Annotated in this window: 37 protein-coding genes; 16 read left to right on the plus strand and 21 right to left on the minus strand. The window is 59.1% G+C overall.

Annotated features, from left to right (window positions below; genetic code table 11):
• Positions 1 to 12 precede the first annotated feature (12 nt).
• The 4 genes from AC2FLZ_RS14405 to arfB all read right to left on the minus strand — a co-directional run bounded on the left by AC2FLZ_RS14405 (position 13) and on the right by arfB (position 2,865).
• On the minus strand, positions 13 to 426 hold the full coding sequence (locus AC2FLZ_RS14405) for a c-type cytochrome (RefSeq protein ID WP_480625091.1): 414 nt from the start codon (positions 424 to 426) through the stop codon (positions 13 to 15).
• A gap of 113 nt (positions 427 to 539) precedes the next feature.
• Positions 540 to 1,556, minus strand: a complete 1,017-nt coding sequence (locus AC2FLZ_RS14410; protein WP_496882338.1) for a P1 family peptidase — start codon at positions 1,554 to 1,556, stop codon at positions 540 to 542.
• An 82-nt stretch (positions 1,557 to 1,638) separates the two neighbouring features.
• Complete coding sequence (locus AC2FLZ_RS14415) at positions 1,639 to 2,385, minus strand: SDR family oxidoreductase (RefSeq protein WP_496882324.1); 747 nt, start codon at positions 2,383 to 2,385, stop codon at positions 1,639 to 1,641.
• 60 nt (positions 2,386 to 2,445) lie between these two features.
• Entirely contained in the window at positions 2,446 to 2,865 is a 420-nt protein-coding gene (arfB, locus tag AC2FLZ_RS14420) for an alternative ribosome rescue aminoacyl-tRNA hydrolase ArfB (protein ID WP_480494963.1), read from the minus strand.
• Between the two features lie 352 nt (positions 2,866 to 3,217).
• On the opposite strand from arfB, the gene AC2FLZ_RS14425 reads away from it, so the two are divergent.
• The gene (locus AC2FLZ_RS14425) at positions 3,218 to 3,613 is read left to right on the plus strand and encodes a YybH family protein (RefSeq protein ID WP_496882325.1); all 396 of its coding nucleotides are present in this window, start codon (positions 3,218 to 3,220) and stop codon (positions 3,611 to 3,613) included.
• Positions 3,614 to 3,653: 40 nt separating this feature from the next.
• Here the strand turns inward: AC2FLZ_RS14425 and AC2FLZ_RS14430 are convergent, their stop codons facing one another.
• Positions 3,654 to 4,103 carry a CBS domain-containing protein gene (locus tag AC2FLZ_RS14430; RefSeq protein ID WP_496882326.1) on the minus strand — a complete coding sequence of 150 codons (450 nt, stop codon included), beginning with the start codon at positions 4,101 to 4,103 and terminating at the stop codon, positions 3,654 to 3,656.
• Between the two features lie 56 nt (positions 4,104 to 4,159).
• Positions 4,160 to 5,524: a magnesium transporter gene (gene mgtE / locus AC2FLZ_RS14435; protein WP_480606124.1), complete on the minus strand. Its 1,365-nt coding sequence runs from the start codon at positions 5,522 to 5,524 to the stop codon at positions 4,160 to 4,162.
• Between the two features lie 96 nt (positions 5,525 to 5,620).
• Between mgtE and AC2FLZ_RS14440 the strand changes: the two genes are divergently transcribed.
• The 4 genes from AC2FLZ_RS14440 to AC2FLZ_RS14455 are packed head-to-tail and all read left to right on the plus strand — an operon-like array spanning position 5,621 to position 8,347.
• On the plus strand, positions 5,621 to 5,899 hold the full coding sequence (locus tag AC2FLZ_RS14440) for a hypothetical protein (RefSeq protein WP_480474516.1): 279 nt from the start codon (positions 5,621 to 5,623) through the stop codon (positions 5,897 to 5,899).
• Positions 5,900 to 5,904: 5 nt separating this feature from the next.
• Positions 5,905 to 6,405, plus strand: a complete 501-nt coding sequence (locus tag AC2FLZ_RS14445; RefSeq protein ID WP_496882327.1) for an ATP-dependent zinc protease family protein — start codon at positions 5,905 to 5,907, stop codon at positions 6,403 to 6,405.
• Positions 6,402 to 7,307 (plus strand): 30S ribosomal protein S6--L-glutamate ligase, encoded by a 906-nt coding sequence (gene rimK, locus AC2FLZ_RS14450; protein WP_480474512.1) that lies wholly within the window; start codon positions 6,402 to 6,404, stop codon positions 7,305 to 7,307. Before AC2FLZ_RS14445 ends, rimK begins: the two co-directional genes overlap by 4 nt.
• A 5-nt stretch (positions 7,308 to 7,312) precedes the next feature.
• Entirely contained in the window at positions 7,313 to 8,347 is a 1,035-nt protein-coding gene (locus AC2FLZ_RS14455; RefSeq protein WP_480474510.1) for a succinylglutamate desuccinylase/aspartoacylase family protein, read from the plus strand.
• A gap of 49 nt (positions 8,348 to 8,396) precedes the next feature.
• Here the strand turns inward: AC2FLZ_RS14455 and AC2FLZ_RS14460 are convergent, their stop codons facing one another.
• Both AC2FLZ_RS14460 and AC2FLZ_RS14465 read right to left on the minus strand, forming a co-directional pair.
• On the minus strand, positions 8,397 to 8,762 hold the full coding sequence (locus AC2FLZ_RS14460) for an SPW repeat protein (protein WP_480555122.1): 366 nt from the start codon (positions 8,760 to 8,762) through the stop codon (positions 8,397 to 8,399).
• An 18-nt stretch (positions 8,763 to 8,780) separates the two neighbouring features.
• Positions 8,781 to 9,029, minus strand: coding sequence for an EF-hand domain-containing protein (locus tag AC2FLZ_RS14465; protein WP_480474506.1), 249 nt, complete (start codon positions 9,027 to 9,029; stop codon positions 8,781 to 8,783).
• A gap of 256 nt (positions 9,030 to 9,285) precedes the next feature.
• Here AC2FLZ_RS14465 and AC2FLZ_RS14470 point away from each other — a divergent pair, with 256 nt between their 5' ends.
• Complete coding sequence (locus AC2FLZ_RS14470; protein ID WP_480494973.1) at positions 9,286 to 10,152, plus strand: LysR family transcriptional regulator; 867 nt, start codon at positions 9,286 to 9,288, stop codon at positions 10,150 to 10,152.
• 338 nt (positions 10,153 to 10,490) lie between these two features.
• Here the strand turns inward: AC2FLZ_RS14470 and AC2FLZ_RS14475 are convergent, their stop codons facing one another.
• From AC2FLZ_RS14475 to AC2FLZ_RS14490, 4 genes are all read right to left on the minus strand, one after another.
• Positions 10,491 to 11,135, minus strand: coding sequence for a queuosine precursor transporter (locus tag AC2FLZ_RS14475; protein ID WP_496821724.1), 645 nt, complete (start codon positions 11,133 to 11,135; stop codon positions 10,491 to 10,493).
• A gap of 91 nt (positions 11,136 to 11,226) precedes the next feature.
• Entirely contained in the window at positions 11,227 to 12,111 is an 885-nt protein-coding gene (locus tag AC2FLZ_RS14480; RefSeq protein WP_496882328.1) for an esterase-like activity of phytase family protein, read from the minus strand.
• Positions 12,084 to 12,947, minus strand: a complete 864-nt coding sequence (gene mepA, locus AC2FLZ_RS14485) for a penicillin-insensitive murein endopeptidase (protein ID WP_480474498.1) — start codon at positions 12,945 to 12,947, stop codon at positions 12,084 to 12,086. Before mepA ends, AC2FLZ_RS14480 begins: the two co-directional genes overlap by 28 nt.
• On the minus strand, positions 12,944 to 14,311 hold the full coding sequence (locus AC2FLZ_RS14490) for an MFS transporter (RefSeq protein ID WP_480474496.1): 1,368 nt from the start codon (positions 14,309 to 14,311) through the stop codon (positions 12,944 to 12,946). The genes mepA and AC2FLZ_RS14490 overlap by 4 nt, the downstream gene beginning before the upstream one ends.
• A 129-nt stretch (positions 14,312 to 14,440) precedes the next feature.
• On the opposite strand from AC2FLZ_RS14490, the gene AC2FLZ_RS14495 reads away from it, so the two are divergent.
• From AC2FLZ_RS14495 to yaaA, 3 genes are all read left to right on the plus strand, one after another.
• Positions 14,441 to 14,728 (plus strand): YggT family protein, encoded by a 288-nt coding sequence (locus AC2FLZ_RS14495; protein WP_170382138.1) that lies wholly within the window; start codon positions 14,441 to 14,443, stop codon positions 14,726 to 14,728.
• Positions 14,729 to 14,806: 78 nt separating this feature from the next.
• Positions 14,807 to 16,846, plus strand: coding sequence for a DNA helicase RecQ (recQ, locus tag AC2FLZ_RS14500; RefSeq protein WP_496882329.1), 2,040 nt, complete (start codon positions 14,807 to 14,809; stop codon positions 16,844 to 16,846).
• A 32-nt stretch (positions 16,847 to 16,878) separates the two neighbouring features.
• Positions 16,879 to 17,649 (plus strand): peroxide stress protein YaaA, encoded by a 771-nt coding sequence (yaaA, locus tag AC2FLZ_RS14505; protein ID WP_480606139.1) that lies wholly within the window; start codon positions 16,879 to 16,881, stop codon positions 17,647 to 17,649.
• A gap of 8 nt (positions 17,650 to 17,657) precedes the next feature.
• On the opposite strand, the gene AC2FLZ_RS14510 is transcribed toward yaaA, so the two are convergent.
• A complete protein-coding gene (locus AC2FLZ_RS14510) occupies positions 17,658 to 19,955 on the minus strand; it encodes a response regulator (protein WP_496882330.1) in 2,298 nt (765 codons plus the stop codon).
• Between the two features lie 115 nt (positions 19,956 to 20,070).
• Between AC2FLZ_RS14510 and AC2FLZ_RS14515 the strand changes: the two genes are divergently transcribed.
• Both AC2FLZ_RS14515 and pbpC read left to right on the plus strand, forming a co-directional pair.
• Positions 20,071 to 25,497, plus strand: coding sequence for an alpha-2-macroglobulin family protein (locus AC2FLZ_RS14515; RefSeq protein ID WP_496882331.1), 5,427 nt, complete (start codon positions 20,071 to 20,073; stop codon positions 25,495 to 25,497).
• Between the two features lie 36 nt (positions 25,498 to 25,533).
• Positions 25,534 to 27,591, plus strand: coding sequence for a penicillin-binding protein 1C (pbpC, locus tag AC2FLZ_RS14520; RefSeq protein ID WP_496882332.1), 2,058 nt, complete (start codon positions 25,534 to 25,536; stop codon positions 27,589 to 27,591).
• A gap of 20 nt (positions 27,592 to 27,611) precedes the next feature.
• Here the strand turns inward: pbpC and AC2FLZ_RS14525 are convergent, their stop codons facing one another.
• Genes AC2FLZ_RS14525 through AC2FLZ_RS14540 form a run of 4 tightly spaced genes read right to left on the minus strand, consistent with a single transcriptional unit; the run spans position 27,612 to position 34,289 of the window.
• Positions 27,612 to 29,654, minus strand: a complete 2,043-nt coding sequence (locus tag AC2FLZ_RS14525; protein WP_496882333.1) for a hypothetical protein — start codon at positions 29,652 to 29,654, stop codon at positions 27,612 to 27,614.
• On the minus strand, positions 29,651 to 32,413 hold the full coding sequence (locus tag AC2FLZ_RS14530) for a DUF4159 domain-containing protein (RefSeq protein ID WP_496714610.1): 2,763 nt from the start codon (positions 32,411 to 32,413) through the stop codon (positions 29,651 to 29,653). Before AC2FLZ_RS14530 ends, AC2FLZ_RS14525 begins: the two co-directional genes overlap by 4 nt.
• Positions 32,410 to 33,285, minus strand: a complete 876-nt coding sequence (locus AC2FLZ_RS14535) for a DUF58 domain-containing protein (protein ID WP_480623209.1) — start codon at positions 33,283 to 33,285, stop codon at positions 32,410 to 32,412. The genes AC2FLZ_RS14530 and AC2FLZ_RS14535 overlap by 4 nt, the downstream gene beginning before the upstream one ends.
• Positions 33,282 to 34,289 (minus strand): AAA family ATPase, encoded by a 1,008-nt coding sequence (locus tag AC2FLZ_RS14540; RefSeq protein ID WP_480519558.1) that lies wholly within the window; start codon positions 34,287 to 34,289, stop codon positions 33,282 to 33,284. Before AC2FLZ_RS14540 ends, AC2FLZ_RS14535 begins: the two co-directional genes overlap by 4 nt.
• Before the next feature lie 64 nt (positions 34,290 to 34,353).
• On the opposite strand from AC2FLZ_RS14540, the gene AC2FLZ_RS14545 reads away from it, so the two are divergent.
• Positions 34,354 to 34,929, plus strand: a complete 576-nt coding sequence (locus AC2FLZ_RS14545) for a DUF1285 domain-containing protein (RefSeq protein WP_496882334.1) — start codon at positions 34,354 to 34,356, stop codon at positions 34,927 to 34,929.
• Here AC2FLZ_RS14545 and AC2FLZ_RS14550 read toward each other — a convergent pair.
• Entirely contained in the window at positions 34,912 to 35,856 is a 945-nt protein-coding gene (locus AC2FLZ_RS14550; RefSeq protein WP_496882335.1) for a DMT family transporter, read from the minus strand. The two genes, AC2FLZ_RS14545 and AC2FLZ_RS14550, sit on opposite strands and share 18 nt — an antisense overlap.
• 178 nt (positions 35,857 to 36,034) lie before the next feature.
• Here AC2FLZ_RS14550 and AC2FLZ_RS14555 point away from each other — a divergent pair, with 178 nt between their 5' ends.
• Positions 36,035 to 36,790, plus strand: a complete 756-nt coding sequence (locus tag AC2FLZ_RS14555) for a hydroxypyruvate isomerase family protein (protein WP_480606161.1) — start codon at positions 36,035 to 36,037, stop codon at positions 36,788 to 36,790.
• A gap of 62 nt (positions 36,791 to 36,852) precedes the next feature.
• Positions 36,853 to 37,083 carry a DUF2798 domain-containing protein gene (locus tag AC2FLZ_RS14560; protein ID WP_480474477.1) on the plus strand — a complete coding sequence of 77 codons (231 nt, stop codon included), beginning with the start codon at positions 36,853 to 36,855 and terminating at the stop codon, positions 37,081 to 37,083.
• Positions 37,084 to 37,126: 43 nt separating this feature from the next.
• Here AC2FLZ_RS14560 and polA read toward each other — a convergent pair whose 3' ends face one another.
• Positions 37,127 to 39,928: a DNA polymerase I gene (gene polA / locus AC2FLZ_RS14565; RefSeq protein ID WP_496882336.1), complete on the minus strand. Its 2,802-nt coding sequence runs from the start codon at positions 39,926 to 39,928 to the stop codon at positions 37,127 to 37,129.
• 125 nt (positions 39,929 to 40,053) lie between these two features.
• Complete coding sequence (locus AC2FLZ_RS14570; protein ID WP_480476870.1) at positions 40,054 to 40,233, minus strand: zinc-finger domain-containing protein; 180 nt, start codon at positions 40,231 to 40,233, stop codon at positions 40,054 to 40,056.
• An 87-nt stretch (positions 40,234 to 40,320) separates the two neighbouring features.
• On the opposite strand from AC2FLZ_RS14570, the gene AC2FLZ_RS14575 reads away from it, so the two are divergent.
• Positions 40,321 to 41,313, plus strand: a complete 993-nt coding sequence (locus AC2FLZ_RS14575; protein ID WP_496882339.1) for an ABC transporter ATP-binding protein — start codon at positions 40,321 to 40,323, stop codon at positions 41,311 to 41,313.
• Here the strand turns inward: AC2FLZ_RS14575 and AC2FLZ_RS14580 are convergent.
• On the minus strand, positions 41,310 to 41,774 hold the full coding sequence (locus tag AC2FLZ_RS14580) for a DUF1203 domain-containing protein (protein WP_480519548.1): 465 nt from the start codon (positions 41,772 to 41,774) through the stop codon (positions 41,310 to 41,312). The two genes, AC2FLZ_RS14575 and AC2FLZ_RS14580, sit on opposite strands and share 4 nt — an antisense overlap.
• A 110-nt stretch (positions 41,775 to 41,884) precedes the next feature.
• Here AC2FLZ_RS14580 and AC2FLZ_RS14585 point away from each other — a divergent pair.
• Positions 41,885 to 42,732 (plus strand): PHP domain-containing protein (locus AC2FLZ_RS14585; RefSeq protein WP_496882337.1); only part of this gene is annotated, 848 nt, incomplete at its 3' end.

The following is a 42,732-nucleotide window of genomic DNA, read 5'->3' on the forward strand; positions in this document are numbered from 1 at the left end:
CAATGTTAGCGTTTATTCGCCTGATACACTGACTATATAGGCAAAGACGTCTTCACTGCCACTTTTCAGCTTGAAGGTCATTTTCGACTTGGCAGCGGTGTCGTCCAGATAAGATTGCAGGAAGCCCTTAGGGTCCTGCGTGTATTCCACAAAGGACGTCTCATCCCAGACCAAACCCTTCTCACCGGCTGCGACGATGCTGTCGCCATATTTGAAGTCTTCGTAGGTTCCGGCAGAGCGGCCAGCGACGCCATAGAGGTTGGGGCCGGTTTTTCCGCCTTTGACGATGACTTCTCCGGCCGGATCAGCGATCATGTGGCAGGACTTGCATTTGTTGAAAGCTTTCTCACCGGCTTCGGCATCGCCTTCGGCATGAGCGGGCAGCGCCAGCAGGCCAGCGATTGCGATAGTGAGGATACGATTCATAGCTTGTGCTCCGATACAAATTGGCTGCACCGAATGGACCCCCGGCGCATAAAAGTGTCAACGCGCGGATTGCCGCGCGCATCTACAGTGCCACTGCGACACATGGTGTGTCCTTAACTTAAGTCATGTACAGTGGTCCAGCAGGGCAACAGGTCTCCTTCCGCCGGGGTCGCCAGATAGACCGCCCGCGCAATGGCCCGGGACAGGCACAGCGAGGCCGCGTGCCCGATCAGAGTTAGATCGGCCTCTGACTGCAACGGACGTGCTGCTGTGCTGAGGGCAAAGACCAAATCGCCGTCGTTGGGGGTATGGGCAGGCAGGATGGCCCGAGCGATTCCGTCATGCGCCGCTACTGCAAGGCGCTGGCATTGTGGTTTGGTCAGAACGGCATCGGTGGCGACAATGGCGATGGTTGTGTTTGTCTGTTCGGGTTCCGCTGGACTCATGGCCAACGCCTTGCGGCTGCGGCGGATCCGGCTTTGATCCGGCGACATATCGGGGCCCAGCCCGCCAAATTCATCGCCAACTTCGAAGGGGGCTGCCCAGAAATGCCGGTCACCCGGTGTTGTGACACTGCCCAGCGGGTTCGCCGCAACGAGGGCCCCGACCGTGACTCCATCAGGCAGAATGGACGAGGCAGAGCCAAGCCCGCCCTTCTGCATTGCGGCCAACGCCCCGGTGCCCGCCCCGACGGACCCCAAATCAAAATCTCTTGAAGCGCACAGATAAGCAGCCCGCCCCAGCGCACGATAGGGGTTTTCCGCCCAATCCTTTGCACCGCCATTGAGCAGGTCAAACAGGATCGCGCCGGGAATGATCGGAACCTTCGCTGAACCGACGGGAAACCCGCGCCCTTCAGCCCACATCGCATCTGAAACACCCGAGCAGGCGTCCAGTCCAAAGGCCGATCCGCCGGACAGAACCAGCGCGTCCACCCCTGTGACGGTTTTATCAGGCGCAAGCAGATCGGTTTCGCGCGTACCCGGTGCACCGCCCATCACATGGACCGACGCAACGAACGGTTTATCTGCCGTGAGGACCGTGGTCCCGGACTTCAGCGCATCGTCCTGAGCGTTTCCAACTGCCAGGCCGGGGACATCGGTAATCAGGTTTCTTGGTCCAGGGATCATCTTGAACTCGGGATTGGTGCGGGGAAGCGCGCGGGCGCGCGCTGCCTCCGGCGGGGATATTTTTGGCCAGATGAAGATCGGATCAGATACATCGGCCGCCATCGACCTCGAGCGCGGTGCCGGTGATCATGCTGGCCTCGTCCGAACACAGGAAACAGGCGGCGTTGGCCATATCTTCGGGTGTTGAAAACCGTCCCAGTGGGATGGTCGCCAGGAACTTGGCGCGGATCTCGGGCGTGTCTTCGCCCATGAAAGATTTCAACAGCGGTGTTTCGCCCGCCACTGGGCAGATCGCGTTCACGCGTATGCCGGTTGGGGCCAGTTCGACCGCCATGGTCTTGGTTGCCGTGATCATCCACCCTTTGGACGCGTTGTACCAGTTCAGATTCGGGCGCGGAGACAGGCCCGCCGTCGAGGCTACGTTCAGAATTGCACCCGCGCCGCGCGCCTTCATATGGGGAACAAATGCCCGGGCGGTCAGATAGACGGACTTCATGTTCACCTTGAAGACCCGGTCGAAATCATCCTCGGTGACATTTTCCAGAGGGGTTGGCAAGTGGGTGACACCTGCGTTGTTTACCAGAATATCGAGCGCCCCAAAGGCAGTGAGTGCCGTGTCCGCCATCTTTTGAACTGAAGCCCTGTCGCCGACGTCGACCTGGTGCGCCAATACCCCGGCCCCAAGTTGCCCCGCCATATCAGCGGCCGCGTCACCATTGATGTCCGCGATCATGACGCGTGCGCCTTCGGCCAGGAATTTCTGCACGATCCCCGCGCCAAAACCCGATGCACCACCGGTGACGATTGCGGTTTTTCCCTCCAGCCTCATGACGTTGCCCTTTTGCAGCCTTTGCGGGCCAGACTATCAACGCCCCGGCAAGATGCCAGATCAATCTTCAGACACCTTGCCCCGCAGCGCCTTGACGTCGCCACGCGCCTTTTTCGCGGCAAGCCGACGCTTGACCGAACCATAGGTCGGTTTCGTTGCGATCCGCCGTTTGGGTTTGACCAGCGCGCGGGAGATCAGTTCTGCCAGCCTTGCACGCGCGATTTCACGGTTGCGGGCCTGCGAGCGTGTTTCCTCACATTGAATGATGATTGCGCCATCTTTGGTCCAGCGTCGCCCGGCCAGTCGCTTTAGCCGGGCCTTGACCGGATCGGGCAAGGACGGTGAGCGTACCGCTTCGAAGCGCAGCTCGACTGCGGTCGACACCTTGTTGACATTCTGCCCTCCGGGACCGGACGATCGTACAAAACTTTCGGTCATTTCCCAGTCTTGCAGAGCAATATCTTCGGTGATGCGCAGCATGTCAGTGTCAGCTTGGTGACTTGGGCGAATAAAAAGGAAGAGTCGCGATCCTGACCCGAGCCGTCGGAAACCCGCAACAAGCGGGCGGGCGTAAGCCATAGCGGCACAGCATTTCAGCAAGTCTCCTCATCCTCGGTGCCTAGCGCAGTGCATATGTGCGATCAAGCCTGCTTTGGCAGTTCGCGCAATGCAGAATCCTGGCGGTGGCTGGGACGTCCGTTCGCATCAGTTGCGTTCGCCGTCAGGTATTCCAAGCCCAGCTCATTTAACGTCAGGTGCCGCCAACGCTGTGGCCATATTGCGTTACTTATGCAGAATCGAATGCGCGAAGGGCTGCAACGATCTTTCGTGAATGTTGGTTGTGAAAGGGATCGTCATGGATATGAGGCGCGTGCTCGAAGACTTTGATGAAGCGTACAATCAGGCATTTAACCGAGGCGATGCTGCTGGCTGCGCTGCGTTCTTTACCGAAGACGTCATGTTGTTGGCGCCCGGAGAACCCCTGCTGCGCGGGCGCGAGGCGTTCATCGCAGCCTATCGGGAAAGAATGAAAGAAAACACCGGTGGAACGCATACAAATGAGTTGATCGATTTCAGTGTGGATGGCGATACTGCCTATCAGGTCGGGTCTTTTGCTATCGCTGATTCTGACCCGCCGGAGAAAGGGAAGTTTGTGAACGCCCTGAAACGCCAGACAGATGGCACCTGGAAAGTCAGCATTTCCATCTTTAACAGTGACTTTCCATAGCGGCCCTGAATGTAGAGTGAGCAGACATGGAACCGGGGTGTCAGGCTATTGATTGGCCCTGAGCACCGCGGGCGATGTCACGCAACACATTCAGCTCCAACTCGTCTTCCTCATGCACCCGTGTCAGGATTTCTTTACTACTGACGATGGCAATTGCTTTTCCATTCTGAGTTACGACAAGATTTCGGATTTTGTGTTTGGCCATCAGATTAAGACCATTGGACAACTTCGAGCCCAGCGCGCAGGTGACAGGTTTTTCCGTCATCCAGTCACCCACTGTCTGCTTGTAGAAAGCTGAGCCGGAATCCGCCAGGCACAGCAGCACGTCATGATCCGTGATTATCCCGACCAGCTTCCCTTCGCTGAGAACCGCCAGCGCGTTCACATCCAGCAACGCAATGGTGACGGCCGCATCGAACACCGTTGTGTCAGTGTCGCAAAATGGCGGCTTTTTAAGGTTCTGCGTTTTGACAATGCTTGAGATCGTCATGTCTTCCTCGTGGTTGAGCGCCCGACCCCTGTGTTGATCAGGGCGCATGAAAAACACTAATTCAGGAGCGGCATCATCGCTGTTGCAAGGCTCAGGACCAGGAAAAACCCTGCCATATCCGTGATCGTTGTCAGCAAAGGGCCACTGGCGACCGCCGGGTCCTGACCGATGCGCTTTAACAGCAAAGGCAGAACGCCACCGATCGATACCGCGATGATCGTGTTCAAACCCAGCGCGCCGCCAATCACCAAACCCAGAAACGGGTTTCCTTTCCACATCCAGGCAACGAGTCCGATCAGCAGGCCAAGGACACAGCCGTTGATGATGCCGACCGAAACCTCTTTTATCCAGACCCGCATAGCATCAATGGGCCGGACCAGACCAAGCGACAGCTCGCGCATGCTGACCGCAACGGCCTGATTGCCGGAACAACCGCTCATATCCGAGACCATCGGCAGGAACACAGCCAGAGCGATCACGGCAGAAAGGGTCTGTTCGTAGGCGGCAATCACGCTGGCCGCGATTACGTTGAGCACGATGTTGGCCGACAGCCATTGAAGCCGCCGCCGCGCCCTGAGCGGCAAAGGCATCGATCGCAGTTCGTCTCCAAAGACACCATGGCGTTTCAGGCTTGCCGATTCCGCGCGCTTCAGCAGGGCCTCATTCACGGCAGAGCGGGAAACGACACCCACAAGATTCCCGTCCGTTTCGACAACCGGCAACCCAAGAAAAGGGTGCTCATCGAAAAGGTCCTCCAGTTCTTCCAGCGGCATGCTGGCCGGAACCGTGATAGGGGGCACCATGATATCGGTGAGTTTGATGCTTCGCCGTGTGGACAGCAGGCTACGTAATGAAAGCACCCCGACAGGCACGCCATCGGAATTCAAAACGTAAGGGTGCTGGCCACGGTAACGTTCAAGGTCGTACTCTTCATGAGCGAAACGCCGCAGAACCTTTCCGACTGTATCACCATCGGAAAAGGTAAAGGCTTCGGCCACCATCAGACCACCGGCGACATCGTCGTCATACTCGACCAGTCGCCGGACATCCGCCGCATCTTCCGGATTCATCCGGGCAAGGATCGCTTCTGCATCGGCGTCTTCAAGTTCCCCGATGACATCCGCCTGAATGTCGGAATCCAGCTCAAGGATAATTTCGGCGGCCTGATCGGAAAACATGCGTTCAACAAGATCGACCGCCAGCGCGTTTGGCGCTTCTTCGACCAGTTCGGCCGCACGTTCCGGCGGCAGCAACGAGAGCGCGGCGCTTCGCTGGTCAACGGGCAGGTTGAGCAATTCCCGCAAGGCATCGCTGAGCGAAAGCGGATCAAGCAGGTCTGCCAGCGCCGCCCCGTCGCGATTTTCCAACGCCAGCTGAAGCTGCGTCCCTGTTTCCCTTGGTAAGGAGTCCGTATCGCTCATCCGCCGACCTGTGGGGGTAAAAGTTTCTTACTTTCACCCATATAACAGAAAATATTTGCCTATAGACAAAAAAAATTCTGATTTGTAAGAAAGTGCATGCAGGAAAATGACTGGATATCAGCCGCAGCCGAACGTCTGGCCGCCTTGTACGATCAGGAGTTTGGCGGCAAGGTCAGCGGAAGGTATCGCATTCCGGACAAGCTGGTGCGTCGGATCGCCAGGCGCAGGCGTTTGTATGAAACAGATATCCGCGCCCTGTCGATCGCGCTTTTTGAACTTGGGTACGTGTTAATCGATATGGATAGTTTTTACGTTGTAATGAGCGCGAATTCGTTTGTGAATTACCGGCGCGCCAATGATGACAGCGTGGCTTAGTCGCCATGGTCAAACAAACAGGATACCCCGAAGTCATAGGATGGCGCGAGCGGATCAGCCTGCCTGATTTCGGGATCGAGCATATTCCGGCAAAGATAGACACAGGTGCCAGAACCGCAGCCCTGCATGCCGTGGACCAGACCGTGTTCGAGGTTGATGGCGAACGATGGGTCGAGTTCGTGATCCCGGTCCATAACCGCCGGTCATCGGGCCGGGTGCGTACGCGGGTTGTAGACGAGCGGGAAATCAAGAACACTGGTGGCATTCCGGAACGCCGGTTGATCGTCAGAACACAGCTTCTGCTTGGACGGCATCGGTGGCTAATCGACGTTTCGCTGGCCAATCGCGCGAGGATGGAGTTTGATCTGATCCTTGGCCGTACCGCCATTCGCAGGCGTGGGATCCTTGTCGATCCCGGCCACTCATATCTTCTGGATGCACGAAAAGATCCGAAAAAGATGAAAAGCAAGACAAGATCCAAGGACGCAGAAGGACGACATCAATGAAGCTTGTCATGCTTGCCCGAAATCCAAACCTGTATTCCCACCAGCGTCTGAAAGAGGCTGCTGAACAACGCGGGCACCAGTTGGATATCGTGAACACGCTACGCTGTTACATGAATATCGCGTCGCGCCGACCCGAGGTTTATTACGACGGTAAGAAGCTTGGGCGCTATGACGCGGTGATCCCACGGATCGGCGCTTCGGTCACATTCTATGGGCTGGCCGTGTTGCGGCAGTTCGAAATCATGGGTGTCTTTCCGCTCAACGAGTCGGTTGCAATTGGCAGATCCCGTGACAAGTTGCGGTCCATGCAGCTGATGGCACGTGACGGGATCGGATTGCCGGTCACCACCTTCGCGCATGACCCGAAACAGACCGACGAAGTTCTCAAACTGGCAGGGGACGCTCCGCTGGTGGTCAAGCTGCTGGAGGGCACGCAGGGCATCGGCGTGGTGCTTGCGGATTCAAACCGGTCGGCAAAATCCGTGGTCGAGGCGTTTCGCGGTGCCAAGGTCAACATCATGGTACAGGAGTTCATCAAGGAAGCAGGCGGCACGGATATTCGTGCGCTTGTGGTCGGTGGAAAGGTGATCGCGGCGATGCAACGAAAAGGGGCCGAGGGCGAGTTCAGATCAAACCTGCATCGGGGTGGCAGCGCCAAGCCCATCAGAATCTCGCCCGAGGAACGCTCGACAGCCGTGCGTGCGGCCAAAGCGATGGGCCTGAATGTCTGTGGTGTCGATATGCTGCGGGCCAATCACGGTGCCGTGGTTATGGAAGTGAACTCCTCACCCGGGCTTGAAGGCGTTGAAAAGGCCACCGGCATCGATGTCGCGGGCAAAATCATCGAATTTCTCGAAAAGAATGCGGCCAAAGGCAACACGAAGACACGAGGCCGTGGGTAGAGGCGATGCGCGGTCCCTTTGAAATCGGGGGTTTTCGCGTACCGCCCGGTACACGAACCACTCTGGATTTGCCGGTCAGCGTGCTGTCGGATCATACCCCAGTGAGCATGTCAGTACACGTGGTTCACGGCCGCCGCCCCGGACCGGTCCTGTTTGTCAGTGCCGCCGTTCACGGCGATGAGGTGATCGGCGTGGAGATCGCACGGCGGCTGCTTCGGGCGCCACAGCTTGACAAGCTTGCGGGTACCTTGCTGGTTATCCCGATCGTGAATGCCTTTGGTTTCATGACACATTCCCGATACCTTCCTGACAGGCGCGACCTGAACCGATCCTTCCCCGGCAGCGAAGGAGGGTCGCTGGCCGGTCGGCTGGCGCATCTTTTCATGACCGAGATCGTCGAGCGGTCGGACCTGGGGATTGATCTTCATTCTGCCGCGATACACCGCACCAATCTGCCGCAGATCCGCGTCTCTCCGGCTTCGGATGTCACCCTCAAATACGCTGATGCGTTCGGTGCGCCTGTTGTGCTGATTTCAAAGCTGCGCGACGGGTCACTGCGCAAGGCCGCGCAAGAGCGTGGTGTGGATATCCTGCTGTTCGAAGGTGGTGAGGGTCTGCGTTTCGACGAACTGTCTGCGCGGGCGGGGGTTGCAGGCATCCTTCGGGTGATGAACGCAAAGGGAATGGTTGCCAAGCGTGGCATCGCCGCTGTGCGCGAAAAGCCTGTCCATGTCAGGTCAAGTTCGTGGATGCGCGCGCCCGCCGGTGGCCTGTTGCGGACTTTCAAAGCCGCCGGAGAATACGTCGCCGCTGGTGACCTGCTTGGACGCATTTCCGACCCGTTCGGAGAACTCAGGACCGATATCATCTGCGAAACCACGGGTATCATCGTTGGGCGTACAAATCTGCCTGTCGTTCATGAAGGCGACGCGTTGTTTCATATTGCTGAAACGACCGGCTCGGATGTCGAAATGCGGGTCGATACGATTGCCAGCCAGCTTGACGGCGATCCGATGTTCGATGAGGACGAGATCATTTAGATTTTGGAGCCAAAAGAAAACGCGGGGCAGTTGCCCGCCCCGCGCCAGCCTACAGGATTGCACGCAATCTGTTGCTCGCCAGCGCCTCCCAAGCGGCGAGCGCGATCAGCGCAGATCCCGTGAGCCAAGCATTTGCCACTGCCACACCATGACCGGTAAAATGCAGCACCTCCGGCGCGGCGATCAGTATTGCCCCAACCGCCAATACCGGAGCCACCCGTGCGAGAAGGTGGCCCCGGCCGCTAGCGCCTGACATGACCAACACACCAATACCGATCGTCATGAAGGCGAGCGACTCACGGTCAGACGAACCGTGAGCTAGGGTTTTCTGGCTGAACAGTACAAATGGGGACAGCACTAACCAGATACCCATCCCGGCAAGCATCCACCTGTAGGGTGGAGAGGGGTTTCTCATGTTCTTGGCAACCCCGGCTTATTCGTCACCTTTGGGATCAGGAAGCAACTCGGCCTCGACCGCGGCGACCATTTCTTCGTCATTGACGAAACCATCGGCATCCGTGTCAATTTCGGCAAAGCTCTCACTGGTAATATCGGGGTACTTTGTCTGTAGCTCGGTCAGCGAAGCCAGACCATCACCGTCCGTGTCCAGTCCTACCGGCAACGCAGCGGCCGGAAGGGCAAGGAATGACGCGAGCAGAGCAACAACAGAAACTCGACTCATTTTGTTCTCCATCAGGGAATGGGCGGTTTACCCATTGAGGGGTTGGTGCAGCGCTAGGGTGTCGGAGGCTTATCTAAGGCAGACAGATTGCACCTGTTCCGCAGATCGGGTTGTCCACTTTGCGATGAAAACTGTTGATTGGCGGTCCGATCCGGTGGGGGCACTTTCGCGCTACAAGGCGTATATCGCACATTCGCATAGCGTTGAATAACGAATTTATATCGCCAATAATATCGAATATTCAAATAGGTGAACGATGGATATTGAACTCGCCCGAACCTTCCTTGCGGTCGTTGAAACCGGCACTTTTCTTGATGCAGCGGACAAGGTCCATGTTACGCAATCGACCGTTAGCATGCGAATCCGAACGCTCGAACAACAGCTTGGACAGCCCGTGTTTGAACGCAGCAAGTCTGGTGCGACCTTGACCATTGCCGGGCGGCATTTCCTCAAACATGCACAGGTTCTGGTGCGAACGTGGACCCAGGCCAAGCTGGATGCCGGTCTGCCTGCCTCGATGGCAGCTGCTTTGGAAATCGGCGCAACACCAAGCCTTTGGGACGGCTATCTGATCAACGCCCTTCCCGAGTTGATGGCGGCACTACCTGACGTCGCTATCCGGGCGACAGCGGCCCCGTCGGAAACACTCACGCGCGAGATCGAGGAAGGCAACCTGGATCTTGCCATCATGTACCGGCCGCGAAACGCACCTGGCTTGACCGCGCTCCAGCTTTTCGAGGACGAGTTTGTTCTTGTCAGCAGCGGCCCGGAAGCCCTCCCCGCTGATCTGGGCAACGCTTATATCCTGATAGACTGGGGCCCGGAGTTTCGCGCCGATCATATGCTGAACTTTCCAGGGCTTGATGCGCCGCGCCTTCAGCTGGGCATAGGCACCCTCGGCCTGCAATATCTTCGGTCGGTTCCCTCGGCCGGATATTTCCCTAGGCGCGTTGTCGAACCGGAACTTTGCAACGGGTGGCTCAAGCTGGTCGAAACGGCACCCAGATTCGCTTATGCCGCCTATGTCGTGTTCGATGAAAGCGAGGAAGAAGGATATCCGGGTCAGGCCGCTCGGCAGCTTTGCCAGACATCAAGTGCACGCGGCCAGGCACCGAAGCTTTGACAACACGTATTCACGCCTTTGCCGCGATCGGGTTCTAACATTGGATCGAACTCAGCCAGCCCCAGCGCATAGTGAATTTTGACCGCCCCCAGAAGGTGACGGGAACAAAAAGGGCCGCCCCAGCAAGACGGCCCTTCGAAAGTTCAGGAGGTCGGGTCGGTTAGATCAATCGACCAGCCGGAGCGAGCGCTCCGCCAAGGGCTGCCCTAACGGGCGATCCCCCCGGTTGTTCCGACACCTCTCTCCAATCTCTTTCTTGACACTGGATCACCTCCTTTTCTATCTGTTGCGGTTGAAAAGAAGCGTGCCACAAGTTGTGCCATTCTCAAAGCGTTTTTTTACACAGGCTGCGCAGTCAGCCGCGCAACGATCACCTTGAACGGGATCAGGGCGATCAGCGCCAGTGAAAGCTTCACCATCCAGTCCGCAAAAGCCAGCGTCACCCAAAGCGGTGCCATCGGGCCGGACAGCATGAAAGGAACAGGTTCCCACGCCCAGTTGATTGCAGCGTCGGCATTGGCGCCGAAGAAGGTGACCGAAGCCGAAAAGGCAAGCGTGAAGAAGATCGCGGTATCCAGTGCCGACCCTACCAGCGTCGACACCAGCGGCGCGCGCCACCAGCGACCACCGCGTAGGGAATTGAACACGGTAACATCCGTCAGTTGCGCGATCAGGAAAGCGGTTCCCGATGCAACGGCGATGCGCAGCGGTACGGCAGCATAGGTGAACCCGTCACCCTGCAACATGATCTGGCTGCCGATCAGCGAACAGATGACACCGGTGACAAATCCGGCAAACACGACCTTGCGGGCCGGACCAACGCCATAGACGCGGTTCATGATGTCAGTGACCAGAAAGGCCAGCGGATAGGTGAAAGCACCCCAAGTCAGCAGACCGTCAAGGATCAGGAACTGGACCAGAATGTTCGAGGCCACAACAATGGCGGCCATGGCAATAATGCCGGGAATATAGTTACGTTGCATGTTTTGATGCCCGTTTTGACAAGGTAGCGGCGACTTGGCCAAGGGACCGTCCCAAGGCAAGCCGTGCCTTTAGACCTTTGCCTGCGCCCTGTCAATCGGGCAGCAGGTATTCCACAAGTTCGGTCCGCTGCACCGCCAGAAAGTTGTCATCAGAGATCATCGTGGCGCGCAACAGGCCCTGCCCGTCGCGCCAGACCGACAATCCTTCGAGGTTGTCATGCGCGCCCGTTCCGGTTTCGAACAGGGTTTCCTCGGCGCCTGGGTTCTCGTTTACCACGACCCATCGCCGCAGTCGTGATCGGAAACCGACCAAGGATACCTTGCGTTCCAAAACGTAAAACCGCCCATCGGGACCGAAATCCGCGGCAACGGGTTTAAAGCCGCCACGCTGTGGCAGAACAAACGGGGTCGACCATGTGTCGCCATTCCAACGGTAAACCGGAATGTCCCCCTTAGCGGTGCGGTTCTTTTCCGGCAAAGTGTAAAGCCAGCCGCGTCCATCAATGGCCAGAGCTTCGAAAGAACCATTTTCGGCAAGGTTCCGGAACGCATTCGGGCGTGGCAATACGCGCGCGCTGGAGCCCGGCGCAAGGTAATAGGCGACACGGTGCACCCCTTCGAACGAGATGAATATCCCGCTATCCGGCGTCACTGCGATCCCTTCGGAGTCACCTACGCCGCCTTTCATGATGTGTCCTTGGCTGGACAGCACCGACCATTGACCAAGAACGTGAATATCCGCGATCTGGCCTTCGCTCCGCTCAATCAGCGCAGTCACGATCCGCGCCCGGTCGCTAAGCGCAATCATATGGCGTCCGTCGTCCGAGATGTGAATCGCTGAAAACCCGCCAAACCAGCTTGCTGGATGCCGCCAAACGAAACTATTCAGGTGGGCTGCGGATTTCACATCCAGCGCGGCGGCCACCGGGGCAAGAAACAGCGCTACACTCAGTTGGATTGCAAAACGGCGGAGCATTGTTGCGGCAAGTCGGACAGAACGTATTCCCGGCGTTTCTTCGGCGGCGGCGCATTCGGATCGGGTGGCGGCGGGTTCAGGATGTTGTGTACCCATTGACGGGCCTCAGCGCAGCCATCGCCCTTGGGGGGTGGGTCTTGATTCACGCAGCCCTTTGACCCTCTGGGACAGTTCAGTCGCACGTGGAAATGATAGTGATGTCCCCACCAGGGCCTAATCTTGCGCAGATAGTCGCGGTTCCCCTTTTCATCGTCGCACATCTGAACCTTGGCCCCAGGAAACACGAAGATCCGGGCGACGCGCTTGTCTTTTGCCGCTTCGCGCAACAGCGCATGATGCTGCTTGGTCCAGTTTCCGTTGACGTAAGCGCCATTGGAACGACGAAGAGAGATGGACGAGATATTTTCGCGCGACTTGCGGCTCAGGCGCATGTTATCGCCGGGCAACATCCAGACATCGATGTCCAGCCCCAACTGATGACTGCGATGGCCCGAGGTCATCGGCCCGCCGCGTGGCTGGCTGATATCCCCTATATAGAGACCGTTCCATCCCGGCTGGCTGGCTGCAAACCTGCTGAGGTCCTGAACGTAGTCAATCGTCTGCGGATGTCCCCAGTTGCGATTGCGCGACAAGCGCATTGCCTGCCATGTAGGCCCCGTTTCAGGCAGTTGAATTGCCCCCGCAGCACATCCGCGCGAATAACTGCCGAAAGCGGCCGGTTTTTGCTGGGAAGCTTGTTTCTGCGCCCCGAACAACTGCTTTGCCAGCGGTTCTGCCGCCGCAGTGCCTGCAAAAGCAAGCGCAGCCAAAACGATCAAAAAGCGTTTTATTTTCATCTGCTCTGATCCCCTTCAGGTCTCACCCAGCGCATCAGGAATAGACCCAGAATAAACAACAGAACGATGGGTGACACCCCCAGACGAGCGCTACCGGTCACCGTGGTGGCGATCCCGATCAGAAGTGGCGCAGCAAAGGCGGTGGCACGACCCGACAGACCATAAAGGCCAAAGCTCTCGACGGGGGTTGCCGGGTCCGTATGCCGGACCATCATCGACCGGCTACAGGACTGTAGAATGCCGCCCATGCCTCCGATCAGGATACCGCAGCCAAAGAAAACCACATCCGGCAAGCCTGACCCTTCGGACATGGCGATACCGAAAATCTGGGACCGGTCCATTGAGACGATGGTGATGCAGACAAGGATCAACACCCAGATCGCAACGATAATCACGGGCTTGGGGCCATATTTCTTATCCAGTTTGCCGCCCACCCAGGAAAAGGCCGCTGCGGCCAGAACGCTGACGATGCCGAAAACACCGATCTTGATCAGGTCCCATTCCAACACCAGCCGGGCATAGACCCCGCCAAAACTGTAAAGCCCGTTCAGCGCATCCCGATAGAACATGGATGAGCCCAGGTAACTGGCCAAACTGGTGCGATGGCGCAGGTTAGACACTGATTTTGCCAACAGTCGCAGCGCCTCGGCAACGCTGCCCTTTTTGTTTTTCGGTTCGTCGTCATGGACCCAAAGGAAGTAGGGCACCATGAACAGAATGAACCACCCAGCAGTAAACGGGCCAACAAAGCGCGTGCCCTGCTGTTGCGACGCATCCAGCCCAAACAAGGGGTCCATTCCGATCAGCGTTTTGCCGTTGGCCTGCTCCACAAACAGCGCAAGCATGATCGCCAGCGAGATCAGGCCACCGAAATAGCCAAAAGCAAAGCCCGAGCCGGAGATTTCGCCCACTTCGCTGTCATCACCCAGATCGGGCAGTTGGGAATTGATGAAAATCAGGGCGTACTCCGCACCGATGAAACCCAGACCGAAGGCAGACAGCATCAACCACATGTTCGAGCCATCGGGCATCGTGTACCAAAGCGCGCCGGAACCTACGGCGTACATCACGGAAAAGGCGAATATCCAGGGGATGCGCCGACCCGACACATCAGCCATCGCCCCCATCAGCGGCGCACCGAAGGCAATAATCAAACCGACTATGGTCATGCAGTTGGCCCAGACCACCTGTGCCTGTGCGTCTGCAGACCCTGCGTCCAGGCCGGATGCCAGATAATACTCCGCAGCGACACCTGCGAAATAAGGGCCGAACACGAACGTTACCAAAAGGGTGTGATAGGGCTGACTGGCCCAATCGAAGAACCACCAGCCCCAGATACGCCTGCGCTTGGATATTTCTGCCATTTCTGCCCCTGTTTTCTTGTTGTGGTCATAAAACGGGGCTTTGGGGCAATTCGCAAGCGCAGAGTTCAGCCTACTTGCTCTTTGCTGAAAGGGTGCTTAGGTCTCGACCAACAAGAAAACGGAGACCCCATGCTGTCGCTGATCCAAATCCTGCTGCTGATCCTGGACATTGTCTGGTTCATCATTCTGGCCCATGTGATCATGAGCTGGCTGATTAACTTTCAGGTGCTCAACCTGCACCAACAACTGGTTGCACAAATCTGGTACGGGTTAAATCGCATTTTAGAGCCTATTTACGGGCCGATCCGCCGCGTTCTACCCAATATGGGTGGGTTGGATTTGACCCCGCTGGTGGTGCTGATCGGCGTCTATGCTTTGCGGATCATCCTTATCAACAACGCGCCCTATTTTTACTGACCACTTGTTCACTGAATCTTAGTATGTGATTGTCCTGTCTTAAGAGCAGATAAACCTTAAAACAGGGCACCCCCGCATATGTTCGACGCCGCACCCTTGCTGCGAGATGTCTTTGGATTCGACGCCTTCCGCCCTGGGCAGGAAGAGATTGTCGACGCCGTGAAGGCAGGTGAAAACGTGATGGCGATCATGCCCACGGGTGGCGGTAAATCCTTATGTTTTCAATTGCCTGCCCTGCTCCGCGACGGGGTGACGGTGGTTATATCTCCACTCATAGCCCTGATGCGCGATCAGGTACGCGGCTTGCAAGAGGCCGGGGTCGAGGCCGGTGCGCTGACATCCGGCAACACGCCCGAGGAAACCGAGGCCGTCTGGGATGCGCTGGAGGACGGGCGGCTGAAGCTGCTTTACATGGCGCCCGAACGTCTGGCTGCCGGGTCTGCGCTTGGGATGCTCCGTCGGATCAACGTCAGCCTGATCGCTGTGGACGAAGCCCATTGCGTCAGTCAATGGGGGCATGACTTTCGCCCTGATTACCTGCGGATCGGAGAGTTGCGGCGCGCCCTGAAAGTGCCGCTGGCCGCGTTTACCGCGACGGCGGACGCCGAAACGCAGGATGAGATTGTCGAAAAACTGTTCGATGGCATTGAGCCGCGCAAATTTCTGCGCGGATTTGACCGGCCAAACATTCATCTGGCCTTTGCCGCAAAGGACGGGCCGCGCAAGCAGATCCTTGATTTCGCAGATGCGCGCAAAGGCCAGTCCGGCATCGTTTATTGCGGCACCAGAAACAAAACCGAGGTGATTGCTCAGGCCCTGCGCGCCGAGGGACACTCGGCCTGCTACTATCACGGTGGAATGGACCCCGAAGATCGCCGCATTGTCGAAACCCGTTTCGCGCTTGAGGACGGGTCGATCGTCGTCGCCACAGTGGCTTTTGGCATGGGCATCGACAAACCCGATATCCGTTGGGTCGCCCATGCGGACCTGCCCAAATCGATCGAAGCCTATTATCAGGAAATCGGACGTGCCGGACGCGATGGCGGCCCGGCCGAAACGCTGACCCTGTTCGGCCCCGATGACATTCGCCTGCGGCGTTCACAAATTGACGAGGGTCTAGCGCCGCCCGAGCGCCGCATGGCCGATCATGCGCGCCTGAACGCCTTGCTGGGTCTGGCCGAAGCCTTGGAATGCCGCCGTCAGACATTGTTAGGTTACTTTGGCGAGACCATAGCACGCTGCGGCAAATGCGATCTGTGCGACAGCCCGCCCGAAGTTTTCGACGGCACAACTCCGGTACGTATGGCCCTGTCCGCGATCCTGCGGACCGAGGAGTGGTTCGGTACAGGCCATTTGATCGATATCCTGTTGGGAAACGAGACCGACAAAATCTGCGCCCGCCGCCATGAGGATTTGTCCACCTTTGGCATCGGAAAGGATTGGACGCGCCCGCAATGGCAGGCCATTTTCCGGCAGATGATGGGCCACGATCTGGTCCGCCCCGACCCCGACCGTCACGGCGCATTGCGCATGACCGAGGCGGCAAAACCAATCCTGAAAGGCGAGGCGCAAATCAACTTACGCAAGGATACGTTGCGCAATGCGGTACGTCGGCCTGCGGTCAAGGCAATGGTTTCCGAAGAGGACGCCCCGCTGCTGTCAGCGCTCAAGGCCAAACGCCGTGCCCTGTCTGAAGCTGCACGTGTTCCGGCCTATGTGATCTTTCCCGACCGCACGCTTATCGAGATGGCTGAAAAGCGCCCTGTAACGCTGGACGATATGGCCCGGATCGGCGGTGTTGGCGCCAAAAAGCTGGAACGCTATGGCGATACGTTCCTTGAAGTAATCGCGGGCGAAGCAAGAAGCGTTCATCCGGCGCGGCGAAAGCTGGCTGGACGCGATCAGGGTGAGATTTACGACCGCTTGATGAAAGTTCAGTCTTTGCTGTCGCGCGGTCCAGCCGGGATCGACAAGCCCCTGACCTGCTCGGCCTCACAATTGGCAAAAGTTGCGCAACTGCGCCCCGATGATCCCCGTGGAATTGCACAGGTGCTGGGTGATCGACGTCACGAAAGGTTTGGCGCCGCTTTTCTGGACGTGCTGCGTGAGGCGGGCTAGATACCCCCGAACAGGCAAGAAAGAGGGCGGATATGCTGATCGTGATTTCCCCGGCCAAACGGCTGGACTGGGCAGAGCGGAATGTCGGGGTAACGCAGCCCGATTTTCAGGAGGATGCGATCCGGCTGTCCAAAACCGCTCGCAACCTGACGCTGGGTGATCTGAAGAAACTGATGGACCTGAGCGACGATCTGGCACGCCTGAACCGCGACCGGTATCGCGCTTTTTCGGATGCACCCGACGCCAAGGTCACACGCCCGGCTGCGCTTGCTTTTGCTGGCGACACATATCAAGGGCTTGAAGCTGCTTCGCTGGACGAAGACGAGCTGTTATGGGCGCAAGACCACTTGCGCATCCTTTCCGGCCTTTATGGTGTGTTGCGGCCACTCGACGCGATACAGCCCTACCGGCTTGAGATGGGCAGCAAGCTGAAAACCCGAAGAGGGAAGAACCTTTACGAATACTGGTGCGATCAGCTCAGCAAGGCACTGAACGCGCAAGGAGCCGAAATTAACAGCGACATTCTGGTGAATTGTGCCAGTCAGGAGTATTTTGGTGCGGTGGATTTGAATGCCCTGAACCTGCGCGTCATCACACCGGTCTTCATGGAAGATAGGGGCGGCACCCCAAAGATTGTGAGCTTTTTTGCCAAAAAGGCACGCGGTGCCATGGCGCGGTATGTCATCCAACACCGCCTGACCGATCCTAAGGCGCTGCTGGATTTCGACAGTGGCGGCTATGAATACCGCCCTGATCTGTCGGAAGCGGATAAGCCCGTTTTCGTCAGACCATATGCGGCCTGAAACCCAGGTCACTTGAACTTGCAACCCGGTGTTAATCGCCTGAAGAGTCCGCCAGGCGAGGTTGGGTCCGGGTTTGCGCCACGCTCACGCCGGGCTTTGGCGCCGGGCATGGTGTCTGCGACCGAGCAGACGCAATCGGGTTGGTGTTGCAGGATCATCTGGTGAATGCGGTTCTTGTGTAGCGGTTTGGTCAGGTAGTGATCCAAGCCGGCTGACAGAATTCCCTGATCATCCCCCGCCATGGCATGGGCCGTCAGGGCAACGATTGGAACGTGGCGACCAGTTGAAACCTCGAGCCTGCGAATTTCCGCTGTTGCCTGTTTGCCGTCCATCTTCGGCATGGAAATATCCATGAAGATCAGATCTGGCTCGAACTCCTGATAGATCTCAACCGCTTCAATCCCATTCGAGGCAAAGCGAAGATCGATATTCAGATCCTTGACCATCTTCTTCAGGATCAATTGGTTAGTGCGGTTGTCCTCGGCGGCAAGAACCCTCATGTGTCGGGGGTGCACAGATTCAGAATCTTGCTTTTTAGAGACTGTTTTGCCCACATCCAGAGCGCCCCTTTCCAACGATGTGCCGTCGAATGCCATCAGCCTGCCATACAACTCGGACCGAGGGATGGGTTTCTGCAAGACACCGTCGATCAGGTCACGGGCAGGATGCGCGTGAATCAAACCGGGGCTTGCAGACATCACGACCACCGGAATGTCACCCCACCCGCGGTCCCTGAGCGAGATCGCAAGGTCCAGCCCATCCATATCCGGCAGGTCGTGGTCACAAAGAACCAGATCAATCTGATCATTCATCTGTGACAGCGCCTCGGTCCCCGACGTGCAAACCGTCACCTCAGCCCCCAGTCGCCCAAGTTGTTTGGCAAGAATGGCCCGGTTCACGGCAAGATCTTCGACCAGCAGGACATGTTTCAAACAATCCGCCAGGTTCGGAGGTTCGGGTCGCGGGCCTTCTACCGTGGGCAGCGTCACGCGAAAACCGAAACAGGATCCCTGGTCCGGCTCGCTTTCGACCCAGACCATGCCACCCATCAAGGTGATCAGCCGCTGGGTGATGGCAAGACCAAGCCCGGTGCCTTCAAATTGGCGGTTACGCTCGTCTTCGACTTGATTGAACTCGCCAAAAATATGGCCGGTTTTTTCTGCGTCGATGCCAATACCGGTATCTTCGATCGCAACATGGATATCACAGATTTGCGCATCCGGATTGGGCACCCCTGTCACCCGGACCAGCACATAGCCTTCGGAGGTGAACTTGACGGCGTTGCCGACCAGATTGGTCAGAACCTGCCGTATCCGACCAGGATCGCCCACAAAAAGGGTTGGCAAGAACAAGTCGTAATCAACCAGCAATGTCAGGCCTTTATCGCGCGCACTGGGCTGTAGCAGCATCGCAACCTCAAGAATGCAGCGTTCAAGATCGAACTGCTCCGGGTGCAGAGCCAGCTTGTCCGCCTCAATCTTGGAATAATCCAGCACGTCGTTGATGATGACCAGCAACGCCTCGCCCGAATTTCGGATCGTGTTGACGTATAGCCGCTGCTCTTCGTCCAGCGTTGTCTCGTCCAGCAATTCGGACATGCCAACGATGCCGTTCATCGGAGTACGGATTTCATGGCTCATATTGGCCAGAAAGGCCGACTTGGCCCGGTTTGCCGCTTCGGCTCGCTCGCGCGCCGCCTTAAGCTCGATTTCATGCCGGACCGACGCTGTGATGTTGAGAGCAAGGCTCACCATATCATTGCCGCTGCCGCGCTGGTCGATCAGGCGGATATAGTGACCGTTCCAAAGCTGCATAACGATTGGTGGCGGGTTGGCGCGGCTCCAGCGGGCCAGCATTCTGTCCTGCCAGTCTTCCGCGGATTCGTCCCCGATATCGACAATACCTTCTGACGTCAGCAAATGCAGAATACGCGGGTATGATATTCCCGGCGCGACTTCGTCCAGACCTTCAAAAACGCTCAGATACGCGGTGTTTGCGCCGATCAGCCGGTTGTCACCGTCAAAAAAGGCAAACCCGTCCTGAATTGTCTGAATCGAGTGCCACAAGCGGCGTTCGGCAACCTCGATCTTGGCGTTGGCCACGCAGAGGTCGGATTTGACCTTTTCGTTTTCATCCCGAACGGTTTCAACCTCAGCCTGCGTTTCGCCAATTCGTTTGGTCAATGCCATGGCATGTTGACCCAGTTTGCGATTGGCTGCCGAAAGCTCGGCCTGTTTCAGGGCCAGCATCCGTTCAGCTGCCAAACGCGCGCGCCGTTCCTGTGCCAATTTATGTGCAAGAGTCATTTGATTGATTCCAGAACGCTCTGCGCACAGCATCCCGGCAGAGGATGAAAAACTGTTTAAGCCGTTGCACAACAGGCGCACGCCATGCAACGCTGTGCCCAAAGAGGAGGGCACCATGCGCCGCTTTGTTTTTATTTCAATAACTTACATCATTTCACTTTTAGTCCTGCCCAGCGCCACCCAGGCGCAGGATGCAGTGCCTGATTTCCGCTATGTCACGACGCGGGACGCAGATTTTTACGGCTCGGATCTGGATGCCCTTTTCGATACCGATCTGAAGTCCTGCATTCAGGCCTGTTCCGCCAATACGCTTTGCACCGCGTTCACCTACAACACCCGATCCAATGCCTGTTTTCCAAAAAGCGGTGTAAACCGGCAAGAGGCCTATCAGGGGGCAGTATCTGCGCAGAAAGTAACTACCCCAGATCAGACCCAAGCATTGGCTGATGCGCGTGCAAACGCGTTAAGCGCACTTGGTGCCGCCGACCTGAAGCAAGCCGTTGATCAGGCGCGCGATCTGGGCTTTGTTCATATGGCGCAAGGTAACGACCTGCAGGTTGTTCTGGACGCGGCACGCAGCGCCGGCAGCCCGCGACTGGCAATGATTTGGACTGGTGTGGCCGTATCGCTCAGTGACGCGCCCGATCTATGGGTGGAATACGCGCGCTTGTTATTGGCGATAAACCCTACGGACCGGAGTGAAGGGCGCGATCTGCACAACCGTGCGCTGAATGCCGCAACCAATGGCTATTTGCGCGCGGACGCTCCCGGCACGCAGATTGCCGCCCTGATGACATTGGCCCGCGCCTTGGAAGAGGTCGAGCGTGGGCGCGATATGATCCCCGTGCTGCGGCTGGCCCAGGAAATCCAACCGCGCGAGGATGTACTGGCCGCGCTGAATGATGCCATCGGGAAATACGGGTTTCGCGTGGTCGACAGTTCTGTTGAAAGCGACGCCGCCGCACCGCGGATCTGCGTCGAGTTTTCAGAACCGCTGGTCAAGGCGGGGGTCGACTATGACCCGTTTGTCCAGCGCAGCGATGACGGGTTGGTGGTACAGGCTGAGGGCAGGCAGCTTTGCGTTGACGGTGTCGCCCATGGTCAGCGTTATCGCCTGACGCTACGCGAAGGCTTGCCCTCCGCCTCGGGCGAGGCGCTGAACCGCAATGTTGAGCTTGCCCATTACGTGCGCGACCGGGCGCCTTCGGTCCGGTTTCCCGGGCGCAGCTACGTTTTGCCGAAATCCGCTGACGCCGCTTTGCCTGTTGAAACAGTCAACGTCACCGAGCTGGATTTGATCCTGCGGAGGGTCAGCGACCGGAACCTGTTGCGCGCGGTTCAGCAGGATTTCTTCGGCCGCCCGCTCAGTGAATGGCAGGAAGCAGAATTTTCCGATGAAATTGCCCAGGATATCTGGACCGGCACCGCCGAAGTGGCCAACGAACTGAATCAGACCATGACTGCGCGCCTGCCCATGGTAGAAGCGATCGCGGATCAGCCCGCTGGCATCTATGCGCTGACCGCCCGTGTTCCGGGGGCCGATCCCTATGACGACCCGGGCGCGACGCAATGGTTTGTTCTGTCCGATCTTGGGATCAGCAGCGTGCTTGGCACCGATGGGCTGCACGTCACGGTGCGCGGGCTGAGCGACGCGGCTCCCCGTGAAGGTGTCGAGGTTTCACTGGTCACAAGCGCAAATGCGGTCATCGCCCAAGCGCGGACGGATGAATCGGGTTATGTCCGGTTCGACCCCGGTCTGACGCGCGGCAAGGGGGCCAGCGCGCCCGCACTGGTGATGGCGTCGACCGGGGACAGCGATTTCAGCTTTCTATCCCTGACCGATCCTGCTTTTGACCTGTCAGATCGCGGTGTTGAAGGGCGTGCGCCCGCGGGGCCGGTCGATGTTTTTCTAGCCACGGATCGCGGCGCTTACCGGGCCGGAGAGGTGATCCACCTCACCGCCCTGTCGCGCGATGGTGAGGCGCAGGCTATCGAGGGTCTGCCCCTAACCGCAATTCTGTATCGCCCTGACGGCGTGGAATACCGCCGAACCGTCTCGGATGGCGGCGTCGCCGGGGGGCATATCTTTCGTCTGCCTGTTGCGGCAGATGCACCACGCGGCGCTTGGCGGATCGAGATCAGATCAGATCCCAAAGGCGATGCGCTGGCGCGACAAACAGTGCTGGTAGAAGACTTCCTGCCGGAACGTATAGATTTTGAGCTGAACCTGCCGGACGCGCCCCTGCGTACCGGCGACAGCCCACCGCTTTCGATCGACGCGCGCTATCTGTTTGGTGCGCCGGGGTCCGACCTGAGCATCGACGGTCAGGTTATCGGACGCCCGGCGGACACAGTGCCAGGCTACGAGGGGTATCGCTTTGGCCGCTATGACGCCGAGACATCGATCAAAAGCACCTATTTCGGTGACACGCGCACAGACGCAAACGGCAAAGCATCCATAGCTGTTGAAATCCCTGCATTAGAGACGGAAGGGCAGCCAATTGAAGCCGAGGTTATTGCGCGACTGGCCGATGGCTCGGGCCGCCCTGTTGAACGTCGCCTGAGCGTTCCTGTCCTGCCGTCGCAACCTGTGATCGGTGTCAAACCCATGTTCGAGGACGTAATCCCCGAAGGTACCGAGGCCGCATTTCAGATCATTGGCCTTGCACCCGACCTGACCCCCAGCCCGATGCGCATGCGTTGGACGCTGAACAAGATCGAAACGCGGTATCAATGGTATCAGCTTTACGGAAACTGGAATTGGGAACCGACAACCCGACGCACTCGCGTTGCCACCGGAGACGTTGACGTCGCCACTAACCCTTTGACGTTGTCCCAGCCCGTGGACTGGGGCCGTTACGAGTTGGTGGTTCAACGCGTAGACGGCACCTTTACGGAAACCGCTGTCGATTTCCATGCAGGCTGGTATCAGGCCGCAGATGCTTCGACCACGCCTGACCGGCTTGAGATGTCGCTGGATCGCGACAGCTATCGGGCCGGGGAAACCGCACAACTGCGCATCGTTCCGCGCATGGCAGGTATCGCCCAGGTCGAGGTGCTGTCGAACCGCCTGATCCATCGCCAAATGGTTGCCGTGCCGGAAGGCGAGACAGTTATCCCGATAGAGGTGACAGAAGATTGGGGTGCAGGTGCCTATGTCACGGCCACAGTGATCCGACCAATGGATGTTGCGGCCGGTCAGAACCCGGCACGCGCCATGGGCGTCGCCTATGCCGCCATTGATCCTGCGGATCGCACGCTGTCGGTTGCCATTGAGGTGCCCGAGGTTACCTCACCCCGTCATACACAGAAGGCCCTTGTTAGGGTCGAAAATGTTACAAGCGATGATCCAGTCTGGCTAACCCTTGCCGCTGTGGATGTGGGCATCCTTAACCTGACGGAGTTCGAAAGCCCAAACCCGCAAGAGTACTATTTCGGGCAACGCCGGCTGGGTGTGGACCTGCGTGATGTTTACGGGCGGTTGATCGACGGCATGAACGGAACGATAGGTACAGTTCGCTCTGGCGGCGACAATGACAACGGGATGCGCCGCCAGTCCCCGCCACCGACGCAAGATCTGATGGCAGTGTTCAGCGGCCCGGTTCAGGTCGGTGTGGGTGGCGAGGTTGAGGTCGACATCCCTCTGCCCGCCTTCAATGGTACGGTCCGCCTGATGGCCGTCGCGTGGTCACAAAAAGCCGTCGGGCAGGCCGAGGCTGACATGATCGTCCGCGACCCGGTGGTGGTTACGGCCAGCTTGCCGCGGTTTCTGGCCCCCGGCGATCAAAGCCGGATGCGGCTTGAGATTGTCCGTGCGGATGGTGCATCCGGAGACATGGCGCTTGGCCTGACCACCACCGGTGGGCTGGAACTGGGCCCGGTACCGGCACGCTTTCTGCTGGAGGATGGTGGCAAAGCGGTGTTCGACATCCCTGTAACGGCCCATGTCATCGGCAATCCAGAGATCAGCGTTTCCATCACCACGCCAGATGGGCGCGATCTGTCGCAAACCCTGCGGATGCCGGTGCGGGCCAACGATCCCGTAATTGCCCGGACACGGCGCTTTTCGCTGGGTGCGGGTGACAGCTTTCTGTTTTCGCAGGATGTTTTTGACGGGTTTCAACCCGGCTCAGCCAAGGCCATCCTGTCAGCCGGAGCGCTGGCAAAGTTCGATATGCCCGGCCTGCTGGATCAGTTGAACCGTTACCCTTATGGATGCACCGAGCAGATCACCAGCAAGGCACTGCCGCTGCTTTACCTGTCATCTGTCGCGCAGGCCTCGGGGCTGGGCAATAGCCCGGAGGTGGATCAGCGCATCACGGACTCGATCCGAAGTATCCTGACTCGTCAGGCTGCAAACGGTGCCTTTGGCCTGTGGCGCGCAGGCAGCGGTGATTTCTGGCTGGACGCCTATGTGACCGATTTCCTGTCACGCGCCCGCGTGCAGGGACACCCGGTGCCGGATCAGGCTTTTGCGCAGGCCATGGATAACCTGCGCAATCGGGTCAATTATGCGCCGGATTTTGACGAAGGTGGTCAGGATATCGCTTATGCCCTGATGGTTCTGGCGCGGGAAGGCGCGGCGGCGATGGGCGATCTGCGCTATTATGCGGATGTCAAAGGGGATGCTTTCGACACGCCGTTGGCTGCAGCGCAACTGGGCGCTGCGCTGGCCTCGTACGGGGACCAGACCCGCGCAGACGCGATGTTCGTCCGTGCGGCGCGGATGCTGCAACAGGTGCCGAACGATCAGGAAAACCACTGGCGCGCGGATTACGGCACCCGCCTGCGGGATGCGGCGGGCCTGCTGACTCTGGCGGTAGATGCGGGCAGCGAGGCGATTGACCGCAACGCATTGATCCAACGGGTAAGCACGGGCCGCACTCCCCTGTCCACGCAAGAGGCCACATGGTCCCTGCTGGCGGCGCACGCGCTGGTGTCTGATCCGTCCGGCTCCGGTTTGACGGTCAATGGCGTGTCAGTATCCGGCCCCTTTGTTCAGGTTCTGCAATCCGGGCAGGCGGAAGAGGTCAACATCACTGCGACCGACGGTCAGGCAACCGATATCACCCTGACGGTGACCGGAATTCCCGAAGATCCGCCTGGGGCCGGTGGCACCGGCTATGCAATCGAACGGCAGTATTATTCGATGGACGGCGATCTGATTGACGCGGGCCGATTTGCCGTGGGGGACCGGTTCGTCACGGTTCTGACGGTCACGCCGTTTGAAAGCGGTGGGGCGCGTCTGATGGTAGACGATCCTCTTGCCGCCGGGATCGAGATTGACAACCCGAACCTGCTGCGATCGGGCGATGTACGGTCGCTGGACTGGTTGAATCTGTCTGATGCCACGCATACCGAGTTCCGATCGGACAGGTTCCTGGCTGCGGTTGACCTGTCGGGGCGCCAGACCGTGACGCTGGCTTACGTCGCCCGTGCCGTCACACCGGGCGTGTTCCACCATCCGGCGGCCTCGGTCGAAGATATGTATCGCCCCCAGAACCGCGCACGAACGGCGACGGGACGGGTCGAGGTGCAGTGACCGGCCATCGTTCATATCCTTGTTTGGGCGGCGCTCATGCCTAGGGTGCCGCGCCTGTTATTTGCGTTGGCCGGCGCTCTCTATCTGGCGGCATTGGCGCGGGATGGCGTTGACCGCTGGGTCGACGCCACAGTGCTGCCGCCTGTTCTGACTGAAACTTCGGTCGAGATACGGGATCGTAACGGTGACCTCCTGCGCGTGTTTCCGGTTGCAGATGGCATCTGGAGGCTGCAACCCGGTGCGGTCGATCCCAATTTCACCGCCATGCTGCTCCGGTACGAAGACAAGCGTTTCTGGACCCACGCGGGCGTGGACCCTGTCGCATTGCTGCGCGCAGCCGGGCAAAGCCTTTGGAATGGGCGCGCGGTTTCAGGCGGTTCAACTCTGACCATGCAGGTCGCGCGGCTGATCGAAGATGGATCGACCGGACGCTGGAGTGGCAAATTTCGCCAGATTAGGGTCGCATTGGCATTGGAGCGGCAGCTGAGCAAGACACAGATCCTGAACCTCTACCTGACCCATGCCCCCTATGGCGGCAATCTGGAAGGTATCCGTGCCGGTGCCCGCGCATGGTTCGGCAAAGAAGCGACCCGGTTGACTGCCGCACAGGCGGCCCTACTGATCGCTTTGCCGCAATCCCCGGAAGCGCGACGTCCGAATCGCAGACCCGAGGCAGCCCAAATTGCCCGAGATCGGATTTTGCGCAGGTTGGAGCGCTACGGCGTATTGACCAAGGCTGAGATGCACGCAGCCCTGACGGAGACCATTCCTGATCGAACGGTCCCGTTCCCGCGCCTTGCACCCCATCTGACCGACCGCGTGAAAGGCCAAACCCTTGCAAACGGTGTATTTGATCTGACCCTGGATGCAGAGGTGCAAGCCCGGTTGGAAACTTTGGTCGCTCGGGCCGCGGCGCGCATAGGGCCGCGCGTGTCCGGAGCCCTGATCGCAGCAGATCATCGCGACGGCAAGATTTTGGCCTCGGTCGGGTCTGCCGGGTATCGGGATGCGCGACAAGGTTTCGTGGATATGACGCAAGCCGTGCGGTCGCCCGGATCGACGCTGAAACCTCTGGTTTACGGGCTGGCATTCGATCAGGGGCTGGCCCATCCGGAAACCCTGATCAGCGACAGCCCGGTGATGTTCGGGCGCTACGCCCCGCGAAACTTCGATGGCGTTTTCCGGGGCGATGTAAGGGTTCGGGACGCGCTGCAATTGTCACTGAATATCCCTGTCGTACGCCTGACGCACGAGCTGGGCCCCGCGCGCGTAATGGCGGCACTGCGGACAGCAGGATCAGAACCGCGCCTGAGCAGTGGTACACCCGGATTGGCAATATCCTTGGGTGGCGTCGGGCTGAGCCTGCATGATCTCGTACAGATCTACGTGACGCTGGCCGCTGGTGGGCAAGGCCCGATCCTGCGCCATGACACCCTGGCTGATGCACGGCTCACCTCTCGTGTTTTGTCCGAAAACTCAGCATGGCAGATTGCGGATATCTTGTCCGGGATCACAGCACCCACGGGCAGCACTTCAGGGGCGCTGGCCTTCAAAACGGGAACCTCTTATGGGCACCGCGATGCCTGGGCCATTGGCTTTGACGGGCAGCATGTCATCGGGGTCTGGCTGGGACGCGCGGATGGCACACCTGTTCCCGGCGCATTCGGAGGCGGCGTTGCCGCGCCGCTTCTGACCGAGGCTTTTGGTCTGTTGAAACCCGAACTCACGCCCCTGCGCCCACCGCCGCCATCAACACTGTTGGTTGGCGCAGCACAATTGCCGCAACCGTTGCAACGTTTCCGGCCCCGCGCGGCGGCTTTCGAAACGGACCAAACCGCACCTGATCTGTTGTTTCCACCGGAAAACGCTCTGTTAGAGACTTTCGGTAGCCCTCTGACAGTGAAACTACGCGGTGGTGTCGGGCCGTTTTCCGTTCTGACTAACGGCGTGCCTGTATTGACCGGGCAACGGCAGCGAGAATTCGAAATTCCCAATCCCGGACCCGGGTTTACCTCACTTGTTGTGGTGGATGCACAGGGCCAATCCGACCGGGCCTCGTTCCGGATCGACCAGAGCGCGCCCGGTTCCCGTTAAAAAACAGCAACGGGCCAGCGTTAACGCCGCCCTTCCCGCAGCCAACCGCCTAGCAGGAACCCCCCAGCCAGCAGCAAGACAAGCCAGGGTGGCAGCAACCCGGCCTGCGTGACATCCCGCGTTTCATACGTGTTGCGTGGGGTCAGACCGATCCAGCCCCGACCGGCGGCGGGGCGTCCTGCGCGCACGTTGCGGATCGATGGCAGCCCATCTTCCAATCGGATCACACCGCCCCGCAACCCGGCCAGCACCGGTTCGAGGACATCACCTGTCGCGATGGTACGCTCGAACTCTTTCGGTGCAGCAGGGCCAAGGCCGATCACAGCCATGTGGTCAACTTCCTGCAAGCGATAAAGGCCGATCTCAGGGCCGTAATACTGCGCTTCAAACCGACCCGGAGAAACCTCTTTCAAAGTAATCTCCAACGTCTCGCCATTCGGCAAGGTGACTGTTACAGGGCCGACCTCTGTCCCAAGCGTCTGACGAATGATGCGCATGGACTGACCGTTGGCCTCGGCCCACAACGCCTCTTCTTCAAGTTCCGGTTCTTTCATCATCCAATGGGCCAGCCTGCGCAACAGCTCCAGCTGCGGGCCACCTCCTTCGAAACCGCGACTCCAAAGCCAGGCGTGGTCGGACGCAAGCATCGCAACGCGCCCTTCGCCAACACGGTTCAGGACAAGCAGCGGACGATCCTCGACCCCGGTCATCAGCACGTCGCCCGAGCGGTGTTTCACGTCGATCTGACGCAACCACGCCCCCCAATCCTCGGACTCTCCAAGATTGGTCGTGACCGGGTGACGATGCCCCAGATCACTGACCATCGGCACATATCGTTCCTCGATCACCCGCGCGGTTGGCTGGGCCGGCAAAACTGGCGCCAAGGGAGAGCGGAAGATGCTGTCGGCACCGGCGAAATCGGGACCGGCGGCAACCAGGACCGCGCCGCCTTCGTTGATGTAGCTTGTGACATTGTCCAGATAGATCGCAGGCAGAATCCCGCGCCGCTTGTAGCGGTCAAAGATGATCAGGTCGAAATCGTTGATCTTTTCCAGAAACAACTCGCGAGTCGGAAAGGCGATCAGCGACAGCTCGTCAACGGGCACACCGTCCTGCTTTTCAGGCGGGCGCAGGATAGTGAAATGCACCAGATCAACAGAACTGTCAGATTTCAACAAGTTACGCCACGTGCGACCACCCGGATGCGGTTCACCCGAGACCAGCAGCACACGCAGGCGGTCCCTTACGCCGTTCATCTGGATCAGGGCCGTGTTGTTGCGATCAGTCAACTCGCCTTCAGCCTGAGGGACAGAAAACTGGATCACGTTGCGCCCACCATGGGGCAAAGTGACGGGCAGTTCGACATCGCGACCGATTGGAATGCTGAACTGCTCGGGCTCGCCCCCATCCACCGAAATTTCCAACGGCGCTGATGTTGCACCTGCAGGGGCTGCTCCGCTGTCCTCCACGCGCAGGGTCAACGTCACCGATTCACCAATGATGGCGAAAGCAGGGGCGTTTCGGACAATAAGCCTGCGATCCCAGTCGCTTTCCCGCCCCGTTTGCAGCAGGTGCATCGGTGCGGGCAGATCCAGGGCCTGATCGACATCATGCACAATCCCGTCGGACACCACGAGGATACCGGCGATGCGCGCGCGCGGCTCTTCCGCCAGGGCTTCGTTCAGGGCTGCCATGATCTGCGTGCCCTCATCGCCTTCACCATCGCCGACCCGGATGCGTCGCAGTTCTGTATTGTCGCGTGCCTCGATCTCGGCGGCCAGATCTTCTGCGGCCATTGCCGTTTGTACCACCCGGTCTGAAAGCGTCTGGCTGGCGCTTTCATCCTCGAACATCAGAACGATATCTGTCAGCGGTGCACGATCCTCGATCTGGTAGACCGGGCCGGACAGCGCAGCGATGATCACCAGCACCGCCAACCCACGCAAGGCCCATCCCGACAATCCGCGCCACAAGGCCAGCGCGACCCCGGCCACGGCAATCATACCCACGACAAGCAGTATCGCCCACGGGATCAGCGGATCAAAGATGACGGTTCCTGTCATTGTCCCAACCTGTCCAGAAGGGCGGGCACGTGAACCTGATCGGATTTGTAGTTCCCCGTCAGCACATGCATCACCAGATTGACACCAAAACGATTGGCCAACTCGCGTTGCCTTTCCCCGGCATAACCGCGCCCGACGGGCAACAGGGCCTGCCCGTTGCGATCCACCGCCCAAGCACCGGCCCAGTCATTGCCGCCAATGACCACTGGCGTCACATTGTCGTTCAGATTGCGGAAGGGCATCCCGTCGATCTGTTCTGCATCCAGCGGCGCGGCTTCGACCCAAACCTCGGTGCCTGAATATCGGCCCGGAAAATCCTGTAAAAGGTAGAACGTGCGTGTCAGAACATGATCGCGCGGAATCGGCTCTAATGAGGGTATATTCAGCGGCCCGGCCAGTTGTTGCAGTTTGCGGCCATTTGGGCTGGAGGCACCGAAACCTGCGATATCCGCATCACGCGTGTCAAACAGGATCATCCCTCCGGACCGCAGATAGGCGTTCAGCTTGACATAGGCCTCGGCCGAAGGTTGCGACTGGTTCGCTGAGATCGGCCAATAAAGCAACGGAAAGAACGCCAGTTCATCCCGTTCCAGATCAACGCCGATGGGGTCTGCCGGTTCAACCGATGTGCGATAGAGGAGGGTTTGACCAAGCCCCCGCAACCCGGCTTGCGCAATATCATCTACTTGCGCATCGCCAGTCAGGACATGCGCCAATACCAGTTCGTGGGTCGCAGCCAATGCAAACTTGGTGTCCTCAGGCGTTTGTGCGTGACCTTCGGGTACCAGAAGGAAACCGGCCAGCGCCAAGGCCGTCGTCCGGGCCAGACCCAACCTGCCCGACAAAGCAAGCGATGCAATAACATCGATCGTGAGCAAAATCAGCGCAAGGCTGAGCAACAGACCGCCGAGCGGCATTTCCGTGCTGACCTCCTGCCCTTTGATCGGCACATTTGCGGGCCAGACAACAGGACGCAGCTGAGTTTCTTCCGAGACGACGTTCAACGCCAGCTTCTGCTTGCCACTTTCATAAAGACCCGGGCGCAGTTCCGGCCCGATCTGGCCCGATATCAGCTCAACCCCGTCGACACCGGCCAGGGTTCCGGCATCTGACAATGTGCCAAACCCGTCCATGATCTGTACCGGCTCCCATGTTGTTCCCAGTAACTGAGCCTCTTGCCGTGACTTTGCGGCCGAGGCCACGGCCAGCCGATCCAGCATTTCAACGAACAGGCCCGACAGTGGCAGGCTGGACCATTCTGCATCGGCGGTCACATGGAACAACACCACCTGCCCCAATCCCAGCGCCTTACGTGTCACCAAAGGCGTGCCGTCAGACAGCGAGGCAATCACACGATCCGCCAAGTTAGGGTCTGGTTGCGCCATGACCTGAGTGGAAACGACCACGTCATCAGGGATGTCCAATCCATAGAAAGGCGAGGTTTCGGGGAATGGTGCCAGGGTCTTGGCCTCACCCCAGCTCATCGCGCCGCCGACAGATCGCCCACCGCTGCGCAGCCGCGCAGGCAGCAGGGTGTCTTCGGTGTCACGCCCAAGATCGCTGGCCGCCATACGCGGGCCGGCAAAGCGCAGCAGCAAACCGCCCTGTTCGACCCATTCAATCAGGTCCGCCTTTTCAGGTTCCGACATCTGGGCCACATCTGACAGAACAATGACATCCGGATTGGCGGGCAGAACCTCAGTCAGACCGCCATCGACGAAATCCGCCGTGGGGCTCAGGACCTGAGTCAGATAATGCAGGGGTGACAGCAGCTCCAGACCTTCGCGGTTCAAACTCCCGGCAATCAGCGCGACCTCACGGCGACGCAGGCTGTCATCGGTCAAGGTCACGGTCCCGGCGGACCTTTGGCCCTGGATTTCGAACCGCGTGATCCGGGCGCGGAGTTCGGATGGCAGCGCCAGATCGACCTGCGCCGATGAATCCCCGGCTTCAAGGGTCAGTTCCACAGAATGCAGCACTCGGGCGGTTCCCGCCGGGTCGCGCCCTTGTGCCAATACTGTCACACGTTCCTCGGGGCCGGGGCCTGCGCGCTGCACTGTCACTTTGATCAGCCCATCCTGATAAGCCGCTGGCAGGATCGCCATGGGCCGGGACGCCGCCTGATACACCACGACATCGCCACGAGCCTGCAAGCTGGAGACCAGCGCCGCATGATCCACATAATCCAGCCGGTCACTGAACCAATGGGTGTCAAACCCCCCATCAATCGAATTTAACGCCGCAATGGCCTGTGCGATCTGAGGTTCGGTCGGCTGCCATGGGTTGGGCATCAGTCCCGGCAAATGTCCCCGCCAAGCCTCGGCCCCCTGAAAAACGGGTGTTTCCGGTTCGGTCAGGCGCAGGATAGCCACCGTGCGCCCTGCGCGACCGGCCTCGGTCAGTTGCGCATCGATCTGATCCAGCGTGGCCGACCATCGGGTCGCGCCTGCCCAACTGGCGTCCAGCACCATCAGCAGCGGCCCGGACCCGATCTCATCCCGCGACGGGTTCAGAACCGGACCGGCCAGACCTATGATCACCGCCGCAGCTGCCAGCATCCGCAGCAGCAAGAGCCACCACGGCGTGCGGTCCGAAACGCTTTCGTCATCCTTCAGGCCCAGCAGCAGCGTCACCGCCGGGAACATCCGGCGGATCGGCGCGGGCGGCACCGCGCGCAGGATCAGCCACAGGATCGGCAGGGTCAGAAGACCCAGCAGCACCCATGGAGCGGTAAAGCCGATGCCTGCCAGAACCGTCATCGCGTTCCCCCGTCCAGCGCACGGTATATCCACAACAGTGCCGCTTGTGCGCTATCGCCCGTGTGATGCAGGCCCATTTGCCAGCCAGTCGCCCGGCAAAGTTGCGTCAGCGCATCCTTACGGTGGGCGAGGCGTTGCAGATAGCGGTCCCGCAGCTCTGCCGCCTTGAGCGTTTCGTGTCGGACGGACCCACCGACGCTTTCGAAAATCGTACGTCCACGATAGGGAAATGTCTCTTCTCCCGGATCAAGCACCTGAAGGATCACGCCGCGAACACCACGGTCGGCAGCTTTGGTCAGGGCCAGTTCAACTTCATCCATTGGACCAAGAAAATCTGAAATGAACACGGCACGGGCATGCGGGATCATGGCGCGATGTTCGGGTGGCGCGTAATCCGATTGATCATCCTCGGACCAGGCTTGCGCCAGCCGGATGATCTGTGCATTGCCACGCCGGGGTGGCAAGGTCGTCCCTGTCAGGCCCACACGTTCACCGCCGCGGACCAGCAAGATGGACGTTGCAAGTCCCAATAGCCGGGCGCGATCCGCCTTGGTCGGCAACGATATGTCGGACGCAAACCGCATCGACGCCCCCTGATCGACCCAAAGCATTACCGATTGCGCGATCTGCCATTCGCGTTCCCGCACATATTGCTGATCTCCACGCGCCGAACGACGGTGGTCGATCATCCGGCGGCTGTCCCCGATCTGCGCAGGGCGGTATTGCCAAAAATCATCCCCCATGCCAGAGCGCCGCCGACCATGGTCTCCCAGCAGAACGGTGCCAGCCAGATGTTCGGCCCGCGCCAAAAGGGGCGGCAGCCGCGATGCCTCGGCCTCGGATCTTTCGCGAAGGGTCAGCGCGGCATTCACGCCGCCGCCTCGGTCCGGATCAACCCGACAGCGGTCGAGTCGATCAGGTCAGCCAGACTGTCACCGCGTGCCCGTGCCGCAAAGTTGAGAGCCATCCGGTGGCTAAGCACCGGGCGCGCCATATCCAGCACATCCTCGGCATTGGGTGCCAGACGCCCCTGCAACATCGCACGTGCCCGAACCGTCATCATCAGCGCCTGCGCAGCGCGTGGACCAGGACCCCACGCGACGGTTTCGGCAACCCGTTCGGATACGCCAGCTTCTTCCGGGCGGAAGGCCCGCACCAGATCAAGGATCAGCTCCACAACCGAGTCCCCGACCGGCATCCGACGCAACAGGACCTGCGCAGCCAGCAGTTCTTCCTTGCTGAAAATCTGGTACGCTTTGTCTTCTTCAACACCGGTCGTGGCCAGCAGAATATCCCGTTCGGTCTGGCGGTCGGGGTATTCTACATCGATCTGCACCAGAAACCGGTCCAGCTGCGCTTCGGGCAGGGGATAGGTGCCTTCCTGTTCGATCGGGTTTTGCGTGGCCAGAACATGGAATGGCACACCAAGGGAACGGTCCTCACCGGCTACTGTCACCGTACGCTCCTGCATCGCTTGCAGCAGCGCGGATTGCGTTCGCGGGCTTGCCCGGTTGATCTCGTCCGCCATCAGCAGCTGACAGAAGATCGGGCCGGGAATGAAACGGAAATGGCGGCTTCCATCGTCGGCCGTATCCAACACCTCGGACCCGAGAATGTCAGCGGGCATCAGGTCGGGCGTAAACTGAATGCGATTGCCATGCAGGCCCATCACGGTCGACAGTGTCTCGACCAACCGTGTCTTACCCAAGCCCGGCAGACCGATCAGAAGCGCGTGACCACCGCACAAAAGCGCAGCCAGAGTCAGGTCCACGACCCTTTCCTGCCCGATGAAGCGGCGGGTGATCGAGGCCTTGGCCTCTTGCAGCTTGTTTTCCAGCGCTTCGATCTCGGCTACGAGGTCGGCAGGTTCGTTCATGACTTTCCCTTCCGTGGACGAATATGATTGAAGTGTATCGCGCTGAGAGGAAATGGCAAAAGCAATGAGCGGACAAAAACCTGTGAAACCCTCGCCCGACGGATTAGCCGCATCGGTAAAAGCCGCCAAAACCCGGGGTTTACCGCCCGTTCACCTGTGGAATCCCCCGTTTTGTGGCGATCTGGACATCCGTGTCGCAAAAGATGGTACATGGAGTTATTTAGGCTCGCCCATCAATCGGTTCGAGCTTGTGAAGCTTTTTTCCTCAATTCTTAAGAAAGAAGACGGGAAATACTATCTGGTCACGCCGGTTGAAAAGGTGGGAATCACTGTCGAAGACGCGCCGTTTATCGCCGTGGATTTCGAGCAAACCGGCGAAGGTCTGACGCAGAACCTGACCTTTCGCACTCAATTGGACGACGTCGCTGTTGCAGGGCCCGCGCATCCGATCCGGATTGTTATCGATCCTGAGACAGAAGAACCGTCACCCTACATACTGATCCGCACGAACCTCGAAGCGCGCATAGATCGCAAAAGCTTCTATCGCCTTGCCGAGATTGGTAGCCACCTTGAGGGCTGGTTTGGTGTCTGGTCAGGCGGGCAGTTCTTCCCGCTGATCCCTTCAGCCGATTTTGGTTGACCGCGGTGCGCGGTCCTGTGCCAGCACGACGGCCAAAGCGACCACGCCCGCGCCCAGCGCACGGGTCCAGTTCCAGTCCTCCCCCAGCATCAGCATGATCAGCATCACGTAAAACGGGGCAATATTGATGTGAAACGAAGCCAGCGCCACGCCCAGCTTTCCCACAGCCGAGATGAACAACACCTGGCTGAGCCCCAGTGATATCAAGGCATAGATCCCAAGCATCCCCCATTGCTGTCCATCAATGGCGGCGGTTGGCAGCACATCCATGCCCAGCTGGGCCGCCCCAAAACTCAGCACCGCGGCCATGAGCAACCCACCGACGAAGGTAATCGTGCAGCGCCCGATCTGACTAAGCTCCGGGAAGTCGCGCGCGGTGGCCATGCTACCCCAACAAAACAGGCCCGTTGCAAGGATCGCCAGAACCGCACCCAGCCCCAGCTGTTCGGGCGCGGCGGTGCTGGTTGCAATCAATCCACCCAGAACCGACACCAGAACACCCAACGCAAAGGTCCACTTCAGCCGTCGGGTTCCTGCCATCAGTTCCAGTACTGTTGCAAGCAAGGGCGCACAGGATGCAATGATCGCGACCGTCACCGGATCCGTCATTTTCTGCGCGACGATCAGCAAAAACATGGCAAAGCCAAAACCAAAGCCGCCGACAACCATCGCCCGACCCCATCTGGCGCGTAACACTCTGCTTGGACCGTCCAGCAGAATCCAGACCGGAATCAGAACGGCAACCGCCAGCACCAGACGCGCGGTCAGCAATGCAACAGGGGGCCAGGTTTGCAGCAGAACTTCGGCCGCCGGGAAACCCGCTGCCCAGGTAATCATGGAGGCAACCGCCAACCCATTCCCTGACAACGCAGAGTTTTGACCGCCGGGCAGAGCGGTAGTTGCCCCGCGTACGGGTTCCGGGCTCATCGCCATTGGATTCGAACCTTTTGTTAAGGCGGCGCCCGTAATGACGCGCCGCGCTGAGCGGACCCTTGCTGATTCGGTGCAGGCGATCTGGTCGATTTTCGACAATCTGTCGTTTTCGATCCCTTCCCCGAAAATCATCCCTTGGTTATGGTCGGATAACCACAACCGCTGACCGCCTATGCCCAAATTTGCCGCCAACCTTTCGCTTCTGTTTACCGAAATACCTTACCTGGAGCGGTTTCAGGCGGCGGCAGATGCCGGGTTCACCGCAGTCGAGGTTTTGTTTCCCTACGACATCGCCGCGACGGAAACCCGCCGCGCCTTGCTTGCCAGCGGGTTGGAGCTTGTGCTGATCAACGCGCCACCGCCCAACTACACCGGCGGTGCGCCGGGTTACGCAGCGATCCCCGATGGTCAATCGCGGTTCCAGTCGGATATCCGCCGTGTCCTGCGATATGCCGGGGTGCTGCGCCCCGGCCTGATCCACATCATGTCCGGATACGCCACAGGGCCGGATGCATTGAATTGTTTTGTGCAAAACCTGCAATGGGCCGCCGATTTCGCCCCCCAGCAAAAATTCACCATCGAACCGCTCAACCCGGTTTCACAGCCCGGATATTTTTTGAACGACTACGATCTGGCAGCAGATGTGCTCAACCAGGTGGATCGCCCGAATGTCGGCCTGCAATTTGACAGCTTTCACGCTCATATGATTCATGGCGACGCGCTGGCTGTCTGGGACCGCTTTCATCCGCAGGTGGTCCATGCCCAAGTTGGCGCAGCCCCGGATCGCACGGAACCGGGTCGTGGACCAACGGATTTCAAGGCCTTGTTCTCGACCATGGACGCGGTAGGTTATAGCGGCTGGGTCAGCGCGGAATACACACCCACAACACAACGCACCTGCGACACACTTGACTGGATGCGGGACTGACACTGGTAATTTTCATTCAAATACCGCACATCAGCGGCATTGTGACCATTAGGATGCCTGCCATGATACCAGCCCGCTATGCCCGTGCCGTTTTCAGCCTGATCATGTCCGGCCTCATGTCCTTGATTGTAACAGGGATCGCGACGGTCAAAGCGATTGGGTTTAACCCTGGAACAGTTGGCGACTGGATGGCGTCCTGGGCTTTTTGCTGGCCCATCGCCTTCACCGTAATCCTGCTGTTTGGCCCGTCTGTGCAACGAATGGTGAACCGCATGGTAAGGCCGCAGGGCTGACCCGATGCATGCACAGCCCGCCGAGACCTGATGAACAACGCCGCTAGTGCGCCTCGGCCCAGTTCGCCCCCTTCCCGGCATCCACGACCAGCTTCACATCCAGCTTGACCGCAGGATCCGAGGCGCCCTCCATCACGTCACGGGCCACGTCGATCACCTGATCCACCGCATCTTCGGCCACCTCGAACAACAACTCGTCGTGAACCTGCAACAGCATCCTGGCAGGCAATCCGGCGATCGCGTCCGGCATTCGCACCATCGCGCGCCGGATCACATCCGCCGCAGTACCTTGAATTGGTGCATTGATCGCCGCGCGGCGCGAGAACCCGGCATGTGGCCCCTTGGCATTGATCTCGGGCGTGTGGATCTTGCGCCCGAACAGGGTTTGCACATAGCCGTGCTCTTTCGCGAATTCGACTGTGTCGTCCATATAGCGGCGAATGCCTGGGAAACGTTCGAAATAACGATCAATAAAGCCCTGCGCCTCGGCCCGTGGAATACGCAGGTTCCGGGCCAGTCCAAAACCCGAAATGCCGTAGATCACACCGAAGTTGATTGCCTTTGCCTGACGGCGGATATCAGGCGTCATCTCACCCAACGGCACATCAAACATTTCGGACGCAGTCATGGCGTGAATATCCAGCCCGTCCGAAAACGCCTGTTTCAGAGCCGAAATATCAGCGATATGGGCCAGAATCCGCAACTCGATCTGGCTGTAGTCGAGGCTGACCATCACATTGCCCGGCTCGGCGATGAATGCCTCACGAATACGCCGCCCTTCTTCTGTCCGCACCGGAATGTTTTGCAGGTTCGGATCGGTCGAGGCCAGACGCCCCGTGTTCGCTCCGGTGATCGAATAAGACGTATGCACCCGGCCTGTGTCGGGGTTGATATGGGTCTGTAGCGCGTCGGTATAGGTCGATTTCAGCTTGCTCAGCTGCCGCCAGTCCAGAACACGGCGCGGCAACTCGTGTTCGGTTGCGAGGTCTTCCAGAATATCTGCCCCGGTCGAGTATTTCCCGGTCTTGCCTTTCTTCCCGCCTTCCAGACCCATCTTGTCGAACAGGATTTCGCCCAGCTGAGCGGGTGATCCGACATTAAATCTTCCCCCGGCCAACTCGTGAATTTCATCCTCTAACCCGGCCATTTTCTGGGCAAATGCGTTGGACATCCGGCTCAGGACATCTCGGTCGACCTTGATGCCATGCATCTCCATCTCGGCCAGCACCGGCACAAGCGGCCGTTCCAGCGTCTCATAGACCGTTGTCACCTGCGCCCGATGCAATTGCGGTTTGAACAGCTGCCACAAACGCAGGGTGATGTCCGCATCTTCGGCGGCATAGGCCGTGGCCTCGTCAATCGCGACCTTGTCGAAGGTGATTGCCGACTTCCCCGACCCCAGCAGCGGTTTGATCGGGATCGGTGTGTGGCTCAGATAACGTTCGGACAGAGTGTCCATCCCATGCCCATGCTCACCGCCATGCATGGCGTAGGACATCAGCATCGTATCGTCGAGGGGTGCCACGTCGATGCCATGCCGCCTGAAGATCTTGGCATCATACTTCATGTTCTGCCCGATCTTGAGGACCGACGGATCCTCGAGCATCGGTTTCAAAAGCCTCAGGGCTTCTTCCAATGGCATCTGCCCCTCGGCCAAAGCATCCGACCCAAACAGATCATCCGCTGATCCATCGCGGTGGGTCAACGGGATGTAACAGGCTTCTCCGGCCTCGACACACAGCGAAATACCCACCAGACCGGCAATCATCTCGTTCAGGCCCGTGGTCTCTGTGTCTACAGCAACCCAACCACGCTCATAGGCCTGGTCAATCCACTTTTGCAGGGCCGCTGCATCACGCACGCATTCGTATTTCGAACTGTCAAACGGGATCACCTCGGCCTCGACCTCTTCCACCGCTGGCGCAGGGGCGTCGGCAATCACCGGAGCCTCAACCCCCAGCTTGTCAGCGATACGCTTGGTGAGGGTGCGGAACTCCATCTCGGCCAGAAACGCCAACAGCGTGTCTGCATCGGGGTCCCTCACCTCAAGGTCATCCAAGGTGAAATCCAGCGGAGTATTCTCATCCAGTTGAACCAGTTTCTTCGAAAGCTCGATCTGGTCTCGCATTTCGATCAGGGTCTGGCGGCGTTTGGGCTGCTTGATCTCATCTGCCCGGTCCAGCAGGGTTTCCAGGTCGCCGAATTCATTGATCAGCAAGGCCGCCGTCTTGACCCCGATCCCCGGCGCGCCAGGAACATTGTCGACGCTATCACCAGCCAACGCCTGAACATCGACCACACGTTCCGGTCCGACCCCGAACTTCTCGACCACGCCATCCCGGTCAATGCGTTTGTTCTTCATCGCATCCAGCATTTCGACGCCGTCACCGACCAACTGCATCAAGTCCTTGTCGGAACTCACGATGGTCACTCGGCCACCGGCATCCCGTGCCTGAACAGCGAGGGTCGCGATGATGTCGTCAGCCTCATAGCCCTCCATCTCCTTGCAGGCGATGTTGAACGCTTTCGTCGCCTCACGGGTCAGTGGCATCTGTGGGCGCAGGTCCTCGGGCATCGCCTCGCGGTTAGCTTTGTAGAGGTCGTAAAGATCGTTCCGGAAGGTATGGGAGCCCTTATCAAAGATCACCGCCACATGGGTCGGCGCATCTGGCCCCGTATTTCCCTCGACATATTTCTGCAGCATGTTGCAAAAGCCCGAAACAGCCCCAATTGGCAACCCATCCGACTTGCGGGTCAGTGGCGGCAGCGCATGATAGGCCCGGAAAATAAAGGCCGATCCATCGATCAGATGCAGGTGACACCCTTTTCCGAAATTCGTGGTCATTTCGCGCCCTCTCTGATCACTTGCGAAAACACTAATGCCACGGGCGCAACGATAGAGCCACCCGCACCGCGGCCGCAATCTTCATCTTTTCAAAATACTCAATGCCCGCACCGGGCAACACGGGCTCAGGCGTCAGTCTGATGCCCGGCCAGAACATATTTGCAGTCGCAATAGGGGCACTCGACCCAGCCCGTGTCTTCGGGGATCTGCAGCCACACGCGCGGATGACCCAACGCACCTTCGCCGCCATCACAGGCAACACGGGCGGTTTCGACGATCTTGGTTTCCGGCGCTTCGATGGTCACGGCTGGCGATCCTTCTTCGGTTGTCGGCCTCGCGGGCATGTATTAGGTGCGTTTATGAGCGATGATCAAACCGGGGGCAAGTGCCACATGTATGACGCGGCAATCAGGATCGAAGGGCTGCGCAAAACCTATCGCGGTGGCAAGGGTCAGCCCGAGAAACATGCGCTGAATGGCATTGACCTGACCGTCCCGCGCGGCTCGGTTTTTGGTCTGCTGGGTCCGAACGGTGCAGGAAAATCGACCCTGATCAACATCCTGGCTGGTCTGGTGGTGAAATCGGCGGGCCGCGTAGCGATCTGGGGCTTCGATCAGGATCAGAATCCACGCCAGTCACGATCGGCCATTGGTGTGATGCCGCAAGAGCTGAACCTCGACCCGTTTTTCACCCCGCGCGGCGCGCTTGAGGTTCAGGCTGGTCTCTATGGTGTTACGAAATCCGAACGGCGCAGTGATCGGATTCTGGAACTGGTCGGTCTCAGCGACAAGGCCGAGGCCTATGCCCGCACTCTCTCGGGTGGAATGCGGCGGCGGTTACTGTTGGCCAAGGCACTGGTGCATCACCCGAAAATCCTTGTGCTTGATGAGCCGACAGCAGGTGTGGATATCGAACTGCGCCAAATGCTCTGGGCCAATGTTCGCAAGCTGAACGAACAGGGCATGACCATCATCCTGACCACCCACTACCTGGAAGAAGCGCAGGAGATGTGCGACGAGATCGCCATTATCAACCACGGTGAAAAGGTCGCGCAGGACAGCACCGCCAACCTTTTGGGCCGCATGGATAGCCGCACTATGGTGATTGTGCCCGACAGCCCGATCATTGATCTGCCTGCGTCGGAAGGCGTCGAGGCAGCTCTCCGCGATGATGGCAGCCTTGTCCTGCAATACCGCAACATCCAGACCAGCGCCGAGCAGGTTCTGGAATCGGTGCGCGCCGCGAATATCCGCATCCGCGACGTCCGCACCGAAGAGGCCGATCTTGAGGATGTATTCCTTGCCCTGACCTCGTCCCGTACCGAGGATCATCTGGCGGATGATCAGGATCAGCCACGCCGGGGCATCCACCGGGTCAAGCTTTAGGCGCGGTCTATTCGCGCCTGATAGCAGTTATTCCGCGCAGACCGCACGTGAATATAGGCGACGTCGGATCGGGAAAAGATTTCCCTGACTTTTGCGCCGATCTGGTCCGTCGGCGTGACCGCCCCGGTGCCATAGACGATCCTGTCATCCGCACCGTAGCCCTTGATCAGATAGTCGGGCGAGTTGGTCAGAATTTCGGGCAGCGCGTCTTCCTCGTACCGTTCACACGGTGTTGCACACAGAAAGATCGGGCCGGTTTCCGCATAGGGATGTGTCTCTGAAAAGGGCCGATGCGCCAATATCAGCATCTCATCGCCCTCTGGAATATGTCGCAGGCAGTGGCGGCACGGGTTACCTGTACCCGTCGACACAGCGCGCTCCGGCGTTGAACCATATGCATCCGGGCCACCCGCCTGAAGAGCGCGTACATCGTTTGTGGGCAAAGCGGTGATTTTGAACATCTCGGATCTCCTTTTTTGCTGACCATGCCCGTGTGACCGGACCCAATCGACCCGTTTCCTGCGCAAAGGACTCGAAAAAGAACAAAACGTGAATATAATATGGAATCGCCATGTATGCCGAGCTGTCGATCACGTCGAATTTTACCTTCCTCACCGGGGCCTCGCACCCCGAGGAGTATATGGAGCGTGCCGTCACCCTGGGTCTGCCTGCCATTGCGATTGCCGATGACAACTCGGTCGCCGGGATCGTCCGCGCCCATACTCAAGCACGCGAGATCACCCGCAAGGTCCGCGAACGGCTGGCGTGGGAGGCGCAGAACACATCCATCGGTCCACCCTGCCCCGATCACATCCCCAAGCCGCCCTCCTATCCCATCCACGCGGTTCCCCGCCTGATCCCGGCGGCGCGGCTGATCTTCACCGATGCGCCCACTGTCACCGCCTTACCCCTGAACCGACAGGGCTGGGCCAACCTGTGCCGCATCCTGTCCAGGGGTCGCCTGCGCGCCGAGAAAGGCGATTGCATCCTGCACCTGTCTGACCTGCTCGAATTTTCCGATGGCCTCCACCTGCTGCTGTGGCCACAGACAGCGGGCTCTCCAGGCGGCGCGGGCGCGTGGCGGACACAGGTGCAGCAGCTGACGCGCCGCTTTGCCGGGCGGATGCATCTGTTGATGCACCCTCGGTATGATGGCGCCGATGGTTCGTATTTCTCTTTATTAGAGATTGAGGCAAAACAGCTTGGCATCCTCACGCTCGCCAGCGCGACACCGCTGATGCACCACGGCACCCGCCGCAAACTGGGCGATGTGCTGACCGCCATCCGCCTGCGCCGCAAAGTGGACGCATTGGGCCGGGACGCTTTGGCCAATGGTGAACAGCGCCTGCGCTCCGAGGCCGAGATGCTACGCATCTTCAAGGGTCATGAAGGTGCCGTTGCCCGCGCCCATGTGCTCAG

Source organism: Ruegeria sp. YKSF131 (genome assembly GCF_059612645.1).

What these genes read in the sequence shown, in the direction of transcription:
- AC2FLZ_RS14475 (WP_496821724.1), bottom strand. Translation starts at nt 11,135, where the DNA reads ATGCAACGTAACTATATTCCCGGCATTATTGCCATGGCCGCCATTGTT.
- AC2FLZ_RS14555 (WP_480606161.1), top strand. Translation starts at nt 36,035, where the DNA reads ATGCCCAAATTTGCCGCCAACCTTTCGCTTCTGTTTACCGAAATACCT.
- AC2FLZ_RS14495 (WP_170382138.1), top strand. Translation starts at nt 14,441, where the DNA reads ATGCTGTCGCTGATCCAAATCCTGCTGCTGATCCTGGACATTGTCTGG.
- AC2FLZ_RS14550 (WP_496882335.1), bottom strand. Translation starts at nt 35,856, where the DNA reads ATGAGCCCGGAACCCGTACGCGGGGCAACTACCGCTCTGCCCGGCGGT.
- AC2FLZ_RS14465 (WP_480474506.1), bottom strand. Translation starts at nt 9,029, where the DNA reads ATGAGTCGAGTTTCTGTTGTTGCTCTGCTCGCGTCATTCCTTGCCCTT.
- AC2FLZ_RS14445 (WP_496882327.1), top strand. Translation starts at nt 5,905, where the DNA reads ATGGTCAAACAAACAGGATACCCCGAAGTCATAGGATGGCGCGAGCGG.
- yaaA (WP_480606139.1), top strand. Translation starts at nt 16,879, where the DNA reads ATGCTGATCGTGATTTCCCCGGCCAAACGGCTGGACTGGGCAGAGCGG.
- arfB (WP_480494963.1), bottom strand. Translation starts at nt 2,865, where the DNA reads ATGCTGCGCATCACCGAAGATATTGCTCTGCAAGACTGGGAAATGACC.
- AC2FLZ_RS14470 (WP_480494973.1), top strand. Translation starts at nt 9,286, where the DNA reads ATGGATATTGAACTCGCCCGAACCTTCCTTGCGGTCGTTGAAACCGGC.
- rimK (WP_480474512.1), top strand. Translation starts at nt 6,402, where the DNA reads ATGAAGCTTGTCATGCTTGCCCGAAATCCAAACCTGTATTCCCACCAG.
- pbpC (WP_496882332.1), top strand. Translation starts at nt 25,534, where the DNA reads ATGCCTAGGGTGCCGCGCCTGTTATTTGCGTTGGCCGGCGCTCTCTAT.
- AC2FLZ_RS14530 (WP_496714610.1), bottom strand. Translation starts at nt 32,413, where the DNA reads ATGACGGTTCTGGCAGGCATCGGCTTTACCGCTCCATGGGTGCTGCTG.
- AC2FLZ_RS14515 (WP_496882331.1), top strand. Translation starts at nt 20,071, where the DNA reads ATGCGCCGCTTTGTTTTTATTTCAATAACTTACATCATTTCACTTTTA.
- AC2FLZ_RS14480 (WP_496882328.1), bottom strand. Translation starts at nt 12,111, where the DNA reads ATGCTCCGCCGTTTTGCAATCCAACTGAGTGTAGCGCTGTTTCTTGCC.
- AC2FLZ_RS14440 (WP_480474516.1), top strand. Translation starts at nt 5,621, where the DNA reads ATGCAGGAAAATGACTGGATATCAGCCGCAGCCGAACGTCTGGCCGCC.
- AC2FLZ_RS14405 (WP_480625091.1), bottom strand. Translation starts at nt 426, where the DNA reads ATGAATCGTATCCTCACTATCGCAATCGCTGGCCTGCTGGCGCTGCCC.
- AC2FLZ_RS14560 (WP_480474477.1), top strand. Translation starts at nt 36,853, where the DNA reads ATGATACCAGCCCGCTATGCCCGTGCCGTTTTCAGCCTGATCATGTCC.
- AC2FLZ_RS14430 (WP_496882326.1), bottom strand. Translation starts at nt 4,103, where the DNA reads ATGACGATCTCAAGCATTGTCAAAACGCAGAACCTTAAAAAGCCGCCA.
- recQ (WP_496882329.1), top strand. Translation starts at nt 14,807, where the DNA reads ATGTTCGACGCCGCACCCTTGCTGCGAGATGTCTTTGGATTCGACGCC.
- AC2FLZ_RS14455 (WP_480474510.1), top strand. Translation starts at nt 7,313, where the DNA reads ATGCGCGGTCCCTTTGAAATCGGGGGTTTTCGCGTACCGCCCGGTACA.
- mgtE (WP_480606124.1), bottom strand. Translation starts at nt 5,524, where the DNA reads ATGAGCGATACGGACTCCTTACCAAGGGAAACAGGGACGCAGCTTCAG.
- AC2FLZ_RS14545 (WP_496882334.1), top strand. Translation starts at nt 34,354, where the DNA reads ATGAGCGGACAAAAACCTGTGAAACCCTCGCCCGACGGATTAGCCGCA.
- AC2FLZ_RS14425 (WP_496882325.1), top strand. Translation starts at nt 3,218, where the DNA reads ATGTTGGTTGTGAAAGGGATCGTCATGGATATGAGGCGCGTGCTCGAA.
- AC2FLZ_RS14575 (WP_496882339.1), top strand. Translation starts at nt 40,321, where the DNA reads ATGTATGACGCGGCAATCAGGATCGAAGGGCTGCGCAAAACCTATCGC.
- AC2FLZ_RS14510 (WP_496882330.1), bottom strand. Translation starts at nt 19,955, where the DNA reads ATGACTCTTGCACATAAATTGGCACAGGAACGGCGCGCGCGTTTGGCA.
- AC2FLZ_RS14540 (WP_480519558.1), bottom strand. Translation starts at nt 34,289, where the DNA reads ATGAACGAACCTGCCGACCTCGTAGCCGAGATCGAAGCGCTGGAAAAC.
- AC2FLZ_RS14525 (WP_496882333.1), bottom strand. Translation starts at nt 29,654, where the DNA reads ATGACAGGAACCGTCATCTTTGATCCGCTGATCCCGTGGGCGATACTG.
- AC2FLZ_RS14490 (WP_480474496.1), bottom strand. Translation starts at nt 14,311, where the DNA reads ATGGCAGAAATATCCAAGCGCAGGCGTATCTGGGGCTGGTGGTTCTTC.
- AC2FLZ_RS14410 (WP_496882338.1), bottom strand. Translation starts at nt 1,556, where the DNA reads ATGATCCCTGGACCAAGAAACCTGATTACCGATGTCCCCGGCCTGGCA.
- polA (WP_496882336.1), bottom strand. Translation starts at nt 39,928, where the DNA reads ATGACCACGAATTTCGGAAAAGGGTGTCACCTGCATCTGATCGATGGA.
- mepA (WP_480474498.1), bottom strand. Translation starts at nt 12,947, where the DNA reads ATGAAAATAAAACGCTTTTTGATCGTTTTGGCTGCGCTTGCTTTTGCA.
- AC2FLZ_RS14460 (WP_480555122.1), bottom strand. Translation starts at nt 8,762, where the DNA reads ATGAGAAACCCCTCTCCACCCTACAGGTGGATGCTTGCCGGGATGGGT.
- AC2FLZ_RS14415 (WP_496882324.1), bottom strand. Translation starts at nt 2,385, where the DNA reads ATGAGGCTGGAGGGAAAAACCGCAATCGTCACCGGTGGTGCATCGGGT.
- AC2FLZ_RS14580 (WP_480519548.1), bottom strand. Translation starts at nt 41,774, where the DNA reads ATGTTCAAAATCACCGCTTTGCCCACAAACGATGTACGCGCTCTTCAG.